Source organism: Paenibacillus tyrphae (genome assembly GCF_000722545.1).
GTDB classification, from domain to species: Bacteria; Bacillota; Bacilli; order Paenibacillales; family NBRC-103111; genus Paenibacillus_G; species Paenibacillus_G tyrfis.
Genome location: NZ_JNVM01000011.1, coordinates 114,682 through 172,352, shown reverse-complemented (window position 1 = coordinate 172,352; position 57,671 = coordinate 114,682). Strand labels below are relative to the sequence as shown.

47 protein-coding genes and 1 pseudogene (2 of these 48 only partly in view) are annotated in these 57,671 nt (G+C 53.8%); 21 read left to right on the top strand and 27 right to left on the bottom strand.

Annotation, left to right across the window (positions count from 1 at the left end):
• A protein-coding gene (locus tag ET33_RS36425) for a hypothetical protein (RefSeq protein ID WP_152570642.1) crosses the window boundary here: on the top strand, positions 1 to 157 show its end. It extends 386 nt beyond the left edge of the window; only the last 157 of its 543 coding nucleotides appear in the window; its start codon lies off the left edge, out of view; it ends in the stop codon at positions 155 to 157.
• A gap of 687 nt (positions 158 to 844) precedes the next feature.
• Here the strand turns inward: ET33_RS36425 and ET33_RS15500 are convergent.
• The gene (locus ET33_RS15500; protein WP_036683073.1) at positions 845 to 3,349 is read right to left on the bottom strand and encodes a U32 family peptidase; all 2,505 of its coding nucleotides are present in this window, start codon (positions 3,347 to 3,349) and stop codon (positions 845 to 847) included.
• A 195-nt stretch (positions 3,350 to 3,544) separates the two neighbouring features.
• On the opposite strand from ET33_RS15500, the gene ET33_RS36420 reads away from it, so the two are divergent.
• Positions 3,545 to 5,032, top strand: a complete 1,488-nt coding sequence (locus tag ET33_RS36420) for a diguanylate cyclase domain-containing protein (RefSeq protein WP_051775358.1) — start codon at positions 3,545 to 3,547, stop codon at positions 5,030 to 5,032.
• Between the two features lie 179 nt (positions 5,033 to 5,211).
• Here ET33_RS36420 and pdxR read toward each other — a convergent pair whose 3' ends face one another.
• Complete coding sequence (pdxR, locus tag ET33_RS15490) at positions 5,212 to 6,648, bottom strand: MocR-like pyridoxine biosynthesis transcription factor PdxR (protein WP_036683069.1); 1,437 nt, start codon at positions 6,646 to 6,648, stop codon at positions 5,212 to 5,214.
• Positions 6,649 to 6,679: 31 nt separating this feature from the next.
• Complete coding sequence (locus ET33_RS15485) at positions 6,680 to 6,892, bottom strand: hypothetical protein (protein WP_025847835.1); 213 nt, start codon at positions 6,890 to 6,892, stop codon at positions 6,680 to 6,682.
• Between the two features lie 266 nt (positions 6,893 to 7,158).
• Here ET33_RS15485 and ET33_RS15480 point away from each other — a divergent pair, with 266 nt between their 5' ends.
• The 5 genes from ET33_RS15480 to ET33_RS15460 all read left to right on the top strand — a co-directional run bounded on the left by ET33_RS15480 (position 7,159) and on the right by ET33_RS15460 (position 14,366).
• A complete protein-coding gene (locus ET33_RS15480; protein WP_036683064.1) occupies positions 7,159 to 10,410 on the top strand; it encodes an FG-GAP repeat domain-containing protein in 3,252 nt (1,083 codons plus the stop codon).
• Positions 10,411 to 10,547: 137 nt separating this feature from the next.
• Entirely contained in the window at positions 10,548 to 10,799 is a 252-nt protein-coding gene (locus ET33_RS15475) for an acyl carrier protein (RefSeq protein ID WP_036683061.1), read from the top strand.
• A gap of 4 nt (positions 10,800 to 10,803) precedes the next feature.
• Positions 10,804 to 12,000, top strand: coding sequence for a class-II aminoacyl-tRNA synthetase family protein (locus tag ET33_RS15470; RefSeq protein WP_036683059.1), 1,197 nt, complete (start codon positions 10,804 to 10,806; stop codon positions 11,998 to 12,000).
• A 70-nt stretch (positions 12,001 to 12,070) separates the two neighbouring features.
• Positions 12,071 to 13,039, top strand: coding sequence for a hypothetical protein (locus ET33_RS15465; RefSeq protein WP_036683057.1), 969 nt, complete (start codon positions 12,071 to 12,073; stop codon positions 13,037 to 13,039).
• 175 nt (positions 13,040 to 13,214) lie between these two features.
• On the top strand, positions 13,215 to 14,366 hold the full coding sequence (locus tag ET33_RS15460; protein ID WP_036683053.1) for an MBOAT family O-acyltransferase: 1,152 nt from the start codon (positions 13,215 to 13,217) through the stop codon (positions 14,364 to 14,366).
• A 63-nt stretch (positions 14,367 to 14,429) separates the two neighbouring features.
• On the opposite strand, the gene ET33_RS15455 is transcribed toward ET33_RS15460, so the two are convergent.
• Positions 14,430 to 14,720, bottom strand: coding sequence for a hypothetical protein (locus tag ET33_RS15455; protein ID WP_036683051.1), 291 nt, complete (start codon positions 14,718 to 14,720; stop codon positions 14,430 to 14,432).
• Between the two features lie 224 nt (positions 14,721 to 14,944).
• Between ET33_RS15455 and ET33_RS15450 the strand changes: the two genes are divergently transcribed.
• The 3 genes from ET33_RS15450 to ET33_RS15440 all read left to right on the top strand — a co-directional run bounded on the left by ET33_RS15450 (position 14,945) and on the right by ET33_RS15440 (position 16,602).
• Positions 14,945 to 15,166: a hypothetical protein gene (locus tag ET33_RS15450; protein ID WP_036683049.1), complete on the top strand. Its 222-nt coding sequence runs from the start codon at positions 14,945 to 14,947 to the stop codon at positions 15,164 to 15,166.
• 16 nt (positions 15,167 to 15,182) lie between these two features.
• Positions 15,183 to 15,491: a hypothetical protein gene (locus ET33_RS15445; protein ID WP_036683044.1), complete on the top strand. Its 309-nt coding sequence runs from the start codon at positions 15,183 to 15,185 to the stop codon at positions 15,489 to 15,491.
• Positions 15,492 to 15,633: 142 nt separating this feature from the next.
• Positions 15,634 to 16,602, top strand: coding sequence for a sugar phosphate isomerase/epimerase family protein (locus tag ET33_RS15440; RefSeq protein WP_036683040.1), 969 nt, complete (start codon positions 15,634 to 15,636; stop codon positions 16,600 to 16,602).
• 174 nt (positions 16,603 to 16,776) lie between these two features.
• Here ET33_RS15440 and ET33_RS15435 read toward each other — a convergent pair whose 3' ends face one another.
• On the bottom strand, positions 16,777 to 16,992 hold the full coding sequence (locus tag ET33_RS15435) for a hypothetical protein (protein ID WP_036683037.1): 216 nt from the start codon (positions 16,990 to 16,992) through the stop codon (positions 16,777 to 16,779).
• Positions 16,993 to 17,164: 172 nt separating this feature from the next.
• Here ET33_RS15435 and ET33_RS39480 point away from each other — a divergent pair.
• Positions 17,165 to 17,538: pseudogene (locus tag ET33_RS39480) on the top strand (nitrite/sulfite reductase); the annotation flags it as partial.
• A gap of 312 nt (positions 17,539 to 17,850) precedes the next feature.
• Here ET33_RS39480 and uvrA read toward each other — a convergent pair.
• The gene (gene uvrA / locus ET33_RS15430) at positions 17,851 to 20,733 is read right to left on the bottom strand and encodes an excinuclease ABC subunit UvrA (RefSeq protein WP_036683034.1); all 2,883 of its coding nucleotides are present in this window, start codon (positions 20,731 to 20,733) and stop codon (positions 17,851 to 17,853) included.
• 20 nt (positions 20,734 to 20,753) lie between these two features.
• Complete coding sequence (gene uvrB / locus ET33_RS15425; protein WP_036683184.1) at positions 20,754 to 22,751, bottom strand: excinuclease ABC subunit UvrB; 1,998 nt, start codon at positions 22,749 to 22,751, stop codon at positions 20,754 to 20,756.
• Positions 22,752 to 23,029: 278 nt separating this feature from the next.
• Between uvrB and ET33_RS15420 the strand changes: the two genes are divergently transcribed.
• Entirely contained in the window at positions 23,030 to 23,827 is a 798-nt protein-coding gene (locus ET33_RS15420) for a flagellar motor protein (RefSeq protein ID WP_036683032.1), read from the top strand.
• Positions 23,811 to 24,605, top strand: a complete 795-nt coding sequence (locus ET33_RS15415; RefSeq protein WP_036683030.1) for a flagellar motor protein MotB — start codon at positions 23,811 to 23,813, stop codon at positions 24,603 to 24,605. Before ET33_RS15420 ends, ET33_RS15415 begins: the two co-directional genes overlap by 17 nt.
• Positions 24,606 to 24,699: 94 nt before the next feature.
• Here ET33_RS15415 and ET33_RS15410 read toward each other — a convergent pair whose 3' ends face one another.
• The 5 genes from ET33_RS15410 to ftsE all read right to left on the bottom strand — a co-directional run bounded on the left by ET33_RS15410 (position 24,700) and on the right by ftsE (position 30,720).
• Positions 24,700 to 25,992 carry a PDZ domain-containing protein gene (locus ET33_RS15410; RefSeq protein ID WP_036683027.1) on the bottom strand — a complete coding sequence of 431 codons (1,293 nt, stop codon included), beginning with the start codon at positions 25,990 to 25,992 and terminating at the stop codon, positions 24,700 to 24,702.
• A gap of 317 nt (positions 25,993 to 26,309) precedes the next feature.
• Positions 26,310 to 27,761, bottom strand: coding sequence for a S41 family peptidase (locus ET33_RS15405; protein WP_036683024.1), 1,452 nt, complete (start codon positions 27,759 to 27,761; stop codon positions 26,310 to 26,312).
• Positions 27,762 to 27,853: 92 nt separating this feature from the next.
• Positions 27,854 to 29,086 carry a murein hydrolase activator EnvC family protein gene (locus ET33_RS15400; RefSeq protein ID WP_036683021.1) on the bottom strand — a complete coding sequence of 411 codons (1,233 nt, stop codon included), beginning with the start codon at positions 29,084 to 29,086 and terminating at the stop codon, positions 27,854 to 27,856.
• Between the two features lie 43 nt (positions 29,087 to 29,129).
• Positions 29,130 to 30,044 carry a permease-like cell division protein FtsX gene (gene ftsX / locus ET33_RS15395; protein ID WP_036683018.1) on the bottom strand — a complete coding sequence of 305 codons (915 nt, stop codon included), beginning with the start codon at positions 30,042 to 30,044 and terminating at the stop codon, positions 29,130 to 29,132.
• Entirely contained in the window at positions 30,034 to 30,720 is a 687-nt protein-coding gene (gene ftsE, locus ET33_RS15390; RefSeq protein ID WP_036683015.1) for a cell division ATP-binding protein FtsE, read from the bottom strand. Before ftsE ends, ftsX begins: the two co-directional genes overlap by 11 nt.
• A 323-nt stretch (positions 30,721 to 31,043) precedes the next feature.
• Here ftsE and ET33_RS15385 point away from each other — a divergent pair, with 323 nt between their 5' ends.
• Complete coding sequence (locus ET33_RS15385) at positions 31,044 to 32,525, top strand: VanW family protein (protein ID WP_051775357.1); 1,482 nt, start codon at positions 31,044 to 31,046, stop codon at positions 32,523 to 32,525.
• Between the two features lie 88 nt (positions 32,526 to 32,613).
• Here ET33_RS15385 and argH read toward each other — a convergent pair whose 3' ends face one another.
• The 7 genes from argH to argC all read right to left on the bottom strand — a co-directional run bounded on the left by argH (position 32,614) and on the right by argC (position 40,865).
• Positions 32,614 to 34,029 (bottom strand): argininosuccinate lyase, encoded by a 1,416-nt coding sequence (argH, locus tag ET33_RS15380; protein ID WP_036683012.1) that lies wholly within the window; start codon positions 34,027 to 34,029, stop codon positions 32,614 to 32,616.
• 142 nt (positions 34,030 to 34,171) lie between these two features.
• Positions 34,172 to 35,410, bottom strand: coding sequence for an argininosuccinate synthase (locus ET33_RS15375; protein WP_036683008.1), 1,239 nt, complete (start codon positions 35,408 to 35,410; stop codon positions 34,172 to 34,174).
• A 39-nt stretch (positions 35,411 to 35,449) separates the two neighbouring features.
• Positions 35,450 to 36,406 (bottom strand): ornithine carbamoyltransferase, encoded by a 957-nt coding sequence (gene argF, locus ET33_RS15370; protein ID WP_036683005.1) that lies wholly within the window; start codon positions 36,404 to 36,406, stop codon positions 35,450 to 35,452.
• Between the two features lie 37 nt (positions 36,407 to 36,443).
• The gene (locus ET33_RS15365) at positions 36,444 to 37,634 is read right to left on the bottom strand and encodes an acetylornithine transaminase (RefSeq protein WP_036683001.1); all 1,191 of its coding nucleotides are present in this window, start codon (positions 37,632 to 37,634) and stop codon (positions 36,444 to 36,446) included.
• A gap of 44 nt (positions 37,635 to 37,678) precedes the next feature.
• Positions 37,679 to 38,470: an acetylglutamate kinase gene (gene argB, locus ET33_RS15360; protein ID WP_036682997.1), complete on the bottom strand. Its 792-nt coding sequence runs from the start codon at positions 38,468 to 38,470 to the stop codon at positions 37,679 to 37,681.
• An 87-nt stretch (positions 38,471 to 38,557) separates the two neighbouring features.
• Positions 38,558 to 39,790, bottom strand: coding sequence for a bifunctional glutamate N-acetyltransferase/amino-acid acetyltransferase ArgJ (argJ, locus tag ET33_RS15355; RefSeq protein ID WP_036682995.1), 1,233 nt, complete (start codon positions 39,788 to 39,790; stop codon positions 38,558 to 38,560).
• A 25-nt stretch (positions 39,791 to 39,815) separates the two neighbouring features.
• The gene (gene argC / locus ET33_RS15350) at positions 39,816 to 40,865 is read right to left on the bottom strand and encodes an N-acetyl-gamma-glutamyl-phosphate reductase (RefSeq protein ID WP_036682992.1); all 1,050 of its coding nucleotides are present in this window, start codon (positions 40,863 to 40,865) and stop codon (positions 39,816 to 39,818) included.
• A 246-nt stretch (positions 40,866 to 41,111) separates the two neighbouring features.
• Here argC and ET33_RS15345 point away from each other — a divergent pair, with 246 nt between their 5' ends.
• From ET33_RS15345 to fdhD, 3 genes are all read left to right on the top strand, one after another.
• Positions 41,112 to 41,471 carry a DUF2294 domain-containing protein gene (locus ET33_RS15345; RefSeq protein WP_036682988.1) on the top strand — a complete coding sequence of 120 codons (360 nt, stop codon included), beginning with the start codon at positions 41,112 to 41,114 and terminating at the stop codon, positions 41,469 to 41,471.
• A 196-nt stretch (positions 41,472 to 41,667) separates the two neighbouring features.
• The gene (locus ET33_RS15340) at positions 41,668 to 44,019 is read left to right on the top strand and encodes an FdhF/YdeP family oxidoreductase (protein WP_036682986.1); all 2,352 of its coding nucleotides are present in this window, start codon (positions 41,668 to 41,670) and stop codon (positions 44,017 to 44,019) included.
• Between the two features lie 5 nt (positions 44,020 to 44,024).
• The gene (gene fdhD / locus ET33_RS15335) at positions 44,025 to 44,828 is read left to right on the top strand and encodes a formate dehydrogenase accessory sulfurtransferase FdhD (protein ID WP_036682981.1); all 804 of its coding nucleotides are present in this window, start codon (positions 44,025 to 44,027) and stop codon (positions 44,826 to 44,828) included.
• Positions 44,829 to 44,904: 76 nt separating this feature from the next.
• On the opposite strand, the gene ET33_RS15330 is transcribed toward fdhD, so the two are convergent.
• The 5 genes from ET33_RS15330 to ET33_RS15310 all read right to left on the bottom strand — a co-directional run bounded on the left by ET33_RS15330 (position 44,905) and on the right by ET33_RS15310 (position 50,921).
• Positions 44,905 to 45,792, bottom strand: coding sequence for a YitT family protein (locus tag ET33_RS15330; protein ID WP_036683177.1), 888 nt, complete (start codon positions 45,790 to 45,792; stop codon positions 44,905 to 44,907).
• A 178-nt stretch (positions 45,793 to 45,970) separates the two neighbouring features.
• A protein-coding gene (gene prfB, locus ET33_RS15325) for a peptide chain release factor 2 (RefSeq protein WP_152570641.1) occupies positions 45,971 to 47,099 on the bottom strand; the annotation gives its coding sequence in 2 pieces (ribosomal slippage) (positions 45,971 to 47,026 and positions 47,028 to 47,099; 1,128 coding nt in all).
• A gap of 120 nt (positions 47,100 to 47,219) precedes the next feature.
• A complete protein-coding gene (gene secA / locus ET33_RS15320; protein ID WP_036682976.1) occupies positions 47,220 to 49,721 on the bottom strand; it encodes a preprotein translocase subunit SecA in 2,502 nt (833 codons plus the stop codon).
• A 193-nt stretch (positions 49,722 to 49,914) separates the two neighbouring features.
• Complete coding sequence (hpf, locus tag ET33_RS15315) at positions 49,915 to 50,466, bottom strand: ribosome hibernation-promoting factor, HPF/YfiA family (RefSeq protein ID WP_036682973.1); 552 nt, start codon at positions 50,464 to 50,466, stop codon at positions 49,915 to 49,917.
• A 257-nt stretch (positions 50,467 to 50,723) separates the two neighbouring features.
• Positions 50,724 to 50,921 (bottom strand): cold shock domain-containing protein, encoded by a 198-nt coding sequence (locus tag ET33_RS15310; RefSeq protein ID WP_036682971.1) that lies wholly within the window; start codon positions 50,919 to 50,921, stop codon positions 50,724 to 50,726.
• A gap of 452 nt (positions 50,922 to 51,373) precedes the next feature.
• On the opposite strand from ET33_RS15310, the gene ET33_RS15305 reads away from it, so the two are divergent.
• From ET33_RS15305 to ET33_RS36415, 4 genes are all read left to right on the top strand, one after another.
• Entirely contained in the window at positions 51,374 to 52,375 is a 1,002-nt protein-coding gene (locus ET33_RS15305) for a ketoacyl-ACP synthase III (RefSeq protein WP_036682969.1), read from the top strand.
• A 36-nt stretch (positions 52,376 to 52,411) separates the two neighbouring features.
• Complete coding sequence (locus ET33_RS15300; RefSeq protein WP_036682966.1) at positions 52,412 to 52,645, top strand: hypothetical protein; 234 nt, start codon at positions 52,412 to 52,414, stop codon at positions 52,643 to 52,645.
• Between the two features lie 194 nt (positions 52,646 to 52,839).
• Positions 52,840 to 53,937, top strand: a complete 1,098-nt coding sequence (locus ET33_RS15295; protein WP_036682964.1) for a DegT/DnrJ/EryC1/StrS family aminotransferase — start codon at positions 52,840 to 52,842, stop codon at positions 53,935 to 53,937.
• An 86-nt stretch (positions 53,938 to 54,023) separates the two neighbouring features.
• Entirely contained in the window at positions 54,024 to 55,016 is a 993-nt protein-coding gene (locus tag ET33_RS36415) for a UDP-3-O-(3-hydroxymyristoyl)glucosamine N-acyltransferase (RefSeq protein ID WP_051775356.1), read from the top strand.
• A 188-nt stretch (positions 55,017 to 55,204) separates the two neighbouring features.
• On the opposite strand, the gene ET33_RS15285 is transcribed toward ET33_RS36415, so the two are convergent.
• The 3 genes in view from ET33_RS15285 to ET33_RS15275 are tightly spaced (at most 16 nt apart) and all read right to left on the bottom strand, a layout consistent with a single transcriptional unit that may run on beyond the window.
• Complete coding sequence (locus ET33_RS15285) at positions 55,205 to 56,263, bottom strand: hypothetical protein (RefSeq protein ID WP_036682959.1); 1,059 nt, start codon at positions 56,261 to 56,263, stop codon at positions 55,205 to 55,207.
• 1 nt (position 56,264) lies between these two features.
• Positions 56,265 to 57,359 carry a DegT/DnrJ/EryC1/StrS family aminotransferase gene (locus tag ET33_RS15280; protein ID WP_036682957.1) on the bottom strand — a complete coding sequence of 365 codons (1,095 nt, stop codon included), beginning with the start codon at positions 57,357 to 57,359 and terminating at the stop codon, positions 56,265 to 56,267.
• Positions 57,360 to 57,375: 16 nt separating this feature from the next.
• On the bottom strand, positions 57,376 to 57,671 hold the 3' portion of the coding sequence (locus tag ET33_RS15275) for a dTDP-glucose 4,6-dehydratase (RefSeq protein WP_036682953.1). 673 nt of this gene lie beyond the right edge of the window; 296 of the gene's 969 nt are visible here — the last part of the coding sequence; its start codon lies off the right edge, out of view; it ends in the stop codon at positions 57,376 to 57,378.

Below are 57,671 nucleotides of genomic sequence, written 5' to 3'. Positions count from 1 at the left end.
AGGATATGTGCTGAGAAAAGACATTGACGGTGAACAACCAAAATCACCCGCGGAAGCCATTTCACTACAGAACAGTAGATCACCAAGTGGTCGTGATATCCCGCTGTATGACGTTGATGGTGAAACCGTAATTGGTGTATTTCATGTCGGAGGATAATAATGTTATGACTTCTAAGAGGGACTTTCTTTCAACGTCCAAATAAAAAGTAACGTGTTTCGCGTCATGGTATTAGCAGTATGGGGTGTATAGGAACAAAGTAAAACTTGCCAGCTATCTTCATGCTAGGTTTGCGAGCGAGAGGTCATGGATGTTTATTTGGGAAAAGCGAGGGATGCACTGAATGCATATAAGAGAAAAATGTTCTGCAAGAGAATCTACTGCTCCACATTTCTCCTCTCAGATGGGAGCATGTCAATTTTGTTGATGAATATACCTTCCAAACTAGAAAGCCGGTAATTCCTAAGCGTAGGAAAAACCGGCTTTTTTCGCTTACAAAATCTCTTAGCGTGGGTTTTATGTCATTTGGTTGGCGGTACCCCAAGAATACAAAGTAGCGTTGAACGGCTTTCGTAACGACGGAATCCCTTAGTTTCCTTGATTTTAATATCATGTGTGCTGACTTGATTCCACGATAGCTTCTTCCTTGCTAGAAAAGGCGTTCTAGCGCGATCATTCAAGTAATTGTCGTACAACAATCTTCCTTTTCCTCAACACGTCGACACCTAGATATAACAGTCGCGGACAAGCCTTTCGCTACTTAGTGCTTTACCTAGATAACTCCTAATACGTCCTCATTAACCATTTGCTTTCTCACACCTTTGTGTTGCTTTGTAGATCAAAAGCTTACTTCACGAGCTGACCGCGGGTCACGCCAAGCTGATTGGTCGCTTTCAGCGTCTTCCATACCTGCGTACCGCCAATCTCCCCGCGCAAAGCGCGGTCATAGAGGCCAAGCACTTCGCGCACCTTCTCCGCCGTCTCTTCCAGAAACTCGACGCGGTACGAAGTTACGCCAAGCTCCATAAAGTTGGCGAGATACTCCGCGCCCGATTGATCGATGGCGTTGTATACCGTGTTACGGCAGCCTTCGTCGACCCGCACCGGATGCGAGAAGCCGACGCGGTCGCGCAGCGATGCCCGCTGCTCCTCGCACGGGCGGCCGCAGTTCGTGTAGTTCGTACCCGGACTCATGAACGTGCAGTAGACACAGTGCTCGGTGTGGAACATCGGCAAATGCTGGTGGATAACGATCTCCAGCTTCGACGTATCGGTCCGGCGCAGCAGATCGATCATCTGCTGAATGTTCAGGTCGTAGGACGGCGTCACGCGCTGAAGTCCCGCTTCCACGAACAAAGCCGCCGCCTTGTGGTTGGCGATATTCAGCGAGAAATCGCCGATTAGCTCGGGGCGCGCTTCTGCCGGATGCTCCGCGAAGTACCGCATGAACCAATAAACGGCACCCGTATTGCGGACAAGCACAGCATCGGGACCGAGGTTCAAAATGTTTTTGAAATAACCCGTTTCGCCAGGCATGTGAATGCGCGGTGTCGCCAGCGCGATGCGTTTGCCTGCGGCACGGGCGGCTTCCACGGCGGCCGGAAACTGCTTGATGAACTCGAAATCGGCATAGACGAGATCAACGTTCAGCTTACAGGCCTCCTGCACCTGCTCGAGGCTCCGGCACAGCGCGGTCAGCGACGGCCGTGCGTTCGAAGCGGCCACGGGGGCCGCAGGCGCGTCGCCGTAGACGTCTGCACGCCGCTTGATATAAGCGCGCGGGCGCTCCCGCTCCGCAAGCAGCAGCTCCGCCGCCTGACGGCGCATCTGATTCAGCTCGCGCATCGGCACGATCAAGTCGCCACTCAAATGCACGTCGACGGCCTCCAGCGCAAAAATTGTCCCGCCAAGCCGCCCGAACTGCTCCTCAAACAGCGCCGCATCCATCGGCCGCTTCTCCGCGGGCACCAGCGGCAGCTCCGATTCGACCGTTACGGTATGCCCGGCCGTCGCGTCGGTCCAGACGCTCTTCAGCGGTTGATCGGCCGCTCCCGTCACCTTAACCTTTACCGGAAAGACGCGGTACGGCTTGTCCGTCTCGAACGTCTGGCGCAGCCGCTTGTCCAGATGCGGATCGTTCGTCTTCCAGATCCGGTCGCCGACATGCACCCGGCTCAGATCGACGTCGCTGCGCCCGGGCACGATCTCGATCAGCCCGCCTGGCGCTTCGCCTTCCAGCTTCACGCCTTTGCGGCGCAGATCGTAGACGCGGCCCCCTTCTTCCTTCTTCGTCGGGTCGCCCGCGTCGAAGCAAATCCCGTCGCCGCGCTTCAGCGGCGCCTCAAGCTCGCACACCACGCCGTCGCGCAGCACTTGCTTCACACGCCCCACATACACGCCGCGGCTTTTGGGGTACGTGCCTTCCACAAGCTGCTTGTTGTTCGTACCCTTCAAGAATCCGTGCGTAAACCCGCGCGAGAAGCTTTGCTCCAGCTCCCGCAGCTCTTCCTTCGTCGGCTTCGGATTGTCGCCGTCAAAATAACGGTCGATCGCGCGCCGGTACTTCGCCACGACGTTCGCCACGTACTCCGGGCTCTTCAGCCGGCCTTCGATCTTGAAGGAGGTGACGCCCGCTTCGATCAGCTCCGGGACAAGCTCCAGCGCCGCCAAATCTTTGGGCGACAGCAGGTAGGCTACATCGCCCATCGGCTTCTGCTCCCCGTCGACCATCAGATCGTACGGCAGCCGGCACGCCTGCGCGCACTCGCCGCGGTTCGCTGAACGGCCGCCCCACATCTCCGAGGTCAGACATTGCCCGGAATACGAAACGCACAGCGCCCCGTGCACGAACACCTCCATCGGCAGCTTCGCCTGATCGCCAATCTGTTTGATTTGCTTCAGATTGTTCTCCCGCCCAAGCACAACCCGCTCCATATCGAACGGCTTCGTGAACTCGACGGCTTCGGGCGACGTAATCGTCATCTGTGTCGAACCGTGGATCGGGAAATCCGGCGAAAGCTCGCGGATCATTTTCACCAGACCCAGGTCCTGCACGATCACCGCATCGACGCCGGCATCGATACAGGCCTCGATCAAGGATTTCGCATCCTCCAGCTCTTCTTCAAACACCAAAATATTAAACGTCAAAAAGCCCTTCACCCCATAGCGGTGCAGGAACGACATAATATCCGGCAGCTCGTCCGTATGAAAATTGTTGGCCCGGGCCCGCGCATTGAATTTTTCGACCCCGAAAAAGACCGCGTCCGCCCCGTTCGCTACGGCTGCCCGCAAGCAATCCCAATCTCCCGCAGGCGCCAGCAGCTCGATATCTGATTTGCGAAGTTCGCGCATGTTGAATTCATTCCTCCGAAAAAAACGCTTTTCCTCCTAGTGTACCAGAAACGGGGGCGACAAACCATGGCAAGCCCTTGCCAACGCGCACTTAACATCAAAAACTGGTAATGACGAATAAAGAGGAAATTTGTCAGATTATGACGAATATTGAAGGTACTTTACTTCTCGAAACGATCCGATTCGGAGGACTCGATGTTCAAAGATTTCATAACGAATGCGGCGCTGCTGGTAGCCTCGTTTTTTATCATCGGCCAACTGTTCAAAGACTATCGGCTCGGACCTGCTTCTTCATGGAAAATGAAGGCAGCAGCCGGGATTTGCTTCGGCTTGCAGGGGATCATGCTCATGACTTACAGCGTACGCTTAAACGAGTCCGTCATCGTCGATCTGCGCCATATCCCGGTCGTCGTCGCCGCGATGCAGGGCGGGCCGGTATCCGCCGTCTTCAGCGCCGCAGTCATCATGTCCGGACGAATCGGCTTGTTCGGTCCTTCCTACACTTCCGTCATCCCCTCAATCCCCATTATGCTGATCGGCATCACCTGCGGAGCATTGGCAGGGAATAAGGGCATATCCATGCGGCGGTTTTTGCTGCTGAATACCGTCGCGATGATTTATGTGTCCGTTGCCGTAGCTATGCATTTCGGCCTGAACGGTCTGCAGAACCAAGTCGCAAGCGTTCTCGCTTATCATTGGGTCATATCCACCACCGTCGGGCTGCTGTCCGTCTATACCTTCCGCTATATCGTCCGGGCCCATGAATCGACCAAGAAATTGCAGCAAAGCGAAGCGCGCTACAAGCGGCTCATTACAGCTTCGCCGGACGCCACCCTTGTGCTGAGCCAGGATCTGATTGTCTTTATCAACGAAAAAGGGGTCCGGCTGCTGCGGGCGGCCGCAAGAAAAGAACTGCTCGGCCGGTCGATCTACGACTTTTTTCATCCGGACAACCACAATACGTCTTGGACGCACTGTCAGGACATCCGTTCCGGCAAAGCGCAGCCCGAACTGATCGAGCAAAAGCTCGTATGCCTTGACGACACCGAAATCATCGTGGAGCTGTCCGTGTCGCCTACGGTATATAAAGGTAACGCCGCCCTGCTCGTCACGCTAAGAGACATTACGGGCCGCAAAACGACCGAGCGCCAGCTGCAGGAAGCGCTGAGCCTTCTGCAAAAGCTGTCGGACCTCGACGGTCTGACGGGCATCGCCAACCGCCGAAAGCTGGACGAGCATTTGGCCAAAGCCTGGTCGGACTGCGCGGCGAACCGATCTCCGTTATCCGTCATTATGTTCGACGTGGATCATTTTAAGGCCTATAACGATTCGCACGGGCATTTGGGCGGGGATGAGGTGCTGCGCACGATTGCCTTGACGGCTAACGCCGTGCTGCTGCAAAAATCTCATTTCATCGCGAGGTACGGGGGCGAGGAATTTGCCTGTGTTCTAACGGAGGTCGGGGCGGAGGAAGCTTACGAATGGGCGGAGGCGATCCGGATGGCCGTAGAACGGCTCGCTTTGCCGTTCAAAGCGTCGGACGTAAACGAATATGTTACAGTCAGCCTAGGGCTTGCTTCTCTCGTGCCCGACGCATCCGCTCCCCCCGAGCAATTGATCGATCTGGCGGATAAGGCGTTGTATCAAGCCAAAGCCGAAGGCCGCAACCGGACGGTATGCTAGAGCAGCACCGACGAGGCGGCCGATAAATAAGAAAGGCTTCTTATCGAAGCCTTTTCGAGGAAGATACATTCGTGTCTTAGAGGATGCTTTTCTTGAAATGATAGAATGGTTCAGCTCCGCTGAAAATTTATACATTCTATCATTATAAAAAAACAGGGCGTTTGTGCCCTGTAAGCGCGTCACCGCCTGGAAGCCGCCCGGAACGCCTCGGCAAATCGTGCCGCTCCGACAGCGATATCCTTCTTGGAAGGACGTGCGAACGTTAACCGTACATGGCTGCTGCCCGGCCCGAATACGCTTCCCGGCACGAACAGCACGCCGCGTTTGATTCCCTCGTCCAGCAGCCTTGCCGCGGAAATTCCCCCTGCCAGCTTTCCCCACAAGTAAAGTCCGCCGTCCGGCCGCTCAAACGTCATGTCCCCTTTTAAATGCTCGTTCAGTTCCTTCATCAGCAGCTCGCTCTTCAGCCTCAACGCGCGCCGGACCCGAAGCAGATGCCTGTGAAAAAAGTCGGAAGCCAAAAACCGCGCGGACAGCCATTCCGGCAGAACGCTCGGTCCCATATCCATCTGCTGTCTGGCTGCCGTCAGCTGACGAATGACGGCGTCGGGGCCGACCAGCCACCCGGTTCTTAGTCCGGGCGCCGCAATTTTGGACAGGGAGCCGACATACAGCACGACGCCTCTCGTATCCATCGCTTTCAGCGGCACCGGGGGCTCGTCCCGAAACGCGGCTAAGCCGTACGGGTCGTCTTCGACAATCGGGACACCCAGCTCCGCTGCGACTTCAAGCAGCCGTTTTCGGCGATCCGGACGAAGGGTACGGCCCGTCGGATTTTGAAACGCGGGATTCAAGATGAGCATGCGCAGCTTGTCCTTGCGGATGCGTGCAGCCAGTTCGTCGGGCCGTATTCCCGCCTCATCCACCGGCAGCGCTACCGGACGCAGTCCGGCGCTGGGCAAGACATGGGACGAGTAATGATACGACGGAACCTCGATGCCCACCGCATCCCCCGGGCGCAGCAGACAGCGCGCGATCAGATACAGCGCCTGCTGAATGCCCGACGTGACGAAGATGGACGAAGCGGTCGCATCCACCTGGCGGTAGGCGCGCAAGTAGACGGCAAGCGCTTCCCGAAGCGGGTACAACCCTTGCGGGTCCGTATACCCCAGCGGCTCCGTGAGCGGCTGCTCCCGCATCAGCTGCCGGAACGCCTCCATCGGGATCAGGTCCTCCGACAGCTCGCTGCCGGCCATATCGACGATCTCTGCGCCTTTCCGGGCTTCCTCCCGGACTTTACGAAGCAGGGGAGAGCCCGGCGGGGAGCTTTGCTCGGTGTAAGGCAGCCAATCGACGGCCGGTTTGGGCGACTCCTCCCACTTTCGCAGGCTGACCCGGGTCCCGCTCCCTTTCCTGCGGTCGATCAGCCCCCGGGAACGCAGCTCCTCGTAGGCTTGGATAATCGTGCTGCGGTTGAGCTGCCATTGCCCGGCCAGCTTGCGCTCCGGCGGCAGGATCGAGCCCGGCGGCAGCTCCCCAAGAATGATGCGCCGTTCGAAATAATCGGCGATTTGTCGATACATGGGCACGGGGCCCAAGCGGTCCGGTTTCCACATGGTCGGTCCCTTTCTTCTGCCGCAGTCTGGATTACATATAGTACATGTATAATGCGAAGACGAGATAACCGCCGAATAGAACGACGGCATAAATCCATGTCAGCCGCAGCAAATTTTTTCCCGTTCTCTGGTCGTAAGTGGGGTTGCCTTCTTTATTTTTGGCCGATACGCCCACCACAATGGTAGCGATCAGCGCAAACAGGACGATAACGAAAATAAGCAGATACAGCATCCATTCGTTCATAGGAGCTTCCGTCCTTTCTTCTATAATAAAGGATAATCTTCTCGAAAAATACGCGTCCTACCCTTACTTTACAGGAGAACGAATGCGGCGTAACCCCCCAATCGGCCGCTTTTCGACCCATCCAATTTGTCATTCTCCAGGCTATTGGATGGGTCGATTTACGGGGGCGTGCCGGTCCCCGCCGGACCGCGCAAAAGTTAACAAAGCCCGCCATCCATGCTATAATGGCAAGGTAATCTAGCCTAACGAGCAATGAGGAGATTTTTTTGATTCGATTACGACCTTATCGCAAGGCGGCGGCGATTGCGATTGTTGCAATTGCAGCCGTCGTTCTCGTCTACCTGCTGACAGCGAACAAAGAGCTGAAGGTGCGCCTGCTGTACGCCACCGCAAGCGGCGCTTCCGATCCGACCGCCTACGCGCAGCTGCGGCAATCGCCGGTTGTCGGTCTGGAGTTGGAGCGGCAGGAGCTGAGCCGTCTGAGCGCGCGCGAGCTCCGGTCTTACGATTCGATTTATTTGGACCCGTCGCTGCACGGGAGCATGACAGACTCCGAGCGGGAGCTGCTTCAAGCTTACGTCCGGAAAGGCGGGCATTTATTTCTTGAGAACCCGTTTGCGGACGATTTTGACCCCGGCTTTCTCGGAGCGGGACAAGTCGTCGACGTTCCTGCGCCGGCTCGCAGCGTGCTCGGAGCCGGAGGCGGAAGTCCGTCCCTCTGGTCTTACCCGGATGTCGATGCCAACCTGCAGAGCGTCCAACAGCTGCTTCGGTCGTTCGCAGACAGCTTCTTCCGGCACGACACCGAAGGAAGCTTGAGCCGGTTTTCCTGGGGAAAAGGGCTCGTCCCTTCCACAGCACAGACGCTCGCTTCCATGAACGGCATCTCGCTTTATACGTTGAACCGGTATGGGGAAGGCACGGTGTTTTTTAGCGGCACGCTGCTGCCGAACCGGTATTTTGTGACGGGCTACGATCTAAACAGCGGCATGGACCCGAAGCTCGGCTTCGAGAAGCTGGCGGCAGACACGAACGCGGCCAAGAAGCCGACTCCGGACGCGCTGTATTTCGACCGCAGCCAGCTGCCGCTGGCGCCGTACTTCCATTTTACGTTCGCAGCCGGGAACGCCCTGCTGCGCAGCGAATACGCCGCGTTCGTCTCCAAGACGAAGCTCGGCTACAGCGTCAAAAAGTCGTACGGGCCTTACGGCCGTCCGGCGATGGCGTACCAGAACCATTTCGAAGCGCTGGAAGCGATCCGCGACGGCGAAGGCATCCAGTGGGCGGAACTGCTCAAAAAGTACAAGCAGATCCCGTCGTTCTCGCTGGTCCGCTCGTCATTTACGTGGGGGCGTTGGCAGGAATCGGTCGTCGTCCATTTGAACACCGGAACGAACGACAAGCCCGCCTTCGCCGGCGAGACGCCGAATTCGTTCTATTCGAGCGGCACGCGGCTGTCCGCCGACGGAGAGGCGATCCGGCTGGCCAATTATCCGGATTACCGCTCGCTCGGCGATTCGATCACGCTGCCTTACCGCGCGTACCCCGCGCTGGCCGACCTTACCGGCGACGGCCGGCCCGACCTGATCGTCGGGTCGGCCGACGGCGGATTGTACGTTTACCGGAACGCCGGTGAAACGGAAGGAGCCTACGCCGGGCAGCAGCTCCCGGCGGGACTGAAAGCGCCGGCGGCGTTCGCGCGGCGCGAGCCCTTGCGGCTCCCAAGCGGGGAGCCGCTGAAGGTCGGATCGTACGCCAGCGTGGCGGCGTATGATCTGAACGGCGACGGCCGGCCGGATCTGCTGATCGGCCAGCCGGACGGCACGCTCGCGGTCGCCTATGGCGAAGCCGGCGGCGCGTTCAAGGCGCCCGTCCCGCTGCTGGCGGACGGGAAGCCGATCCGCGGCGCGGCGCCGATCGCGCCGGCCGTGGGCGCCGTCACCGGAGACGGCGTCCCCGATCTCGTGATCGGGGATGCCGATGGGCAGGTGACGCTGTACCGCGGCACGCGCGGGGCAAACGGCGCGGTCGCCTGGCACGCGGGCGAAGCGCTGTTCAAGCTGTCCGCGCGGTTTGCGGCGCCGTCCGTCCGCGACATGAACGGGGACGGCAAAGCTGACCTCGTCGTCGGCACCGGAGAAGGCGACCTGCGCGTTTTCATTCAGGAGGACTCGGGTACCGGGCGTACCGCTTGGGTGGACAAAGGCGTCATCGAAGCGGCGACCGTCAACCAGCTCGGCAACCATGCGCTCGTCGGCGGGCACAACGCCGTCCCGCTCTGGTACGACCTGAACGGAGACGGCAAGGACGATCTGATCGTCGGGCAGCTCGAATTCGGCATCCCATCGACCGTCGACGATCCGAAATTTCCGTATGCGGACCAACTAAACGAATTTATCCGGTATACGAAAGACAACCGTCTGGAGCTGTATCCGCATATTTTTGTCCATAACTTTACGAGTGACGCGCAAGAGAAGCAGGAAATCGCGCTGCATCAGAAAGCGTTCGAGAAGCTCGGCATTCCGTGGAATATGCCCGGCACGAACCAGCATACGTGGCGGATCAACAATCCCGACCGCAGCCAGACGCTGCGCAACGAGCGGGAGTCCGGCATCTGGTTCAACTTCGGCTTCAAGCCGTCGAATATCAAGGCCGATCCGCGTCTCGGGGTCGAGTATAACTGGGGCCTACCGTTTCTTATGACCGATGCGTCGGGCGAGCCCGACTTGACCAAACCGATGATGCTGAATACCCCGGCGCCGGTGCTGCGCACGGACCCGCATTATTCGACCAAAGATATTTTCGAAGCGTACGCGGCGCTCGACCTGCCGATCGATTATTTCGAGCATATCGAGTATCACTTTCCGACCCGCGTGCCGGAGCTGCTGGAATTTGTCCGGTATTTGGACAAGCTCCGGGACGATTACAGCTATAACTTCATGACCGAGCCCCAAATGGCGCGCTCATTCCTGAATGCAATGACGACCCGCGTCGAACTGTACCGGCCGTGGCGCGAGGTCATCGCGGACCGCATCAAGAAAATGCTCGGCATGACCGTCGAGCCCGGCTTCCGCGTCAAGGCGATCACCGATGGTGTTCCTGCGCAGGCCGCCGAATACCGCGGCACGCTCGGCCTCGTCGTCGACCGCGGGCAGCCTTACGCGGCCAAGCAGGCCGTCACCGATGCCGAGGTGCGCGATACGCGCGGCGGCAAGCTGTACCTTGGCGTCCCGCAGACGGCCGCCATCCGGTTCGCCGAGCCCGAACGGGCGACGGCATTAGGCAGCGAGCCGCATCTGATGCGCTCGAACGTGCCTTACGAGCTGCAAAAATCGTCGGACCGCTGGACGCTGAAGCTGAACGCGCCCGGCATGCAGCAGGTGCAGATTTACAGCGCCGAGCCGCTGACCATCGAAGGAGCGGGGCTAACCGTCGACCGGGACGAAGCGAAAGCGACCTATACGGTCACGCATTACGGAGATCCGGTGACGCTAACCGTCGCCAAAGCGGCACGTTAGCTTACATTCACTCTTCAGGCGGACGGTTGTTGCAGCGGGGCCCCTTGGTCCCGCAATCGCCGTCCCGCTTTTATGCCGGCACTCGCTACGAGCCCGGCGATATCGCTTGATTTTACTTTATCCGAGGAGGCTTCCCCATGCAGGAATTGCTGGAACAGCTTGAGGTGCACATCAAGAGCCGTTACGAAATCGAAGACGATGACGACGATTTTTCTGTAGACGTACACTTGTTCGATTATGGATATATTGATTCGATCGGAGCGACGGCGCTGATCGCGCATATCGAGAAGACGTACGGCATCCAAGTGACGAATCAAGATTTAATGCTGTACCCGCTCAACACCGTCCGCGAAATCGCGACGTTCATCCACAACAAGAAAGAGAGGTAAGCTCATGGAATGCGTCGTATCTTTGGAGGGGCTCGCCTCCAGCCAGCACGGACAGCTCAAATACGCCGCGGCGTTTATTGACGAGACGATCCGCGACATCCGGCTTGAATCCGGGCACATTCATATTGTTCACGACTCACCAAAAGGCAACGCCGCCATCGAAGAGCAGGTACGCAAGCTGATCGACCGCTTCTCGCAAGGGGATTTCGGCTTCAAGGAAAATATCCTGTTCGAGCATAAGGTCAATACCCCCTACGAAGGCGATATCATCGCCGAGCTCGTCGAGCGCAAAATCATCAAAGTGCTGGAGCCGGGCCTCTTTATTTTCCGCGAGCCGTTCTCCAGTCTGATGCGTTTTCTCGACTACAGCTTCGTCACGAAAATAGCGAACCGTTTTTCAGGAATTACGGAGGAACAATACCCGGCCGTCATTCATTGCGACACGCTGAACAAGACGAATCATTTTACCTCGTTTCCGGAGCACATTCACTTCCTGTCGCACTTGCGCGAGGATCTCGACATCATCGAATCGTTCTCCCAATCGATCCGCGACGCCGGTGGCTGGAAGCAGGAGCAGCCGCTCGATCTGAACGCCAACCTGGCGAAGCCGAAATTCACGATGAACCCTTCGACCTGCTACCACTGCTACGAAGGGCTGCAGAATGAGACGCTTGAAGGCGACGGTGTGACCGTGACGGCCATCTCCAAGTGTCACCGCTTCGAATCGCGCAATCATACGGACTTCGGACGCCTGCTCGATTTCAGCATGCGGGAGATCATCTTCGTCGGCAAGCCGGATTACGTGAAGGAGAACCGGCTGCAGGCCATCGAATATTTGAAGGAACTAGCCGTTGAATGGAACGTGGACAGTGTGCTGGAAATCGCGAACGATCCGTTTTTCACGAACGACTTCCAAGTCAAAGCGTCCTTCCAGCGGAACCAAGAAATGAAGTACGAGCTCCGGCTGACGATTCCGAATATCAACAAGTCGATCGCCTGCAGCTCCATCAATTTCCACAGCAACACGTTCGGCAATGCGTTTAATATTAAAATGGGCAAGCGCAACGCGGTTACCGGCTGCGTCGGGTTCGGCATCGAGCGCTGGGCTTTCGCTTTCCTCGCGCAATTCGGCTTGGACGAAGCGAACTGGCCTGCAGCGTTCCGCGAGCAGTACCACGCTTGGCAGCAAAAATCGCTCTAGCACCGTAACCCGTGTTTCTGTGATTGATAACTAATGATCGCCTTCATTGGAAAGTGTGGGTTTTCCCGTTATGATCGCTTTTCTTCGCAAAAACAGCTTCGTGCTGCTGCTGTTGGCCGCTTTCGTGCTGTCGGACGTCCTCATCTCCTGGTGGGACCCGATGGTAACGTCGCGGCGTTTTTATAAGAACGATTTTACGAAGACGCTCTTCCATCACGATTGGCAAAATCGGGGACCGGCCTTCTACGGCAACTCCGCGGTGACGGGGGCGTATATCGAGTCGGATTCGACTGCCAAGCTGGTGGAGCTCGGGCTTTCCTATGGGAAGCTGACCGATCTGAAAGCGATTTTGGAGCAGCAGCGGTTCCATGTGGAGAGACAACTTGTCGTCGGCATCGACGTGCATACGATGATCGACAGTCTGGACACGGACCCGACCTACCAATGGTTCAAGCCTTGGTACCAGCCTTACGTCTACGCGTACCGCGACTATTTCCGAGATACCGGGACGGAGCTTGCCTGCGGCTTATATCAAGGGCTTCTGAAGCAGGATGCCGCCCGGTTCGAAGCATGCGCCCGCTTCCCGGAGACGCTGAAGCTGAGCGCATCCGATCCGCTGGCTTACCAGCCGCGCTGGATCGACAAGGAGCTCTACTTCGGCCGAAAATCCGATGAGGATCTCCGCAAAAAGTGGGACGAGTACGAGCAGCGCTTCGGCTGGATGACCAACCGGGATTTCAAGAACAATCTGGACGCGCTGGACTTCATCATCGCTTACAGCAAGCAGCAGGGCTTGCCGCTGCGCGTCGTCTGGATGCCTTGGAACCGCGGCTACAAGCTGCCGGGCTACATGCCCGCTTTGCAGGAAGAAGTCAACCGGCGCCTGCAGGCGGCCGGGGTTCCGACGCTGGATCTGCTGACGGCCTACGATCCTAAATATTTTCACGATCTCGTTCATCTGAGCCGTCAGGAAGGCGCTCCGGTGTTTACGAAGGAGGTGGACGCATGGCTCGCTTCGCTCGCAAAATCGTCGAAGTGATCGTTTATCTCGCCATGCTCATCATGGTACTGATCTACTTTACCGGCAAAGGATTGTTCATCTACGAAGGGTTCTGATCTTGTCTTGATCGGCGCGGGCCCCGATCGGTCCTTCCGTCCCGCTCCGGGCCGGTTTCCGACCCGCACGGCGGATGCATATGTTGGAGGAATCTTCGATGTGGTATTTAAATATGAACGCGGTTATGGCCATGACCGGCATGGTGCTCGTGCTTGCCCTAACCCGGCGGTGGGCGGATAACAAGCGGCTGCTGCTGCTCGCGTTCAACTTATGCTTTTTGCTGCTGTTCAGTAAAAAGCTGCTCGCCTTTTACTTGGCCTACACGGCGCTGAACTATTTGGCCTTTCTATTTCTGAGCCACACGTCGCGCTTTCGCAAGGGCTGGTTCATTCTGCTGATCGCCGCCAATGTGGCCGCTGTCTGCTCGCTGCGGCTGTTCGGCATGGAAGTATTCACTCACCCGCTGTTCGACGTTGTCATTGTACTCGGCTTGATTTACAACGTACTCAAGGTGATCGATGCCTTGTATTTCGCTTACTTCTTCGGCAAAGACGCCCGCGCGAAGGTCGTCGATTACTTTAACTATATTTTGTTCATCCCGACGTTCACGTCCGGCCCGATTCTCAAATTCCGCGATTTCATGGCGGATACGAAGCAGCCGTATCGGGTGGATGCCGCACAGACGGAGAGCAGCATCAAACGCATCATTCTCGGTATGTTCAAGAAGATCGTGCTCGTCACCTGGATGACCGACATATTCAATACCATGTCCGGGCAAGAGCTTTATACGCATCAATCGCTATTTTTGATGGTCTGGTTTTATGCCCTGATCTACTTCGATTTCTCCGGCTACTCCGATATTGCGATCGGCTTCGGACGGCTGATGGGCTACAACATTCCGGAAAACTTCAAGAAACCGTTCCAATCTCCGACGCTGACGCAGTACTGGCGCAATTGGCACGCTACGCTCGGTGACTGGTTCCGCGATCATATCTTTATATTTTTCTCGCGCCAAACGCCGACCAAATGGACCGCTGCGGGCCTGTCCATCCTCATCATGGTGCTGATCGGACTGTGGCACGGCTTTAGCTGGCTCTATCTGCTGTGGGGCGTTTACCACGGTGTAGTGATCGCGCTGGAGAACCTGCTCGGGAAAACGACGGTCAACAAGAAAAAAGTATCCCGGACGTACTTCTACGCCCGCTGCGCGTTAACCCAGCTGATCGTTACCGCGGCCGTTATCGTCTACAGCGGCAAAAGCGAAACGGTACTCCACATTTACCGCGGTCTCTTGAACTGGCCGTTCTAAATATGATAAAAGCAGCGTCCCTCTGCGGGCGCTGCTTTTTTTACGCGAACTCGCGAAAATACCTCAACTGGCATCGGATTGCTTCCCAGGCGTTTCTATATCTTCTTCTTTGGCCGGGGCAGCTTGAACGGTGCATTGCAGTTGGCTGCCGTTTGCCATTATATGCAATTCCCCCACATATTGAAACACATCGTCACTGTCCTTCTTATGTACATGTACGCAGCCCGATTTCGTATTAATGTTGAGCGAGAGCTGATCGGGCAGCTCCACCAAGCAATGAAACTTTTTAAAGCCGTTTGGGAAACGCAGCCAGGTGCCTGATACCGTTTCAACAATTTGCGTATCTTTGCTCATCTTACGATCCGCCCTTTCTGTAAAAAATTTCCCATTCCCTCTCCCAGTCCGAAGAGAATTATTTCCATTGTAGACTAATCAAAAGGAAAAGAATCGGGAACGTTGTCGGACGCTTTTGTCGAAAACTAAACTTTGCCTAGTGAACAAGCATTCGCTGAGCCGTATATTTTAAGAAAATTGCCAGAAAATAAGGGTAACCCCTTGGAAGGAGAACGTGATTCCGAATGCTGACCACTCTTATCGCACTTGCGGCCGTCGTATGCGTGATCTCTGCCGCTGCGTCATTTATACTGGCCCGAAGACAGCAAAATAAGGAATTTGACAAAAACACAGACCCGAACACAGTCAAACATCCCGTCATGGCAAATCCGATGCTTATCGTTTATGTGCTTTTTCCGATCGTTCTGGTTGCCGGTGCAGTTATCTGGTCTTACTATTTTAAATAAGTCGGAGGTTACTTCCATGGATAAAAGAAACTACTATGTTTCCGTACAGTCAAAGACGATCATGCAGGACCAAGGCGATGCGGCTTACGAGTTGGAGATCGAAGCCACGCCGGAGGAAATCATAAAGCTTAAGGAATTATTTGAAGATGTGGAATACGCAGAAGAACTTACCTTCTCCAGGGCCCATTTTCCGGGTATTCCTTATCATCATGACAAGGAAAACGATGCCTACGACATCTATTTGAAAAACGTCTATCAAACGCTGTACAGTCTGGGTACCGATGAAACAAAAAAACATATTCAAACGATGAACGTTTTAGACTGAGTCGTGAACTTTTTACGAAAAAGCGACACCCCGATGCGTTATGTCCGAAACTCCTACTTTGAGCCGTACGCAATTAGTGATATAATTTGGATGAGCGTTCTATTGTACGCGCGTTCATTTTGATTATTTTCGGAGGTGTCCCATGAAATTAGGCGTTTTCACGGTATTATTCCAGCAGAAGCCTTTCGAAGAAGCGCTTGACTACATTGCATCCAAAGGACTCGACGCTGTTGAAATCGGCACCGGCGGCTACCCCGGCAAAGCGCACTGCGACCCGGACGTGCTGCTTAGCGATAACGGTAAGCTGAAAGCATTCAAGCAAGCGATCGAATCCCGCGGACTGACGATCAGCGCACTCAGCTGTCATGGCAACCCGCTTCATCCGCAAAAAGCGCTCGCCCAAGCCGATCATGAAGCGCTGCTTAAAACAGTCGACCTTGCCCAGAAGCTCGAGGTGCCTGTCGTCAATGCGTTCTCCGGCTGCCCGGGAGACTCCGATAACGCGAAATATCCGAACTGGCCGGTGGCTCCTTGGCCGCCCGATTTCCAAGAGATTCTCGATTGGCAGTGGGCCAACAAAGTAATTCCGTACTGGACGGAAACCGGTAAATACGCTTCCGAGCGCGGCGTGAAATTCGGTCTTGAGCTGCACGGCGGCTTCTCTGTCCATACTCCGGCTACGCTGCTGCGTCTGCGCGAAGCAGCCGGCGACGCCATCGGCGCGAACCTGGACCCGAGCCATATGTGGTGGCAAGGCATCGATCCGGTGCAGGCGGTGAATATTCTTGGCCGCGCAGGCGCCATACACCACTTCCATGCCAAAGATACGTCGATCGATCCGATCAACGTCAACCGTTACGGCGTCACGGATATGCAGTCCTACGCGAACATGCTGGACCGCGCTTGGCAATTCCGTACCGTCGGCTATGGGCACGATCTCAAGACGTGGGCGGACATCATCAGCGCGCTTCGCTTGGTCGGCTACGACTACGTCGTCAGCATCGAGCATGAAGACGGCTTGATGTCGGTGGACGAAGGCTTTACGAAAGCGGTGCAAAACCTGCAGCAAATCCTCATCAAAGAGCCGCTTGGCGAAATGTGGTGGGTGTAAAGCCTTTCAAAGTTATGAAAATCGATGGAGCGCTCCCTCTGTTCTAAGGAGGCGCTCCTTTTTATATGTTTAGGCGGAATAGTCCTATTAAAACGCCAAAAGGACAGTGTCCCGGGAGACCTGTCCTTGTCCGTGCATCATGTATAATCTTATTCGCGTCTCTGCAGCAGCAGCTTACAGTTTGCCCATCCAGCCCATAACCATAACTGCGCTCAAGGTTACGAATACGGCTAAGCTGACTAGACCAAAGCCAATGGCGAACGGATTTTTCTTTTTAGCGCCGAGCAACCGGATCAGGCCGATGGCAATAACTACCGTGAACAAGACCACGAAGATATCGAAACCGGAAAAGGTGCTCGTGCTTTTTGCCGCTTCTTCAGCCAAAAACATGGAGGGACCTCCTTCAATATGCGAAAATACTTAATTTCTATCTTATCTTGACTAGCATGGAAGTGCAAGCGATTTATCTAGATGTAACAAGTTTGTCAACATTTTCGCCGGGAAGCGGCAGGGCTCTAAAATGGAACTCGTCAAGCACGAAAAAGACGGTCTCAACGTTTACGACTGCCCGCGTACGGTAGTCGGCAATCCGCTCGCCGGCATCAACCCTGACGAGAGCTGATGGATACGACCGCGCGCAAGTCAATCAGGCGAACGATTTCTTCCTGATGAGCCGCGATTCCTCGAATCTTCCGTGCAAATATAAAATGTCCATTTCATCTAATATTTATAACTCCGGCCATGCAGAAAATCAGTACCTGGCCTTCACGCCCGCGGCGAACACGATTCGAGGGAGAGGAAGTACTCGGCTTCCACGTATGGGTCGGCGGCTTGTCGGCGAAACCGCACCTCGCAAAGCAGCTTGATCTGTTCGTCTGCCCGGAGGAAGTGCTGAAAGTTGCAATTGGCGTAACAACCATCTATCGCGAAAACGGCTTGCAAGGCGCACTCGTGAAGACGCCGGATGAGAGGCCGACGCCTTCGATATCGCTGTAGGCGGCATACTTAGGCTGGGGGCTCGATTCAACCAAGCACTGGAAGGCCGGATAAAGGATGATCAGGTCGGTCCAGTGCTTAGGCAGCTGATCCGTACTCCAAGAATAAGCGCGGACCGGAGGAATCGTTTCATCAATTCATGGGCCGTGTCGGCAGCTCTACTTTATATATCGCAACCCGCAAAAAACGCTGCTCTCAAACCAGTTTCCCGGCTTGAAGCAGCGTTTTTTCTATCCCTATAGGTTATCGACATTAAACAGCCGCATCTTCCATTTCTTTCAGCCGCTTATTGTAATCTTCGGAGCGTACTTTGTCGCGTTCCAGGATCGGATTCAGGTATTTGCCTGTGTACGAGCCGCTTACCTTCACGACTTCCTCCGGCGTTCCGGAAGCGACGATCGTACCGCCCCGGCTGCCGCCTTCCGGTCCGAGATCGATGATATAATCGGCCGTCTTGATCACATCGAGGTTGTGCTCGATGACAAGAACGGAATCGCCGTTCTCGACCAAGCGGTGCAACACCTTAAGCAGCCGGTCGATATCATGGATATGCAATCCGGTCGTCGGCTCGTCCAGAATGTAGATCGTCTTGCCCGTGCTACGGCGATAGAGCTCGGCCGCAAGCTTCACGCGCTGCGCCTCTCCCCCGGAGAGCGTCGTCGCCGGCTGACCCAAATTCATGTACCCGAGCCCGACGTCCATCAAAGTCTGCATTTTCCGGTGAATACGCGGAATGTTTTTGAAAAACTCGCACGCATCCTCGATCGTCATTTCCAATACGTCGGAAATGTTCTTGCCCTTATATTTCACTTCCAACGTTTCGCGGTTATACCGTTTGCCTTTGCATACCTCGCACGGCACGTAAACGTCCGGCAGGAAGTGCATCTCGATCTTAATGATGCCGTCGCCCTTACACGCCTCGCAGCGTCCGCCCTTCACGTTAAAGCTGAACCGGCCTTTCTTGTAGCCGCGCACCTTCGCTTCATTGGTCGCCGAGAAGACGTCGCGGATATCGTCAAATACGCCGGTGTACGTAGCCGGGTTCGAACGAGGCGTCCGCCCGATCGGCGATTGATCGATGTCGATCACCTTGTCGACATGCTCCAGTCCTTTGAACTCCTTGTACTCGCCTGGGCGAACCTTGGCACCGTTCAACTCTTTCGCCAACGTTTTATATAAAATTTCATTAATCAGCGTACTCTTGCCGGAGCCGGAAACTCCGGTCACACAGCCGAATACACCGAGCGGAAACTTCACATTGACGCCGCGCAGGTTGTTTTCTTTGGCCCCGCGGATTTCCAGCCATTTGCCGTTCGGCTTCCGCCGCTCGGCAGGGACAGGAATAAACTTGCGGCCGCTGAGATATTGCCCGGTCAACGATTGCTCGTCCTGCATAATCTCCTCGGGCGTGCCTTGGGCAATCACCTGGCCGCCGTGAATGCCTGCGCCCGGTCCGATATCGATGATGTAGTCGGCAGCCAGCATCGTATCTTCGTCGTGCTCGACCACAATCAGCGTATTGCCCAGATTCCGCATATGCTCCAGCGTCTGGATCAGCCGGTCGTTATCCCGCTGGTGCAGGCCGATGCTCGGCTCGTCCAGAATGTACAGAACGCCCATCAGGCTCGACCCGATTTGCGTCGCCAGACGAATCCGCTGCGCCTCGCCGCCGGAGAGCGTGCCCGCCGCGCGGTGCATCGTCAAATAGTCGAGTCCGACATTGACGAGGAAGCCAAGACGCTCTTTGATCTCCTTCAGGATCAGGTGCGCAATCTGCGTCTCGCGGTCGGTCAGCTTCACCGAGTCGAACCATTGCTGCGCCTCCCCGATGGACAGCGAGGTGACATGCGCGATATTTTTCTCCGCTACGGTTACCGCCAGCGTTTCCGGCTTCAGGCGAGCGCCCTTGCACTTGCCGCAAGGCTTGGCGCTCATGTACGTCTCGATATGCTCACGGATGCCGTCGGAGAACGTCTCCCGGTAACGGCGCTCGAGATTGTTCACGATGCCTTCGAAAGGAACCATCGCTTCCTTCTTATGTCCGAAGTCGTTCTCGTAGCGGAAGCGCACCTTCTCCCCGCCGGTACCGTTCAACAGCTTTTGCATTTGCTCTTTCGTCAGCTCGCCAACAGGCACATTTTTCGGGATACCGTAGTGCTCGCACACCGCCGCAAGGAACTGCGGGTAGTAGTTCGACGTGCTGCCGGCCCATGCCTCGAACGCTCCCTCTTCGATGGAAAGCTTCGGATTCGGAACGAGAAGGTCCGGGTCGACGATCATCTTTTGCCCTAAGCCGTCGCAGTCTGGACATGCGCCGAACGGGCTGTTGAACGAGAACATCCGCGGCGCCAGCTCTTCGATACTAAAGCCGCACTCAGGGCAGGCCAGATTTTGGCTGAACAGCAGCTCTTCCTGATCGATCACGTCCACGATGACGCGCCCCTCCGCCAGCTTCAAAGCCGTCTCCAGCGAGTCAGCCAGACGCGTTTGGACATCGTCCTTCACGACGATCCGGTCCACGACCACTTCGATCGTATGCTTTTTGTTTTTCTCCAGCTCAATCGTTTCCGACAGCTCGCGAAGCTCGCCGTTGACGCGCACGCGGACGAAGCCTTGCTTCTGGATATCCGCCAGCAACTTCGAATGCTCGCCCTTGCGTCCCGAGACGATCGGCGCCAAAATTTGCAGCTTGGTGCGCTCCGGATACTCCATGATCCGGTCGACCATCTGTTCGACGGTTTGCGAGGTAATCTCGATTTTATGCTCCGGACAGTGCGGACGACCGATCCGGGCGAACAGCAGACGCAGATAGTCGTAAATTTCCGTCACCGTACCTACAGTGGAACGCGGGTTGCGGCTCGTCGTCTTCTGGTCGATGGAGATGGCCGGAGACAATCCGTCGATCGAGTCGACGTCCGGTTTGTCCATCTGCCCGAGAAACTGCCGCGCGTAGGCGGACAGCGACTCGACATATCTTCTTTGCCCTTCGGCATAGATGGTATCGAACGCCAAGGACGACTTACCGGAGCCGCTCAGGCCGGTCAGGACAACAAATTTATCCCGCGGAATGACGACGTCAATATTTTTCAGGTTGTGCGCCCTGGCGCCTTTAATTACAATGTTGTCTCTGGCCACGTTTCGAAAGCCTCCCTTGACTACAGCTCGGCCTTCAATTCAAGCACGGCATCGCGGAGCTCCGCGGCACGCTCAAACTGCAGGTTTTTGGCTGCTTCCTTCATTTCCTGCTCCAACCGTTCGATCAGCGAGATGCGGTCTTTCTTGGACATCTTCGCCTGCTTCACTTCCGACAAGTAGTCGGCCTTCTGCTCGGCCACCTTGGTGGCTTCAATCACATCGCGCACTTTCTTCTGTATCGTTTGCGGCGTAATGCCGTGTTTCTCATTATAAGCGAGCTGAATCGTCCGGCGGCGGCTTGTTTCCTGAATCGCCTTGTCCATCGAATCGGTCACTTTGTCCCCATACATGATAACATGCCCGTTCGCATTGCGCGCCGCCCGCCCGATCGTCTGGATCAAGGAGCGCTCCGCACGCAGGAAGCCTTCCTTGTCGGCGTCGAGAATCGCCACAAGCGACACCTCGGGCAAGTCCAGCCCTTCCCGCAACAGGTTGATGCCGACGAGCACGTGGAATGTGCCAAGCCGCAATTCACGCAAAATCTGCATCCGCTCGAGCGTCTTGATGTCCGAATGCAAATACCGGACCTTAATGCCGATTTCCTTGAAGTAATCGGTCAAATCCTCGGCCATCTTCTTCGTTAGCGTCGTAACGAGTACCCGTTCGTCTTTCTTAATCCGGTCTTGAATTTCTTCCAGCAGATCGTCGATCTGACCTTTAGTCGGTCGAACCTCGATCACCGGATCCACGAGCCCGGTCGGACGAATGATCTGCTGCACCATCTCCGGACAATGCTCCAGCTCATATGGTCCCGGCGTCGCCGAGACATAAATGATCTGGTTCACTTTCTCTTCGAACTCTTCGAAACGGAGCGGCCGGTTATCCAGCGCCGAAGGCAGCCGGAAGCCGTGATCGACGAGCACTTCCTTGCGCGCCCGGTCGCCGTTGTACATCGCGCGAACCTGCGGCAGCGACACGTGCGATTCGTCCACGATCACGAGCATGTCGTCCGGAAAATAATCGAACAGCGTGTACGGAGTCGCTCCGCGCTCGCGGAACGTCAACGGTCCCGAATAGTTCTCGATCCCGGAGCAGAAGCCCATCTCCTGCATCATCTCGATGTCGTAGCGCGTCCGCTGCTCCAACCGCTGCGCTTCCAGCAGCTTGCCCTCTCCGCGCAGTTGCTCGAGCCGTTCCTCCAGCTCCCGCTCGATGTCCACGAGCGCCCGCTTCATCGTTTCCTCGTGCGTCACGAAGTGGGACGCCGGGAAGATGGCGATATGATCGCGTTCGCCGATAATCTCGCCGGTGAGCACGTTAATCTCCGTGATCCGCTCGATTTCATCGCCAAACAGCTCCACACGGATCGCTTGCTCGCCGCGTGAAGCCGGAAAAATCTCGATAACGTCGCCGCGCACGCGGAACGTGCCCCGTACGAAGTTCATATCGTTACGCTGGTACTGAATGTCGATGAGCCGATGCAAAATGTCGTTGCGAGAACGCTCCATACCGACCCGCAGCGACAGCACGAGATCCCGGTACTCCATCGGAGAACCGAGGCCGTAGATGCACGATACGCTCGCCACGATAATGACGTCACGGCGCTCGAAGAGCGAGCTGGTCGCCGAGTGCCGGAGCTTGTCGATTTCTTCGTTAATGCTGGAATCCTTCTCAATATACGTATCCGACGACGGAATATACGCCTCCGGCTGATAGTAATCGTAATAGCTGACGAAATAGGAAACGGCGTTGTTCGGGAAAAACTCCTGCAGCTCGCTGCACAGCTGCGCGGCTAGCGTCTTGTTATGCGCAATCAGTAGCGTCGGCCGGTTCAACTGGGCGATCACATGGGCCGCCGTAAACGTCTTCCCCGTTCCCGTTGCGCCAAGCAGCGTCTGATGTCTTTTCCCTTCCCGTACGCCGTTCACCAGCTGCTTAATTGCGGCCGGCTGATCCCCTTGCGGCTGAAACTCCGCTTCGAGCTGGAACTTCTTGTCGCTGAAGACGACTTCATTCATTTTGCTCATCTGATCACCCGTTCATTAAAAAGACTTTGTTTTCCTTCTAAACTTTTATCTGCCATATTCCGATAAATAACTAAGCATCGGTTGACGCGCGTTCGACTCCGTTCGACGATTTCCTTTGATAGGAATATTTGTTCCCATATATTATACCCTTTTTCTCTTTCTGTTGCAAACGAATCCCATTTCCTGTTTTTCCAAGGATCCGCTTACGCAGAAAAAAGAAAATGGATGCAGCACAACTTTAATTTTAGAAATCTAGGGGTGGAACGACAGTGGACTTGACTACATTAATAGGTATTATCGTAGGCCTTGGCGGTCTGATCGGCGGCTATATGATGGACGGCGGTCACCTTTCTGCGCTGGTGGTTCCCAGTGCCATGCTCATTATTTTCGGCGGAACGTTCGGAGCGGTCATGATCAGCTTCCCGATGTCCCAGCTTAAGCAAATCGGCAAAGCTTTGGGAATGGCGTTCAAAGAGCCGAAGCGCGACCACGCCGCGATCATCGACGAGCTGGTCGAGATGGCCACGATCGCCAGACGCGAGGGCGTACTTGCCTTGGAGCAGCGCGCGCAAGAGCACGGCAACCCGTTCCTGCGGGACGGCCTCATGATGGTCGTCGACGGCACCGATCCGGAGCTGACCCGGCAAATTCTCGAACTCGAGATGGACGCCATTGAGCACCATCACGAAGGCTACGCCAAAATGTTCGAATCGGCCGGCGCCTATGCTCCGACGATGGGGATCATCGGTACCGTTATGGGCTTGATCCACGTACTCGGCAACTTGTCCGATCCGGGAAGTCTGGGGCCAGCCATTGCCGTTGCGTTTACTGCAACGCTGTACGGCGTATCGTCCGCGAACGTTCTTTACCTGCCGATCGCAAGCAAAATCAAAATCCGCAGCAAAGAGCAAATTTCCGAGATGGAATTGATGCTGGAAGGCATCCTCGCGCTTCAAGCCGGGGAAAACCCGCAGCTTATTAAAAAGAAACTGAACTCGTTCCTCCATCAGGAACATAAAAATAAAAAAGTCGAAGGCGCAGGTGAGGCTGGTGGCGAGGAAGAATAAAAAGCAGGAAGCCCCCGAAAACCACGAGCGATGGATGGTTACCTATGCGGACCTGATTACGCTGCTGCTCATCTTTTTTGTCATCATGTATGCGATGAGCAAGGTGGACGTGCAAAAATATGAGGTACTGTCTCAAGCGCTGAAGTTCGAATTCATGAAGGCCGATACCATTATGCCGAAGGGCATGGGCATCTCCGGTTCCGCCAACCCGGCGAAGGGCGGAGACGACAGCACGAAAACCGAGCAGCAGCTCAGGGAGATGAAAGAAAGGGAAGAGCAGGAGAAAAAGGAACGCCAACTCGAAGACCTGCTCAAAAAAGTACAGGCCTATATCGATGAAAACAACTTGCAAACCCAAGTGTCTGCAGCCAATACGCCGCGAGGGGTAGCCGTCACGCTGAACGATCTGTTCCTGTTCGATCTCGGCAAAGCGGACTTGAAGCCGCCCGCGATTCCGGTCTTAACCAAGCTGGCGAGCTTGTTCCCGACGCTCGACGCGACGGTCAGCATCGAAGGGCATACGGACGACCTGCCGCTGGTGACAGGCTCTTTCTACAAAGACAACTGGGGGTTGTCGCAGGCTCGTTCGCTTTCGGTACTGCGGTATTTCCTCTATGAAACACAGCTCGATCCGAAAAAGCTCGTCTCGACGGCCTACGCGGATACGAGGCCTGTAGCGGAAAACAACAGCGCAGAGAACCGCGCCAAAAACCGCCGGGTCGAAATTGTCGTACTGCGGGAGAAGCCCGCGTCCGCTCTTCCACCATCCGGCAATTAAAACCGTTCTATTGCTTATTACCGCATTTTACGCTGATTTGAAACAAGCCGCTTGGCGTGATCATGTCTCTCACGCCAGCGGCTTGTTTTTATGCTTATACCGATTTGGAACCCGAACGATTGCTGAGCAGTCCGACCGGCTTGCGGCTGAAGTACGCCCAGATCGGCCGCTGCCTTACCTCTGCATAATGGAGCGCCTCTTGATCTGGCGCCAGCACGATGCCAAGCTGATAGTGTTCTCCCGAAAAAATCGCGCGCTTCAAAAACTTGCTTTCGCCCGCCAAATTCAAAATTTCCAGCTTGCAAAACGCCGAGTTCTGCTGCATCGCCTGATGCAACTCCTGCTTCGTACGGACCGGAATCCCGTTGACTTTGTGAACGATCTCGCCGACGGCAAGGCCAAGCTCGTCCGCCGGACTGCCCGGCAGAACGCCCAATATTTTCAACCCGCGACTCCCGTGTACATACAATGGACTGCGTCTCGCTTCATCCCACCGGCTGTAGGCGATCATCGCTTCGTGCATCAGGATACACAGCACGGATGCCACGGCCATAAACGGCGGCCACCAGGCGGCTAAGGCTGCAAATAGCAGCAGAGCAGCGGCATAGAGCAGCAGCAGGTTCGAGCTGAGCTTCACTTTCTCCTGAGGCAGCCGCGACATCGTCATCTCGGTAAAACCGATCATCACGGGAAAGCCGACGATCGTCCAGCCGTGCTGCCACAAATCGCCGCCAAGCAGCGGCGTCCAAGGCAGTGCCGTCCCCCCGGCCATCGGCACCAGAAGAAACAGCGTCATCGGCCAGTAGCCTTGCAGCTGATATCCGCCGACAATTTTGCCCCGCTTGCTCTCGTAAAACATTGGCGTGCCAAGCCGCGTGCCTTGGAAGCGTACGAACAGCGCTTCCACCAGATGCAAAACCGCCACAAGCGCCAGCATGGACGGCATATTCAACGACAGCAGCGGTCCCGTCACCCAGGTCCAGGAAGCCGCAGCCTCTCCGTTGTATAATGCGGGAAATGCCCTTACAACCGCCTGCGCCACACCGATGACACCTACGGCATAAGCCCAGCACAAAAAGCGCAGCCGCGCGAAAATGAGCAGCAGGGAAACAAGCCACAGCAGAACGACCGCCTCCGGCTGAACGGACGCCCCGATTCCCGCCATCAGGACGGAAGCGGCAAGACCGCCTACCCAGCCCCATAGCACGGTTCGCCACGTTTCCGACAGCAGCGAATGCAGCTTGGTCGCGAACAACTTCCGTTCGAACGCAATCTGCCGGCGGTACTGCAGCACGATGAGTAAAATGCCTACATAGTAGAAAGGATGCGTCAACAGCTGCAACAGCGCCCGGAGTCCCCGGAGCGCCAGTTCCAAACCAAAGTCCATGGCCGACTCCTTTTTGAAGCCCGGTGAATAACAAACCGCTGCGCCGCCAAAGCGCTCTTCGGATCGCTGTTGTTCCCGGACTTCTAGATTATCTATACCTTCTATAGGTTGAAGTCCGGAAACAAAGGCGAACACTTCGTTTCTACAGAACGCTTTCGGCTGCTCCGCTCGTCATTCACCAGACTTCAATGTTTATAAGTTAAAAAGAAAACCTCTAGCGAGGCCGTTAAGTCGGGCGCCCCGATAGAGGTTGTTATTTCGACGCGGATGCTTCGTTTTCCTGCCGTCGGCTGAATTTCCCTAAATCCCGGAAGCCGCTACTTCTTAACGGCACCTTGCATGTACTCGACAGCTGCCTTAAGCTGCGAGTCGTTCTTCGGTTCGCGGATCTCGGTCAGAATCGCCTTCTCCAGCTTGTTCGCCGTCTCGGTATCCACCTCGCCGGTGATCGGCAAACCGTTCAGACGCTGGAACGCTTTGACGGCCAGCGCTGTTTTTTCACTGAAGTAGCCGTCCTGCCGATCCGGACCGAGGCCGAGGCCCTGCAGCATGATCTGCAGATTTTTGACGTCCTCGTTGTTCGTATCCGGCTTAAGCGTCGCTTTTTTGCTCAGAGGCGCCACTTTGAAGTAAACCGGTTGTTCGACGGGCATTGTCGGCTCGATGCCTTTTTTATGAATCCATGTGCCGTTTGGAGTGAGCCACTTGTAAACGGTCATCTTAATGTTGCTGCCGTCGCCCATCTCTTTCTCGAACGTGACCTGAACCGTGCCTTTGCCGAACGTCTTCTCCCCGATCAGTTGGCTGCCTGCGGAGTCGTGCAGCGCCCCGGCCAGTATCTCCGATGCGCTCGCGCTGCCCTTGTTGATGAGCACCGACACCGGGTACGGCTTGCCGGTTCCCTGCGATGCCGTCTCCTCCCGCTTGCCTTTGCGGTCCTCGATCTGAACGATTCCCTTGCCTTTCGGTATGAACGGCTCGACAATTTCCACGACCGCGGAAAGCAGACCGCCCGGATCGTTGCGCACGTCGATAATGAGTCCCTTCATCCCTTTGTCCTCCAACGCTTTCAGCTCTTCCTTGAACCGTTTGGAGGTGTTGCTGGCGAACTGCCGGATTTCGATTTTGCCGATCTGTCCGGGCAGCATCTCGCCGTATACGGTCTCGACATCGATGTCATCGCGGACGACGATCATCTGGATCGGCTCCGGTGCCCCGGACCGCAGCACTTCGATCTTAGCCTGCGTGCCCTTGGGGCCGCGGATCTTCATAATCGCCTGGTTGAGCGACAGCCCTTCCAGCTTCTCTCCGTTGATCGAGACGATGATGTCGTGCGCGTGAAGTCCGGCCTTCTCTGCCGGCGACCCTTTGATCGGAGAGACGATGGTCACTTTGCCGTCTTCGGAGGTAACCTCCGCGCCGATGCCTTGGAACGACGAGGAAATGTTCTCGTCGAACTGCTGCGCCTCCTTCTGATCCATATACACCGTAAACGGATCGTCGAGCGTGGACAGCATCCCGTTGACTGCGCCGTTCACGATTTTGTCATGATCGACCTCGTTCAAAAACTTGCCTTCGATCAATTGGTACGTCGTTGCCAATTTTTTGTAGTCCTTGCTGGTCAGCCCCGATTTCACGTCGGCGGATGCCGAGTTCTCCAAGCCCACGGCGGCGAAAATCGACGGATGTACGATCGTCAGCGTCATAATGCTGCTTGCAAACATGGACAACAGGACAAACGCCAATACGGTACGTCCTTTAAATGTCATTTCTGGTCCCACACCGCCTTTGCTGTTCCCGCTACTTGACTAACTTGTCTTTCTAGTTTATGACAAGCCAAGAAAAAATATGAACAGCGGCATTATCTCAAATACGGCTTCGGATCAACCGGATCTCCGTCGATGCGGACTTCAAAATGCAGATGGTTTCCGGTCGAACGGCCGGTGGAACCGACTTCTGCAATCTTTTGACCGCGCTTGACGGTATCCCCCTTCTCTACAACGATGCCGTCGTTGCGAATATGCCCGTACAGCGTCCATACGCCTTTGCCGTGATCGATGACCACGCAGTTGCCGTATCCGCTCCACCAGGAAGCGACGATAACGACGCCGTCCTCCGCCGCAAAAATGTCCGTTCCGTTCGGGGAAGGCAGATCGAGTCCGGTGTGCGTTGCTTTCCGCCCGGTAATCGGGTCGGTCCGGGTGCCGAAGTCCGAAGACATCTGCACGACACGCGGAAGCGGATAGCCAAACTTACCGCCGCCATAAGTATATGCAGGTGCAGAGGGAGCAGCCGCGGCCTTGCTCTTCTTGGCGTTCTCCGCCGCTTTGGCCTGCTGAAACGCGCGCTGTTTATCCGCTTCCTGCTTCGCCACTTGAACGAGCTGCTGCTGCACTTCTTCGCTGATATCTTCCAATTCCTTTTCCTTTTGGGAAAGGCTTGCGATTTTGACTTCCTTTTCTTTTTCCTTCACAACAAGATCGGCTTTGATGGTCGCCGCTTGGGCGTATAAAGTTTTTACCTCCGCCAGCTGCTTTTCAATCACCACGCGCTTGTCGGCGATCACGGCCTTATCCCGCTTGTTCGCTTCCAAAATTTCTTTGTCCTGCCCGACAATCGATTTAAGCGCCTGCAGCCGGTCTAAGAAATCGCTGAAGCTGGTGGAGCTAAGCAGCACGTCGGCGTAGGAAACGACGCCGTTCATATACATCAGACGCAGCCTGGATCTAAGCATCTGGTCGCGGGAGACGATTCTTGCTTCCGCTTCCTCCAGCTGCTGAGCGTTCTCCTTCAAAGAGGTCGTGACGCTTGATACTTGGTCGTTCAGCACGTTGAGCTTCTTGTTCGTCGCGTCGATTTGGCCGAGGATGGCGGTAATATCGTTCGACGTCTGCTGCTTTTCCTGCTGCACCTGATTGATTTGCTTTTCCGTCTCGTTCGCTTTTTGCTGCGTTGCGGATTTCGTTTTTTTGATCTGATCGATTTCCTGCTGAATCCGCTGCGACTCCGACAGCGCAAAGCCGTATTGCGGAGCGATAAGCGTTCCCACCAAACCGGCCGTGACAACAAGAGGCACCCAAGACTTCTTCAACATCCGTTCCTCCTCCGACTATTCATCCGAGATTGATCGTTGGTTATTACACTTTCAGAAACTTGCGGACCGACAGCGTGCTTCCCCAAATGCCGATCATAATGCCGATGCCCAGCAGAAGCCCTGCCGTCTTAAGGCTGATCGCTTCAAAGGGCAGCAATTGAACGAGCAGCAGGTTCAGGTCAAGCTGGATCGCCCGCATCATTTCCCAATACCCGTACAGCAGCAGGCCGACGGGAATTGCCGAACCGATAATGCCGAGTAGCGCCCCTTCGATAAAGAACGGCCAGCGGATAAACGAGTTGGTCGCCCCGACGAGCTTCATGATGGAAATCTCGCGGCGGCGCGCCACGATCGTAATTTTAATCGTATTGGAAATCAGGAACATCGCGGTCAGCGCCAATCCGGCCACAATGACCAGCCCGACGTTGCGGACGATCGACGTCACTTTGAACATCGTCTCTACTGTCCCTTGCCCGTAGCTGACCCGGTAAATCGGCTTCGTCGGCTTATCGTTGTTCAAGCCCTCGATCTGCTTCGCCACCGCTGCGACCTCATGAGGATCGGTCACTTCGACGGTGAAGGAATCGTTCAGCGGATTGTTCTCGCCCTCGAACCCTTCGAGCAGCTGCTTCCCGTCTCCCAGCTTTCCGCGCAAGTATTCAAGCCCTTCCTCTTTGGAAACAAACTTGACCTTCGAAACGTTAGAGATGGCCGAAATTTCGTTTTGCAATGAAGTTACCTGTTCCTGCGGCGTTTTTACCTCAAGATACACGCGAATCTCGACCTGCTGTTCGATCTGCTGGGTCAAGTAATTGACATTCAGCGTCAGAAGCAAAAAGACACCCAAAATAAACAAAGAAATCGCAATCGCACTAATGGAGGCAAAGGACATCCAGCCGTTTCGAACGACGTTTTTACCGCCTTCGCGAAGATGCCGCACGGCCGTGTTAATCCTCATAGCCGTAGTCACCCCTTACCTCATCCCGGACAAGCCTGCCCGATTCGATGGCCAGTACCCGCTTGCGCATCGTGTTGACGATTTCTTTATTGTGCGTTGCCATAATGATGGTCGTGCCGCGGAAGTTAATTTCTTCCATCAGCTTCATAATGCCCCACGACGTGTCGGGATCAAGGTTCCCCGTCGGCTCGTCCGCCACGATGACGGAAGGGCTGTTCACGATCGCCCGGGCAATAGCGACCCGCTGCTGCTCGCCCCCGGAAAGCTGGGTCGGCAGAGAATTGATTTTGTCCTTGAGCCGCACGAGCTCCAGCACTTCGAGCGTGCGCTTCTTGATGAGCTTCTTCGGCGCCTCGATCACTTCCATGGCGAAGGCGACGTTCTCATATACGGTAAGCTTCGGGAGCAACCGGAAGTCTTGGAAAATGACCCCGATATTGCGCCGGACAAACGGGATTTTGCGCTGTTTGAGCTTCTCCAGATTGAAGCCGTTGACGAATATCGTGCCTTTGGTCGGTCGCTCTTCTCTGTAAATCATTTTCATAAAGGTCGATTTGCCGGCGCCGGAAGGGCCAACGACATAAAGGAAATCGCTTTGGTCGACCTTGACGCTGATGCCTTTCAAGGCATGGCTGCCGTCAGGATACGTTTTCCAAACGTCCTGCATTTCGATCACGATATCACATCCTGAAAAATTTGCGAGTCTGTAGACCGCCTCGAGAAGCGGACTTGATGCCAGCCTTTACAAGTTCGACATAAAAGCGCAAAATCCTTTATCCGACAATGAATTTCTACAGTTTCTTCACATTTCGGAACACCGGTTCGGGTCGGAGTATAGGACCGTACGGTTCGCCGCTTCGCTCTTCTTCGACCGGATCGTACAGCCCGCGCGGCCTTACACGGAAGATTGGCGAACGACGGCGACTGGAAAGTTTAGGGGCTTGGCCGCATATAGATGAAGAGGTAGAAGTGTATCGAGGGACAAAAGGAGAGCCCGTCATGCCACGATGGAATCTGCGTTTTCACTGGATCTGGATCGGCACGCTGACGCTGATGCTGATCATTTTCCTGTCGGTTACCGCCTACGGGTCGCTCGCCCGGGTTCCTGCAGGCGCGCGTGTTGCAGGCTGGCCGATCGGGGGCCTGTCCTGGCCGGAGCTCGAGCGTCAGCTTGCTTCGAAAACGTCGGCGCTGCTGGAGCAAAAGGTTCGGCTGACCGTGCCGGGAGGCGGCAGCGCCGAGCGGACGCTCCGGCAGCTTGGGCTTGAAATCGACGGCCAGGAGCTGCTGGCGCAGCTTCGGCCCGTTCGGGAAGGGCCGCCGTACCGGCGGGCAGCGGCCCGCTGGCGGCTGCGGGGAGCCTCGCTTGCGCTGACGCCCGTGCTATCCGCAGACAAGCTGCAGGCCGCGCTGAGCGAGGCGTTCCCGCAGGTTTATGCCCGTAAGCCTACCGATGCGAAGCGGCTGATCGACGCGAACGACGCCATCAGCTACGTGCCCGAGGCCCGTGTCGAACGGGTCGATGAAGGGCAGTTGTTAAGCCGGCTCCAAGCGGCGCTGCCGGACTGGGGAGCCGTTGCCGCAGCACCCGAATCCGTCCGGCAGGCGCCTGCCGCCATCTTGCTGGACGTTCCAATGCGAACGCAGGAGCCGGCCATTACGGAGCAAGCGCTGCGCGCGCAGGGAATTATACACAAAGTCGGCGAGTTCACGACTGTATCCCCACCGGCCCCAGCCGCCATCAGCATCGAAGGACGGGTGCACAACGTCCGTTCGACGGCCGCTTCCCTGCAGGATGTGCTGCTGAAGCCGAGCGAGGTATTCGACTATGCTCCGTTCATCGAACGGACGGAGAAGCGTTTCGGCTTCAAAGAAGCGCCTGTCATCGTGAACGGCAAGCTCGTTCCCGGCATCGGCGGCGGCATCTGCCAGGTGTCGTCGACGCTGTACAACGCCGTCCTGCGGGCGGGTCTGGCCGTCGTAGAGCGGCGGAATCATTCGCTCCCCGTGAGCTATGTCGCGCTGGGGCAGGACGCCACGTTCGCCACCGGCCACATCAATTTCAAATTCCGCAACTCGACGGACCATTATTTGCTGATTCGTACCTCCTCGGACGAGCGCAGCGTCACCGTGAAGCTGTTCGGCCAGACGCCTCCGGACATCACCTACGAAATCGAGTCGAAGACGCTCGAAACGTTGGCGCCGCCGGTCAAGTACGTGCTGAATCCGACGCTGCCGAGCGGCAAACAGGAAATCGTCATGCAAGGAAAGCCCGGGTATGTCGTCGAAACGTTCCGAAATAAAAAACAAAACGGCGTCGTTATTTCGCAGGAAAAGGTTTCACGCGATACCTACCACGCCCAGCCGACCGTGATCGCTTCCGGCGGCGGCTCGGGAACCCTTGACCGTACGTCGCCTCCGCCAGGAGAGTCGCCTGCGCCGCTTATCGAGGACGGCGTCCGCGGACCGACTTTCCGGTGACCGTGTGTAGACACGAAAAACCCCCAGCCCGTCTGAAGGCATTCGGCTGATATAGCCGCCCTTCTGCGGATGGGGGTTTTGAACTTATTTACCTGCTTTTCGCGAAATATTCCTCGAACCAAGCCGACGAGCCAGCCAGAACGGCTTCCGCCCGTTCGATCGCTTGACTCACCTGCGCCGCGGCGGTACCGCCGTAGACGTTGCGGGCGTTTACGACACTTTCCGGCTGCAGCACGTCGTAAATGTCCTGATCGAATTGCTTGGAAAATTGATGGAACTCTTCCAGCTTAAGGTCGAGCAAATACTTTTGATTTTGGATACAGTAAAGCACCGTTTTGCCGATGACTTCATGCGCTTGACGGAACGGCATTCCTTTGTTCACCAAGTAGTCCGCGATATCCGTCGCATTGGAGAAGTCCTGGTTGACGGCTTGGCGCATCCGGTCCTTGTTCACCTTCATCGTGCTGATCATCGGCGCGAACAATTGCAGCGCACCCTGCAGCGTGCGAACCGTATCGAACATGCCTTCTTTGTCTTCCTGCATATCCTTGTTGTAAGCGAGCGGCAGCGACTTCAGCACGGTCAGGAGGCCGAACAGATTGCCGTAGACACGGCCCGTTTTGCCGCGCACAAGCTCGGCGACATCGGGATTTTTCTTCTGCGGCATAATGCTGCTGCCGGTACAGAAAGCGTCATCCAGCTCGATGAACCGGAACTCCGTGCTGGACCACAGCACGAACTCCTCGCTGAGGCGCGACAGGTGCATCATAATCGTCGCCGCGTTCGACAGGAACTCCAGAATAAAATCGCGATCGCTTACCGCGTCCAGCGAATTCTCGTACACGCCGTCGAAGCCGAGCTGCTCTGCCACGAAGTGACGGTCGATCGGGAACGTCGTTCCGGCCAGCGCCCCGGCGCCCAGCGGCAGCACGTTCACGCGCTTGTAGCTGTCCTGCAGACGCTCGATGTCGCGCTGGAACATCGATACGTACGCCATCAAATGATGAGCGAACAAAATCGGCTGCGCCCGCTGCAAATGTGTGTAGCCCGGCACGATCGTATCGAGGTTCGCTTTCGCTTGTCCGATCAGCGCTTCCTGCACCTTGTTCAGCAGACCGACAAACTCTACGACCCGTTTGCGAAGCCATAAGTGCATATCCGTGGCTACCTGATCGTTGCGGCTGCGGCCGGTGTGCAGCTTGCCTCCGACCGGGCCCACCTCGTCGATCAGCGACTTCTCGATGTTCATATGAATGTCTTCGTCGCTAATAGAAAATTCCATTTCGCCACGACGAATGACGCTCTGCACCTTAAGCAAACCGTCCTTGATTTTCTCCACGTCGTCTGCCGGAAGAATGCCGCATTTGCCCAGCATGGTCACATGCGCCAGACTGCCTTGGATATCCTCCTCGGCCAGCTCCTTGTCGAACAGGATCGACGCCGTATATTCTTCGACCAGTTGGTCCGTCTTTTTCGTAAACCGTCCGCCCCACAGCTTGGACATATCAGCGTCCCCCTTTTTCGATATCGTATGCACCGAATGAGTGCTGCCCGGTATACACAACCTTAGGGCTTCCCGCTGACGGAAAACCCTAAGGCTCGAAGTGTTACAGGCTGATGATGGCCGGCTTCTCGCCTGCCGCGATTTATTTCGCCGCGTTCTGCTCGACGCCGGAAGCGACGCGCAAACGCAGCGCGTTCAAACGGATGAAGCCTGTCGCATCGCCTTGGTTGTACGCTTGCGTCGGGTCGGCTTCCATCGTCGCAATGTGCGGGTTGTACAAGCTGACCGGGCTCTTCACACCGGCGGCGATCACGTTGCCTTTGTACAGCTTGAGGCGTACCGTGCCGCTCACGTTCTTCTGGCTCTCAGATACGAGCGCCTGCAGCGCAAGCCGCTCCGGAGCGAACCAGAAGCCGTTGTACACAAGCGAGCTGTAACGCGAGATGAGCGAGTCGCGCAGATGCATGACTTCGCGGTCCATCGTGAGCGATTCCATCTTGCGGTGAGCGGAGAACAGAATGGCGCCGCCCGGGGTTTCGTACACGCCGCGGCTCTTCATGCCGACGAAGCGGTTCTCCACCATGTCAACGCGGCCGATCCCGTGCTTGCCGCCCAGTTCGTTCAGCTTCTCCATCACCTGCAGCGGAATCATACGCTCGCCGTTCACGGCCACGCAGTTCCCCTGCTCGAACTCCAGTTCGACATATTCCGCTTGGTCCGGAGCATCCTCCGGGTCCACGCTCAGCAGGTACATGTCTTTGTTCTCCGGTGCGCTCGCGTCGAACCACGGATCTTCGAGCACGCCGCTCTCATAGCTGATGTGCAGCAGATTGCGGTCCATCGAGTACGGCTTGGCCGCCGAAGCGGTGACCGGAATGCCGTGCTTCTCGGCGTAAGCAATCATTTCGGCCCGGCCCGGGAACTGCTCGCGGAACTGCTCCAGACGCCAAGGCGCGATGACCTCGATCTCCGGCGTCAGCGCCGCAGCCGTCAGCTCGAAGCGGATTTGATCGTTGCCCTTGCCCGTAGCGCCGTGCGCAATCGCCGTAGCGCCTTCCGCGCGCGCGATTTCGACCATACGCTTCGCGATCAGCGGCCGCGCGATGCTGGTGCCGAGCAGGTATTGCCCTTCATAGAGCGCGCCTGATTGGAACATCGGATAAATGAAATCGCGGGCGAATTCTTCACGCAGGTCGTCGATGTATACTTTGGAGGCGCCGGTGTTCAGCGCTTTCTCCTCCAAGCCGTCCAGCTCTTCCTTTTGTCCAATATCCGCGGTAAAAGCGATGATTTCGGCATCGTACGTTTCTTTCAGCCATTTCAGAATGATCGACGTATCGAGGCCGCCGGAGTAGGCCAATACGATTTTTTGCTTTGCCATGTGGTTCCCGCTCTCCTTTAATTGTAAGCTTTCCGAATATTACAAGATCGCTGCCATGACTGCCTTTTGCGCATGCAGCCGGTTTTCCGCCTGATCGAAGATGACGGAGTTCGGTCCGTCGATGACCCCTTCGGATACTTCTTCCCCGCGGTGCGCCGGCAAGCAGTGCATGAACAAGAAATCTTTTTTTGCATATTTTACGAGCTCGTCGTTGACCTGATAGTTTTTGAACGCGATCTCCCGTTCCTTCTGCTCCGCCTCGAAGCCCATGCTGGCCCACACGTCCGTATAAATGACGTCCGCATCCGCCACCGCTTCTTTCGGGTCGGCTCCCACGTGAATGGTCGCTCCCATTTTGGCAGCACTTTCCTTACATTGACGCAGCACTTCGCTGTCCGGCTCGTAGCCTTCCGGTGTCGCTACGGCGAAATTGACGCCAAGCTTGGCCGCGCCCATCAATAAGGAGTGTACCATATTATTCCCGTCGCCGATATAGGCCACTTTGAGGCCTTGCAGACGGCCTTTTTTCTCATAAATCGTCTGGTAATCCGCCAGCGCCTGGCACGGATGGGACAAATCCGTCAATCCGTTGATTACCGGCACCGTTGCGGCCCGCGCCAGTTCGATGACCGTGCGGTGCGCGAAGGTGCGGATCATGATGCCGTCCAAATAACGCGACAGCGTCTGCGCCGTATCGTGAATCGATTCGCCGCGGCCGATTTGCAGATCGTTCTTGCTGAGGAACAGCGCATGCCCCCCAAGCTGATACATCCCTACCTCAAAAGATACCCGCGTCCGCGTGGACGATTTTTCGAAAATCATGCCAAGCGTTTTGCCTTTGAGCGGCTGATACGCTTCCCCTGCTTTATGCTTTCTTTTGAGCTCGACTGCGAGCTCGATCAAATATTGAATCTCTTCCGGCGCGTAGTCAACCAAGCCGATAAAATCGCGCCCTCTGAGCTGAACCGCCAAATCTTGTTGTGCCGTTCCCGCCATGGATGTCTCTCCTTTCGGTATGCGTTTCTTTGTCAGCCTATACAGCGGCTGCGGCTTTCTTCGCCAATACGCTGCAAATCGTCTCCAGCCCGCGATCCAAATCTTCCTTCGAGATCAACAAGCTCGGCGCCAAACGGATCACGTTCGGTCCCGCGGATACGACGAGCACGCCCTGCCCGTGAATTTCCGAGATCAGCTCCGCCGCCGGCACGGTCAAACCGATGCCGATCAGCAGCCCAAGCCCGCGGATCTGACCTACCAGCGGATTGTCCGCCAGCTTCGTTTGCAGCTCGCTCATAATATAACTTCCCAGCTCCGCCGCCCGCTCCGGCAGCTTCTCCGCCAGCATCGTCTCAACGGTCGCAATACCCGCCGCGGTGGACAAGTAGTTCCCGCCGAAGGTGGAGCCGTGGCTACCGGCCGTGAACGCTTCGCGCAGCTTCGCTTTGCCGAGCAGCGCGCCGATCGGCATGCCGCTGCCCAGCCCTTTGGCCAGCGTAAACAAATCCGGCTCGATGCCGTAATGCTCATAGGCAAACAGCTTGCCCGTCCGTCCCATACCGGTCTGAATCTCGTCCAGAATGAGCAGCAGCCCGTGCTGCTTGCACAGCTCCGCCACCCGCTTCACGAACGCAGTATCCGCCGGATTGACGCCGCCTTCACCCTGCACCAGCTCAAGCATGATCGCGCACGTCCGGTCGCCGATCAGCCTCTCCAAAGCGTCCGCGTCGTTGTACGGCGCGTAGACGAAGCCTTCCGGCAGAGGCGCGAAGCCCTCTTTCACTTTATCCTGTCCCGTTGCCGTCAGCGTAGCCAGCGTCCGGCCGTGGAACGACATGTCGAAGGTAATGATCTCGTAGCGCTGCGGCTGGCCGAGCACCTTGTTGAAATAACGCCGCGCCAGCTTGATCGCTGCTTCGTTCGCCTCTGCTCCGCTGTTGCAGAAAAACACCGCATCGGCACAGCTGTTGTCCACGAGAAGCTGAGCCAGCTTCTCCTGGTTCGGAATGTAGAACAGGTTGCTCGTATGCCAGAGCGTATCAACCTGCTCCTTCAGCCGTTCGGTCACCTGCTTCGGCGCATGCCCGAGGTTCGTCACCGCCAGCCCGCACATCAAATCCAGATACTCCTTGCCATGCTCATCCCACAGACGGCTGCCGTCCCCCTTCACAAACGTAAAAGGATACCGTGCGTAGTTCGGAAACAATGCGCTTTGAGCCTCTCCCATGTCGTTCACTCCTTTGTCTCGGATCAATTTAGAATGAATGCAATTTATTCTTTCACAATGCGGGTGCCGATTCCGCCGTCCTTCAGCGCCCGGCTGAGCACTTCCGGCTCTGCGCCATTGACGATGACAACTTCGCGCACCTTGCCTTGAATACACTGTACCGCCGCGCGCACTTTCGGAATCATGCCGCCGTAAATTTCGCCGCTGGGGATCATTTCGTCGATCTCGCGGACGGTGACCGAAGGAAGAACCCGCTTCTCGCCGTCCACCGTCTTCATAATGCCGGGTACGTCCGTCACGACGATCATCCGCTCCACTCCCAAGTGCGAAGCGACCGCGCCTGCCGCCGTATCGGCGTTGATGTTGTAGCGTTGGCCGCCGTCGGCTCCGATGCCGACCGGCGCGATGACGGGAATGTAGCCCATCGCCACGATACCCTGCACGAGCTCCGCGTTCACCTGCGTCACGTCGCCGACGAGCCCGATCTCGTGCGCGTTCGCCACCGGCGCCGCCTCGATCAGATGTCCGTCGACACCGGACAAGCCGAGCGCTTTCGCCCCGGAAAGCTGGATTTTGCGGACGATTTCTTTGTTAATTTGTCCTGCCAGCACCATTTCGACCACATCGAGGACGGCTTCGTTCGTTTTGCGAAGGCCGTTCACGAATTCGGACTCAATGCCCAGCTTGCCGAGCGTATCCGAGATCGCCGGACCGCCGCCGTGCACGATGACGGGAACGATGCCTTCCGCCTGCAGCCGCTTCAAATCGTCGAAAAAAAGCTTCGGCAGCGCCGCAAGCGTACTGCCGCCGCATTTCATCACAAAACAATTGCTCATCCGAACCGTTCCCCTTTATCGTTTCACCGGTTTGCAACACTGGGGTTGCGGGTGGTTTGTTTTCGCCCATTATCGCCGAGCTTCAGGTTAAGTCCGGTACGCCGCGTTGATTCGCACGTAGTCATAGGTCAAATCGCAGCCCCACGCCGTCGCCGACGCTTCGCCCATATGCAGGTCGACATGGATGAGCACGAGATCGCCCTTCAAGTATTCCGCAGCCCGCTCCTCGTCGAACTTCACCGGACGCGATTGCTCCAGCACGACAATATCGCCGAGGCGGATGTCGACGGTTTCCGTCTTCACCGGGTACCCGGCGCGGCCGACCGCCGCAATGATGCGTCCCCAGTTGGCATCGGCACCGAAGCAAGCGGATTTCACCAAGCTCGAGCCGATGACCGTCTTCGCAATCGCCCGTGCCGCTTCACGCGAATCCGCGTTCGCCACCGTGACCTCGATCAGCTTCGTCGCGCCTTCGCCGTCCCGCGCAATCGCCTTGGCCAAGTACTCGCCGACATGGTTGAATGCGGCCTTGAACGCCGCCCAATCCGCATGCTCCGGCGTCAAGCGCTCGTTCTCTGCCAGTCCGCTTGCCATGACAACAACCATATCGTTCGTGCTCGTGTCGCCGTCCACAGTAATCATGTTGAACGTTGAATCGGTGACGTCGTTCAGCAGCTTTTGCAGCTCGGCGCTTTCGATATTCGCGTCGGTCGTCATAAACCCGAGCATCGTCGCCATGTTCGGATGGATCATGCCCGATCCCTTCGCCGCCCCGGCAATATGCACGGTACGTCCACCGACCGTCACGCGAACGCAAATTTCTTTTTTGACCAGATCGGTCGTTAAAATCGCCTGGCAGAAGTCGTCCCCGCCGTCCGCGCTTACAGCCGCCGGAAGCTTCTCGATGCCTCCGAGCACCTTCGGCATCGGCAGCAGCTCGCCGATCACGCCCGTGGACGTGACGCCGACCAGATGCTCGGCTACGCCGAACGCTTTGGCTCCCGCCGCACGCATCGCGCGCGCATCGTCTTCACCCTGTTGGCCCGTGCAGGCATTGGCGTTGCCGCTGTTCACCAGCATCGCCTGCAGCTTGCCACCCTGCGCAATGCTCTCTTGCGTCACCTTCAGGGGAGCCGCTTGAAACTGATTCAGCGTATAAACGCCTGCCGCTTCTGCGGGCACCTCGCACACAATCACGCCGAGATCGTGGCGCTCCGTTTTTTTCAATCCGCAGTGCAGCCCACCCGCACGAAACCCTTTGGGCGTCGTCACGGAGCCGTCCGGCACTATCGTAAACGTATCGTTAACTTTTGTCGCCATCGCTTTCTTCACCTGTTCCCTTACGTTATGGATATACCGGAGTGAAAGCGAGACCCGTCGCTTCATCCCAGCCCATCATCAAATTCAAGTTTTGAACGGCTTGCCCGGCCGCCCCTTTGACTACATTATCGATAACCGACACGATCGTCAGGCGCCCCGTGCGCGAATCGAGCGACAGCCCGATATCGCAATAGTTCGAGCCCCAGACTTCCTTCGTCGCCGGGTATTTCCCCTTGTCCCGGATGCGCACGAACTTACGTCCCTCATAATATTGACGGTACAGCTCGCGAATGTCGTCCTCGCTCTGCGGGCTTTTGAGATTCACATAAATCGTAGATAAAATACCGCGCGTCATCGGCACCAAATGCGTCGTGAACGTCATCACGACTTCTTCCCCTGCAAGCCGGCTCAGCGCCTGCTCAATCTCCGGTGTATGCTGGTGCTTGTTCACTTTATACGCCAGGAAGTTTTCGTTGATTTCCGAATAATGCACGAGCAGGCTGAGACCGCGTCCCGCGCCCGATACACCCGACTTCGCGTCTGCGATGATCGATTTCGTATCGATCCAGCCGCTTGCCGCAAGCGGCGCCAGACCAAGCAGCGTGGCCGTCGGATAGCAGCCCGGATTGGAAATGAAGTCCTTCCCTCGCACTTCTTCTCCGAACACCTCGCACAGCCCGTAAACGGCTTTCTTCAAATATTCCGGATCGGCCGGCTTATGCTTATACCACGTCTCGTATACGTCGCCCGATTGCAGGCGGAAATCCCCGGAAATATCGATGACCTTCAGTCCGGCATCCAGCAGCTTCGGCGACAGCTCGGTGCTGACCCCATGTGGCGTTGCCAAGAAGACGACGTCCGCTTTGCTTCGGATCAGCTCGACATCGACCGCATCCAGCCGGTCCGTCAAAATTTGATTCAAATGCGGATAGCCGTCCGCAATCGGCGCTCCGGCGCTCGAGGAGGAAATTACCGAGGTAATCTCCACATTCGGATGCGCCAGCAAAAGCCGGATGAGCTCCACACCGCCATAACCGGTTGACCCAACGATCGCCGCTCTTAATTTCGTAGTCATGTTCCGTCCCTCCACTTGCAAACTATGTATTATTATACATTCTGAAGCATAATAATTCAACGAGATTTTTGCCCTATCCGTCGCCCGGTCCCGCTGTCCCACCCGGGTGAAAAAGCTCACTGCTGCCAAACGTTTTACATTGTACCGGAGGCAAGCGTATGTCCTATCCCAGACCATCTTGAACTGAAGCTTCCCCCATGATAAAATTTATGAAGCAAAACGTCGCCGTAAACGGAGTTGTTCCGCATGAACAAGGTAGAGGCCGAATTCGGCAATTTGGTGAAAGCGTTTCGAAAACGCCATATGGGCAAAGGCCCGCGGGAGATTCGCACGACGTTCTGCAAGCATTGGGCCATCTGCGAGATGGAGGGCAACCTGTCCCCCGTCGAAAAATTCATCGCTTCCGCCGCTGACGGCAAGCAGGCGCTGCGTTCAGCACGCACCGAAATGGTCAAGGAAATGTATCGCTTGCACCGGCCGGTAGAAATGGAAAAGCTGCTCGGCGCAAACTTCGTCGATCTGTTCGTAGATATCGACCTCGACAAAGATATCGGCATGAGCATTTTCGTATTTGACGAAGATATTGAGAAAAAATTCAGCGTGTAGCAAATTTGTGCATCAAGTGGACGGATCTCCTCCGCCCTTATAATTGCATATGTGCCGTTGGCACTTGGCAGCGAACCTGCTCAAGACTAACCGCCGCAACAGATCCGCTCTCGCCTTCCGCAACCGTTCGGAAATGGGGAGCTGCATCTTTGCGGCTTTTTTTATCCCATTTTCACGAAAAGGTGGTCTTCTTTCTATGGGTTCTACAAAGCATACCGGGCGCATCTCGCTCCCTTCCCGCCCTGATCCGTCGCTGTGGGTCAGCAAGGTGCCGTTCGGCCTGAACCGGATCAAGCCGCGGCATATCCGCGATACGTTCAAAGCATTCTGGGACAACCGCGATCAGCTCCCCTATGCCGCCCGCATCTTGACTCAGGGCGTCTGCGACGGCTGCGCGCTCGGCGTCTCCGGACTGTACGATCAGACGCTGAACGGCCCGCACCTGTGTACCACTCGACTCAACGTACTGCGGCTGAACACGATGCCGGCGATCCGGGAAGAAGTGCTGCATGCGGATATCGACGAGCTGCGGCGGCTAGACAGCACCGCGCTGCGCAAGCTCGGACGGCTGCCGTATCCGCTTATCCGCCGCAAAGGCGAACGCCGGTTCAGCCGGATTACGTGGGATGAAGCTCTTAACGAGATTGCCGCCAAAATCCGCAGCATTGATCCCAAGCAGCTCGCTTTCTATTTGACGGCGCGCGGCATCACGAACGAATCGTATTACACGGCGGCCAAGATAGCGCGGTTTCTAGGGACGAATCATATCGACAACGCATCGCGCATCTGCCATTCTCCGTCCAAAACGGCGTTGAAACGGTCCGTCGGTATCGGAGCTTCGAGCTGCAGCTACAAAGACTGGATCGGCACGGACGTGCTCGTCTTCTGGGGCAGTGTGGCGGCGAACAACCAGCCGGTGTCGACGAAGTACATGTATGCGGCCAAGCGGAAAGGGACGAAGATCGTCGTCATCAACCCGTACTATGAGCCGTCCATGGACCAATACTGGATTCCGTCGATTGCGGAATCGGCTTTGTTCGGCACCAAGCTGACCGACGACTTCTACCAAGTTCATATCGGCGGGGATATCGCTTTTATGAACGGCGTCATGAAGCATTGGTTCGAGATGGAGGATGCCGATCCGGGCTCGGCCGTCGATCACGATTTCGTCCGGGCGCATACGAACGGGTATGAAGAGCTGCGGGCCCACGTGATGCGCCAGGACTGGACGCTGCTCGAATCGTCATCAGGCTTAACCCGCGAGCGCATGGGAGAATTCGCCCGAATGCTCGCTGCCGCGAAGTCGGCCGTATTCGTGTGGAGCATGGGGCTGACGCAGCACCGCTTCGGCACGGACAATATTTCGCAGGTGGCCAATCTGGCCTTGCTGCGCGGGTTTCTGGGCCGCGAGCATTGCGGCCTAATGCCGATCCGCGGCCACAGCGGCGTGCAGGGCTCGGGCGAGATGGGCGCCGACCCGTTCAGCCTGCCGGGCGGCGAGTTCAAAGGCGGCGACATCGAGCGGATCGAGCGGCTGTGGAACTTCCCGCTGCCGAAATGGCAGGGGGACATCGTCGGCGTATCGCTGGAAAATGCGCTGCTGCCGGAAGATCATGAGCGGAAGCTGAAGGTATTCTATACGTCCGGCGGCAACTTTCTGGAAACGATGCCGGACCCGGAATTTGTGGAGCGCTGCCTCGCCAATGTCGAGCTCCGCGTACATCAGGATATTATTCTAAACACGTCGACTCTGGTCGATGCGAAAGAAACGGTTATCGTCCTTCCCGCCAAGACCCGCTACGAGCAGCCTGGCGGAGGGACATCCACTTCAACGGAGCGAATGGTGTATTTCTCGCCGGAAATCGAAGGGCCCCGGATGCCGGAGGCTAGGGCGGAATGGGCCATCTACGTCGATCTCGCCGCCCGCGTCAAACCGGGTGCGAAGCACTTAATCGGCTGCGAAGACGCCTTCGCGATCCGCGAGGAAATCGCTCTGGCCGCGCCCAATTACGACGGCATTCAGCACTTGCGCCATCGCGGCGACGTGTTTCAGTGGGGCGGCGCCTGGCTCTGCGAGGGCGGCATTTGCCCGACGCCGGATGGCCGGGGAACGCTGCTGCCGATTGAGCTGCCTGAGCTGCGCAAGCCGGAGGGGCATTTTTACGTGACGACCCGCCGGGGCAAGCAGTTCAATTCGATGGTCTACAGCGAGACCGATCCGTTCAACGGCGCAGACCGGTACGACGTGCTGATGAACGAGCTGGACGGGCGGATGCTTCAGCTTCGGGAAGGCGACGCCATTGTCGTCTACAACCGGTACGGATCGTTTCACGGCCGGGTAAAATGGGAACGTATCAAGGAAGGCAACATCGAAGTCCATTGGCCGGAAGGGAATGTGCTGATCCCGAAAGGGGTATATGAGCCGTTCGCTGGCATTCCGGAATACAATACGACGGTCATCGTGGAAAAAGCGGAGACCTACCACGCCTTCAAGGATACGAAGTACGTGGAACGGCGCATTGAAGAGCTGGAAACGGAAAGCGGGTGAGGTCTATGGATAAGGAGCATTCGGCGGCGGGCCGGACCGTCTGGCATTATGACGGAGAAAAGCTTCAAGCACAGACTGATCGGATCGCTGCGGAGCGGCCTTTTACTTTGGAGCTCGACGGAGAGGAGTTTGCGACCATCGTCTGCACGCCGACCGATCTGGAAGATTTGGCGTTCGGTTTTCTCGCCTCCGAAGGCGTCATCCGAACGGCGGACGAGGTAATCGGGCTTGCCGTCGATCCTCGCCGGGGCTTGGCCCGAGTCCGCCTGCTCCACCCGGAGCGAGGCCGCAGCCCGGATCATTCCAAGCGGTTCATCGGCTCGTGCTGCGGCAAAGGCCGCCAGTTTTATTTTCGCAGCGATGTCCGCACGGCCAAGACCATTATGTCGCGGCAGACGATTACTCCGGCTCAATGTATCGGCTTGATCCGGCAGCTGCAGGACGGCTCGGACCTGTTTCGCGAAACGGGCGGGGTGCATAACGCCGCTCTCTGCTCCCCGGATCGCCTGCTCGTCTGCCGCACGGATATCGGCCGCCACAACGCGCTCGACAAAGTGTTCGGTCACTGCTTGCGGGAGCGTTTATCGATGAAGGACAAAGTCGTCGCCTTCAGCGGGCGCGTCAGCTCGGAGGTGCTGCTCAAGACGTCCAAAATGGGCGTCGGCACGCTGCTTTCCAAGTCTGCGCCGACTGACCTCGCACTAGAGCTTGCCGATGAGCTGGGCATTACCGTTATCGGCTTTATTCGCGGCAGTTCGTTCAATGTGTATTCGCATCCGGAGAGAATAACGAGGCCATCCGGCGACTAGCCGGTCAAACGGTTTTCACCCCAACCTTATGGAGCGGCTTCGTGCGGTTAACCCGCCCGCGGCCGCCTTAATCTTCCTAAGGCCCCGCTCCAGAGCCCATCAGCTTGAACCCCTCCCCCAGCACTTCGTTCGTATCGCTTAGAATGACAAAAGCCTCCGGATCCAGCTTCCGGACCAACGTTTTCAACCGGATCACTTCCGTTTGCCCGACCACAACCATCAACACCGCACGGCTTTGGCCGGTATACCCGCCTTTGGCTTCCAGCTCCGTCAGCCCCCGATCCAGCTCATGCAAAATCGCTTCCCGAATCTTGTCCGAAGCCGACGAGACGATAAAAGCTACTTTGGAGTAATTCAACCCGATCTGCACGACACTGATCGTTTTGCTTGTCACAAACAACCCGATGAGTGCATACATTGCTTTTTCCGGGGACAGCACGATACCCGCCGATAAAATGACCAGCCCGTCAAGCATCGCAACGCATAGTCCGAGGCTGAGGCCGGTGTATCGGTGGATCAGCTGCGCGGCCAAATCCAAGCCCCCTGTCGATCCCCGGCCCCGAAACACAAGCCCCAGTCCCATCCCGATGAGAATGCCGCCGTAAATGCTGGCAAGCAATAAATTGTTCGTCAAGGCAGGAAACCCGCGCGTCAGCAGAACCATAAGGGGGAGCACTACCGACCCGACCGCCGTCTTGGCGCCGAACTGCCTTCCCAGCAGCAAAGTACCGGCAAGAAACAGCGGGATGTTCAGAGTCCATTGAGTATAGGCCGGTTCAAAGCCGAACAGCGTCTGAACGATGATACTGATGCCCGTCACCCCGCCCGATGCCACCCGGTTCGGGCTCAAGAATGCGTTAAAGCTGACCGCAATTAGGAGCGAACCGATGAGCAGGAGGCCGTATTCCTTAAGCAAGCCCTGCCAGCGGGGCAGAGCAGCAGCTTCCCGCCCCTTCCATCCCATCCGTCTGCCCGATCTTCCGGTGCCTTCGATTACCGACATCCGCTCTCCCCCTGCATAAAAAAACTACACGCCAGTTTCGGCTTCTTCCCTGGCCGAGCCGAAACTCCCTTGGGAGTTGGCAAAGCCAGCGGAATATGAAGCCGTTACTAACGTGTAGGATGAGCTTACCTGTTTCATTTTATGATGCGCCGTTTTCTTTATCCGGTTTATTGATTTGCTGGCGCAAATAGGCGTCGATAAATGCGTCCAAATCGCCGTCCATTACCGCGCCGACATTACCGGTTTCCTCTTGGGTCCGGTGATCCTTGACCATACTGTACGGATGAAATACGTACGAGCGGATCTGGCTACCCCATGCGATGTCGGATACTTCGCCGCGGATTTCCGCGAGATGCTTTTGCTGCTCCTCGATTTTTTTCTCGTACAACTTGGACCGGAGCATTTTCATCGCGCGCTCGCGGTTCTTAATCTGCGAACGCTCCGTCTGGCAGCTGACAACGACGCCCGTCGGAATGTGGGTAATCCGTACCGCCGAGTCCGTCGTATTGATATGCTGCCCGCCCGCTCCGCTGGAGCGGTACGTATCGACCTTGAGATCCTCCGTACGGATCTCGATTTCCACGTCATCATCAATTTCTGGCATTACGTCGCACGAGACGAACGACGTATGGCGGCGCCCTGAAGCATCGAACGGCGAAATACGCACCAAGCGGTGTACGCCTTTTTCCGCCTTCAAATAACCATAAGCGTTGTACCCTTTAATAAGCAGCGTCACGCTTTTCACACCGGCCTCATCACCCGGCAGATAGTCGAGCACCTCGACTTTGAAGTCACGCTTCTCGGCCCAGCGGCGGTACATGCGCAGCAGCATCTCCGCCCAGTCCTGCGATTCCGTACCGCCCGCCCCTGGATGAAGCTCCAGAATCGCATTCAAACGATCGTACGGCTGGCTGAGCAGCAGCTGCAGCTCGAAGTTCTCCAGTTTCTTAACGAGGGAAGCGATCCCGGCCTCAATTTCGCCCGCCATGCTGTCGTCCTGCTCCTCCTGCATGAGCTGGGCCATGACCTCGAGGTCTTCGTATTCCGAAGCTAACGCCTGGAACTCGTCGACTACGCTTTTGATCCCGTTCGCTTCTCCGATCACCTTCTGCGCCCGCTCGTTGTCGTCCCAAAAATCCGGCGCCGACATCTTCTCTTCATAATCCGCGACCTGATCCAGCTTCAGATCTAAGTCAAAGAGACCCCCTAAGCTCAGCCAATCGCTTGGCCGTTTCTTGCAAATCCCGTTTTACATCCGCTTCTAACATGATTCAGCACCTCTATCCGTTAATTTTGCACCCTGTTACCGAAAAGGGAGACCGGAGCGATGCCCCGACCTCCCGCTTCCTATACATTTACCGCGCCATTGGCTCACCAGACATTTAAAGCTACACGCCGTGGCACTGTTTATACTTCTTCCCGCTGCCGCAAGGACACAGATCGTTGCGTCCGATCCGGTCTTCGCTTACCATAGGCTGCTTCGGCGCCGGTTCGCCGTTCGTGGCCATCTCGTGCTCATCGACCACCGCTTCGCGCACCAGGTTCGTTTCCACATGAGCTTTCATGATGTACGTCGAAACTTCTTCCTGGATGCTTTGAATCATCTCATTGAACATCTCGAAACCTTCGAACTGGTATTCGCGCAGCGGGTCCGTACCGCCGTACGCCCGAAGATGAATCCCTTGACGGAGCTGATCCATCGCATCGATGTGGTCCATCCATTTGCTGTCGACCGCACGGAGCACGACAACCTTTTCGAACTCGCGCATGAACTCCGGTCCGATCTGCTCCTCGCGCTCTTCATAGAGACGTTTCAAGAGATCTTTCATATACTCGATGGTCTCTTCTTTTTCTTTACCCCACAGCTCGTCTTTGGTCAACTGGCCTTCGTGCAGGAACGTGCCGTTCGCGTAGTCGACGATCGCCTGCAAATCCCACTCTTCCGGAACGAGATCTGCCGGACAATGCGCTTCGACGACCCGATCGATCACCGGCATCATCATGCCAAGCACGATGTCGCGAATGTTCTCGGACTCGATCACTTCGCGGCGCTGCTTGTAGATGATTTCCCGCTGCTGGTTCATGACGTCGTCGTATTGGAGGACGACTTTCCGCACGTCGAAGTTGTTGCCTTCGACCCGCTTCTGAGCCGATTCGATCGCTCTGGAGATCAGCTTGCTCTCGATCGGTTGATCTTCCTCGAACCCAAGACGGTCCATCATGCCCATGATGTTCTCCGCTCCGAAACGGCGCATGAGCTCATCTTCCAGCGACAAGTAAAACTGGGACGAACCCGGGTCGCCCTGACGGCCTGCACGGCCGCGGAGCTGGTTGTCGATCCGGCGGCTTTCGTGCCGCTCCGTACCTATAATATGCAGACCTCCGGCTTGTGGTACTCCATCGCCGAGCACAATGTCCGTACCGCGCCCAGCCATGTTGGTTGCGATCGTCACGGAGCCCGGTTGACCCGCGCGTGCGACAATTTCCGCTTCCTCCGCATGATATTTGGCATTCAATACTTTATGCTGAATGCCTTTCTTCTTCAGCATCTCGGACAACCGCTCCGAGTTCTCGATTGATACGGTACCGACGAGCACCGGCTGGTTGTTCTTATGCTTCTCCACGATCTCGCTTACGACCGCACGGAATTTGCTGGCCACCGACTTGTACACGACATCCGGCATGTCTTTCCGGATCATCGGTTTGTTGGTCGGAACGACAATAACGTCCAGGTTATAAATTTTCTTCAATTCTTCTTCTTCCGTCTTCGCCGTACCGGTCATCCCGGACAGCTTGCGGTACATCCGGAAGTAGTTCTGCAGCGTGATCGTCGCGAGCGTCATCGACTCGTTCTGCACCTGCAGCTTCTCCTTGGCTTCAATCGCCTGATGAAGCCCTTCGCTGTAACGGCGGCCTGTCATCAAACGGCCGGTAAATTCGTCTACGATTACGATCTCGCCATCATGTACGACATAGTCGACATCGAGGCGCATGATGATGTGTGCTTTCAAAGCTTGCTGAATATGGTGGTTGATCTGCACGTGGTCGTGATCGAACAAGTTTTCGATACCGAAGGCGCGTTCCACCTTCGCCACTCCCGGTTCGGTCAAAGCAACAGACCGGAGCTTCTCGTCGACCGTAAAGTCTTCCTCTTCCAACCGGCTGACGACCTGATCGGCAATATAATACAGATCCGTCGATTTGGCAGCCTGTCCGGAAATAATCAACGGCGTACGGGCTTCGTCGACCAAGATCGAGTCCACTTCGTCAATCGCCGCATAGTACAACGGACGCTGTACCATTTGTTCTTTGTACACGACCATGTTGTCACGCAAATAGTCGAAACCGAACTCGTTGTTCGTTCCGTAGGTAATGTCGCAAGCATAAGCCTGCTGCTTCGCATCATGCGACAGGTTCGGCAGGTTAACCCCGACGGACATCCCCAAGAATTCATAGATTTGGCCCATCTCGCCGCTATCCCGTTGGGCCAAGTAATCGTTGACCGTAACGACGTGCACGCCCTTGCCGAGGAGCGCATTCAAATACACCGGAAGCGTACCGACCAGCGTCTTACCTTCCCCTGTACGCATCTCCGCGATTTTGCCTTCATGCAGCGTCATACCGCCAATCAACTGCACGTCATAGTGACGCTTGCCCAAAACGCGCTTGGACGCTTCGCGCACAACGGCGAAAGCTTCCGGCAGCAGATCGTCCAGATCTTCGCCTTTTTCCAGACGCTCACGGAATTCAACGGTTTTGCCTCGCAGCTGTTCATCGGAAAGCGGTTCGATCGAAGGTTCGAGAGAATTAATGTATTCCACGGCTTTCCACATGCGCTTCAATTCACGCTCATTCGAATCGCCAAATATTTTTTTAACGAGTCCTAGCATGTTGCTAATCCCCTTCCTTATTAAAAAAAATAACCTATCCTAAATTGTAACAGTTTGCGCCTTTCACCGCAACAAACCTGCCCCGATTTCCCGAATCTACTAAAAAAGAGCCTGCCCGAACGCGCAGGCATCGCTAGATGCACCGCTGAAGCGTTCGAACAAGCTCGGTTCTTTTCTTAAGTAATCGGACGGTTTATCTAGCCGGCTCGATGAGGCCATATTTTCCGTCATTGCGTTTGTAGACCACGTTGACTTGCTCGGTATCGGAATTGGAGAAAACGAAGAAATTATGGCCTACCATGTTCATTTGCAAAATCGCCTCTTCCACATCCATCGGCTTCAGCGTAAAACGCTTCGTCCGCACCAACTCGTAATCATCTTCATCCTCTAGGGAATAGGAAGCGTCGGGCAGTTCCATCCGGAACAGATCTTTAATGCCGCCGTCCAGGCGAATTTTGCGATTGGCTTTTGTTTTGGCCTTGCGAATTTGACGTTCCAACTTGTCCACAACCAGATCGGCGGCTGCGTACATATCGGCGTGCTTCTCCTCCGCCCGCAGCATAAGGCCCGTAAGCGGAATCGTCACCTCAACGGTTTGCATGCCTTTCACAACGCTCAGAGTGACATTGACTTCAGATGTAGGGGGAGCTTCAAAGTAGCGTTCCAGTCTGCCTAATTTTTTCTCGACATGGTCTTTCAACGCTTCTGTTACCTCGATGTTTTCACCGCGAATGTTGAATTTCATGTGCGACTCCTCCTTTCATACTTACATTATACTATATTCACCCCCCGCCTTCAAAAATCCTTCATAAAATTCGAGGAAAATTTACAAAATATTTGGACAATTTATGACAGACGTGTAAACGCTTCCTTATGGCTTTTTCTGATAAGGTCCAGACGCACGAAAAACACCCTTGGATTCCCCAAGGGTGTGATCAAGTTCGCGCTAATTTTCTTCAAACAATAACCATCTATTACGAGCGGCCGAAACCGGCCGGATGATTACAACTTGATGACGTTAGCCGCTTGAGGACCGCGTGCGCCCTCTACGATATCGAACTCAACGGATTGGCCTTCTTCCAGAGTTTTGAAGCCATCGGTTTGGATTGCGGAGAAGTGTACAAATACGTCGCCACCGTCTTCACGCTCGATGAAACCGTAACCTTTTTCTGCGTTAAACCATTTAACTTTACCTTGCATGTAAAACATTCCCTTCATTATCAAATAACTGCAAGCATCGCTCACAATTCGAATATATCATCCCCCGCTCCCCGCTGTCAATCGAACTTGGCCGTGTTGGTGAAATATTTCGAAAATTCGAGTATTAACATGGCGTTAATAAAATACTCACAGTCCAAAAGCCTGTTGTGTCGCGGTTTATCGACATTTTTCGCGAAGTTATCAACAGAGTTATGCACATTGTCCACAGGGGTCTTTGAATAAGTTTATTTCGTTATCCGGAGGACCACTTTGAATATTGGCCGGTTATACAACTATGTTTAAAAGTGATGATTAAAATTTCGAAACTCTTGAAGCCTTGTAACACTATGGCAAAAAAATACACACATCATTTTGCTGTCTTCATCTTTATCTTTAAGTAATCGCTACCGATATATAAGTTAGTGCCGAATTTCAGAACTGAGGTGTTATCATTGGTAAAGGCATATATTAAAGGAATTGAATACTACTGCCCTCAGCAGATCGAATCCAATCCTGCAAACGACAAATTGACCGAAAAAATTGGGATACTAACCAGACACATTGCTAAGGACAATGAACTAGCCTCAGATTTAGCCTATATGGCGGCCGAAAAATTATTTAATTCTAAAATATGCGAAAAAGAAGACATCGATTTCTTACTTTATTGCACACAATCTCCCGATCACTTTCTTCCTACAACTGCATGTTTACTGCAAAGTCGGCTTAGCTTATCTACAACGTGTGGTGCATTCGATTATAATTTAGGATGCTCCGGATATGTCTATGGATTATCAATTGCAAAAGGATTGATCGAATCCGGAGCCGCAAAAAATATTCTCTTAATTACATCTGATACTTACAGTAAGTATATTCATCCTCTTGACCGAAGTGTTAAAGTTCTCTTTGGCGATGCAGCTACCGCAACCCTTGTTTCATCTACTAATTCAGAGGAAGATTTAATCGGCCCTTTCGATTTCGGGACAGACGGTAGAGGTGCCGACAATCTAATCGTTCCAGCCGGTGCCCTTAAAGAGCCTATTTCAAGTGTAAATCTTGAAGAGACTACAGATTCATTCGGCAACGTACGCATGAGAAAAAACTTATACATGAATGGACCCGAAGTATTTAATTTCACATTAAAAGAAGTTCCTCGTTCCATTCAAAATTTACTTGAAAAGTCTAATAAAACAAAAGATGATTACGATCTGTTTATTTTCCATCAAGCTAATAAATATATGTTAGAGCATCTTAGAAGAAAGTTAAGTATCGACGAACAGAAGTTTTCTATTTGTGTTGAGAATTTCGGTAATACCGTTTCATCCACCATTCCTATTGCTCTTAAAAACGAACTACTACAAGGGCGGGTTAAAAATTCTTCTTTATTAATGCTGGTAGGCTTTGGAGTCGGATATTCTTGGGCTTCATGTAATGTTGTTTGGAAATCCAATACTTAAGTCGTTCTGATCACAAATATACGGAGGGGTATGAAGATGACAATAGCTGATTTCACTTCACAGTTTGAGGAACAGATTTTAATGTTGGGTAAAGGACAACTGAACCCTGAGTTTGTTCTTAAAGATTCAAGAAATTGGGATTCCATGGCCATTATTGAGACAATTTCGCTAATCGATGATAACTTAAATACTGAAATTTCCTCAGAGCATTTATTAGGCTGCAAAACATTTGGAGACATTTTGAATTTGCTTGGGGATAAACTGCAGTGATTAATACTGAAAAGAGCGGTATTTAGCCGCTCTTTTCATTTGTAAAAAAATCTTAGATATCTCTCGATAACGAGTGATATATCCACCAACTTCCCATACACATTTTGGGCTATAATTTTATAAAGCCATCCTACCGATATTTTTTATAAAACAAGTTACTATTCCTTTAAAATACACAGAAGGTGGACTATGCCATGATACCTATTGCTAAACCTATGATTGATCAGCGCGAAATTGAAGCTGTGACCGATACAATGGAAAAGGGAAATTTAGCACAGGGTGAACTTGTGTTTGAATTCGAAAAACAATTTGCTCATCATTTTCAATATTCTCACGCTGCTTCCCTTTGTAACGGAACTGTGGCTCTCCATATAGCGTTAAAAGCAGCAGGAGTTCAACCTGGGGATATTGTTCTGACGACCCCGTTTTCTTTTATTGCGACGAGTAATGCAATTTTGTACTGTGATGCTATCCCTTCCTTTGTAGACATTGATGAAGATACCTTTAACATATCTCCTAAACATTTAAAAGAAGCAATCCTAAAAACTCCCAATGCAAAGTATCTTTTACTAGTTCACTTGTATGGGCAACCTTGCCAAATGGATGAAATTATGTCTATCGCTAATGCAAATGGTATTACCGTTATTGAAGATTGCGCCCAAGCCCATGGTGCTAAATACGATATGAAGCCAGTAGGGTCATTTGGAGTATGCGGGACATTTAGTTTCTATCCGACCAAAAATATGACAACAGGCGAAGGCGGGATGATAACTTCTGATAATGAAGAGTTCATACTATTTTGTAAAAAATTAATAAATCATGGTGCAACTCATCGTTATGTTCATGAAGTTACAGGTTTCAATTATCGTTTAACAAACATATCAGCAGCTATCGGACTTGTACAACTACAAAAGATAAACGAAATGAATAATTTGCGGAAACAAAACGCAAACTACTATCTAAAAAGTATTAAAAACCCATTAGTAAAACTACCAAAGACAGATCCACGGGCTGATCATGTATATCACCAATTTACTTTAAAAACCAATTATAGAGACCAGTTTGTCAAATATTTATCGAACAAAAACATTGGTTATGGAATTCACTATCCAATACCAATTCACCAACAGCAAAATATTATAGAGTATTTAAAATTCAAAGGAAAAACTATATTTGTTTATCCTTGTGCAGAAACAGTATCGCAACAAGTAGTATCTATACCAGTTCACCCCGCCCTAACTAAAGAAAATATAGACTATATATGCGACGCTATCAATCAATTTACTCCTTAAAAAAATTTATGAGGTACTGAGTAATTGAATTTTTCATAACGAAAGCTCGTCTAAAGCACTTTTTGTATTTATATAGAGGTGAGTATATGGAATTAGGGATGCAAAATAAAATTCTTTTGTCTGAAATATCTAGTAGATTTAAGGCCCACTTGTTGGGGAAGGATAAATTAATAGGCAAGTTCGGAACTCTTTCATCAATTACTAATGTTCCTGAACTCCAACTGTCCTTTGTTCTTGATAAAAGATATCTCGAAGATTTTAATAAATCTAACATAGGAGCATGTATAGTACATAAATCACTAGAAGAATATTGCATTGAAGATAAGAGCTATGTATTGACTTCTGAAAACCCAGAACATTTGTTTTATACCGTTTTTATGCATTATTACGAAAACGGTAACTTTGAAAACTTAAATTCCAAGCAAGGTTCAAATAATATCATTGCATCATCGGCCATTATTCACGATTCCGTTGTGATTGGGAGCGAATGCAAAATAATGGATAATGTAGTGGTTTTGCCAAACACAATAATTGGCGATAGGGTTACTATAAAACCAAATACAGTTATTGGGGGGGATGGTTTTCAAGTTAAAAATATAAATGGGAGACGAAAAGTGCTTCCACATGTTGGCGGTGTTAGAATTATGGACGATGTTGAAATCGGTTCATCTGTTTGTATAGATAAAGGTCTGTTCGGAGAATTTACAACAATTCATAATGAAACCAAAGTTGATAACCTGGTTCAAATAGCTCATTCAGTCGTAATAGGTAAAGCTTGTACAATTACCGCTGGATCGTCAATAGCTGGAACTATCACAATTGGAAATAATGTATGGGTAGGAGTGAATTGCTCAATAAATCCCCTTCTAAATATAGGCGATTTTAGCTTGATTGGGACTGGTTCAGTTGTTTTAAAATCGGTTTCCCCCCATAAAAAAGTATTTGGTTCGCCGGCTAAAACCATAGGCCTAATATGCAAATGTCGAGGAGATATTGTGCCCAAAGAAAACCAGTTGGTTTGCAGCAAATGTAATACTCATTACTTGTTTATTGAAGATCAAGTAACTGAGGTGAAATAAATAATTTTAATTATACCTATAAACAATAAATAAAATGACTCTTCGCCGCCAAAGGCAAATACACCGACTGATGAATCGACTGTCTAATGTTGAAGAATTGTAGATTGGGATAAGGAATCGAGTTTAAATTAAACAAAAGGGATCTTTCAAGTCATTCAAGTAGATGATATGAAAGATCTTTTTTTCCTTTAAACTATGTATTCTATTAATTGACTTGGAGATTTTCCGAGTACTTCTTGATAGAATTTGCCTCCACTAAGTCCTTTTTGTCTGGCTCTCGCCATTGCTTCCCCTACTTTTAATCCGGCAGCATGTAGTAATATTAATGGCCGTGGCCCCAAATCCGCAAGAGTTCTAGACATTTTATGTGGTACTAATGTTTTTTCAGGATATACTTTACACATTAACTTTTTTATTTTTTCAACTTCATTTACCCCAAGGAGCTGAATGATTGCATAGGTATTTTCTATCAGTTCATTAAACCTTGTACCAGATATAATTCCGTCATTTCCAATAATTACATCACCCCTGCAATATTCCGCAACAATTACTGCATCCCACTTCCCTTTTTCTAATCCTTCATAGTGATTGGTACTTGTAAACAACTTACAATGAGCACCTACATTACTTAGAGTTTTATGTATAACTTTTCCAAAATGATCCGAGCTGAGGATTGCTATCTTATTACCGGCAACTTCAAGTCCGATTTCCAAAGTCATTTTCAAAGCTAACATTCCACATTGAGAAAAAATCATCATTTCAGGCGCATCTTCATTTGTTCCCATCACTGGAATGTCAACCTCTTGGCAAAACGCAAAATCAAGATCACCCGGTCTAATCTCCCAACCTTCACACATATACGGGATTACAACCTGATGGCCGATATGATTCAAAAGACTGCGATCTAGGGGACGCACCATGCCAAGATTGGTAATAACATCAGCGTTTTTTAAAACTGGACTACTTCGATCAGTTATAATGGTTGGATTGCTCAACCCCCAACGATGAGACAACTCCAACAATTCACTTTTGATCTCAGAAACTTGACCGTACACCGTATCTTTGGTTAAACAAACTACTTCTTTGGCCCCAGCCATTAAAGCGATTAAAGGTGTTGTAATAAATAAGCCGCTTGCAGCTTCTGTAACAATAGTTAGACCGCTTAGGTCTAAATTTAAGAGCTCAATACTTTCATTACATATTTTTTTTAAGCGCCGCTCTAAACTCGCATCATTTGAGATCTTCATTTTAACCTCTATAATTTTCGACATATTGTTTTATATTTGTACAAATATAATCTACATCAACATTTTGATAGCACGGTAAGGTAATCGTATTTTTTTCTAAGAAGGATGCATTAATCTGAGCGTCATTATATTTTTTCCTATAATAAGACGTGGAGCTTAAACAATATGTGCCAATTGTTGATTCAATTTCTTTTTCTTTAAGAAAAACAATGAGCTCATCCCGATTCACACCTTCCGGTATAACAAATACCAACGATTGAACGTTATGAGTTGCCTCCGGAGAGATTTTTTGTGATATAAAACCGAGAGGCTCTAACTTTTCACAAAATTCATTTTTAATATGGTTTCTCTCTTTAACAATTGAATCAAGTTTTCGGAGTTGCTTAAGCCCCATTACACATTGCATGTCTGCTAACCGATAGTTATAACCGTAGTCAATAAAATCAAACTTGCCATCCTGTATTTTTGCACCATGATTAAGTTTAATTTTCAATCTTTCAGCATACTTTTCATGATTCGTGGTAATTGCCCCCCCTTCACCAGTTGTTAGTAATTTTCTGGGATGAAAACTAAAACAAGAAAGGTCTGCAAGGCTGCCGGATTTAATGTTTTTCTCACTGCTGCCTATGGCACATGCCGCATCATCAATTAAGGGTATATTATATTTCTCACATATTAATTTGATATTTGTTATACCGCTTGGATTTCCTAAAGCATCTACAAAGATAACAGCTTTCGTTTTATTGCTTATTTTTTTTTCAAGTTGATTCGGGTCCATATTAAAAGTGGTACGACTAACATCTGCAAACACCGGTATAGCTCCTAGATCTTCTACTACATTGACAGTTGCCGGAAAGGAAAAATCGGAAACAATAACCTCGTCTCCTTGCTGGATATCAAGTACTTTTAAACACATCGTTAAAGCAGTTGTTGCGGAAGTCATTAAAAAGGCGTGTTTACTCCCAACATATCTTTTAATTTCGGAAGCGAACTTCTCAACATACTCACCTTTTGTAAATATGCCTGATGCAAATATTTCTTTAAACTCATTTTCAACTTCGTTAAAACTAATATAGGGTTTGATTAATTTTATCATTTTAAGACTCCTTACTTCATTTCTGATTCTTAAATATTCTCTTATACCATTCGATGGTTTCTCTTAATCCTGTGTCAAAATTTGTAAGGTTATACGATATTAAGCTTTTAATTTTCTGATTACTAGCGTTGTGGCACTCAACATCGGCTTTTCTCGCAGTCTTGTATATTATCTCACCACGGTATCCAAGGTAACTGGATATTTTTTCAATTACTTCTTTGATTGAAATTTGGCCGTCGGTTGATATATTGACACTTTCTGCAGGTTTAAGCTTGTTATATACACCGAGAATAGCATCTATAGTGTCTTTCA

Bases quoted from the DNA above. Each gene is read 5' to 3' on its own strand.
- ET33_RS15400 (WP_036683021.1), bottom strand. From the start codon at position 29,086: ATGTTGAAGAAGTCTTGGGTGCCTCTTGTTGTCACGGCCGGTTTGGTG.
- ET33_RS15340 (WP_036682986.1), top strand. From the start codon at position 41,668: ATGGGTTCTACAAAGCATACCGGGCGCATCTCGCTCCCTTCCCGCCCT.
- hpf (WP_036682973.1), bottom strand. From the start codon at position 50,466: ATGAAATTCAACATTCGCGGTGAAAACATCGAGGTAACAGAAGCGTTG.
- uvrB (WP_036683184.1), bottom strand. From the start codon at position 22,751: ATGAATGAAGTCGTCTTCAGCGACAAGAAGTTCCAGCTCGAAGCGGAG.
- ET33_RS15345 (WP_036682988.1), top strand. From the start codon at position 41,112: ATGAACAAGGTAGAGGCCGAATTCGGCAATTTGGTGAAAGCGTTTCGA.
- ET33_RS15385 (WP_051775357.1), top strand. From the start codon at position 31,044: ATGCCACGATGGAATCTGCGTTTTCACTGGATCTGGATCGGCACGCTG.
- pdxR (WP_036683069.1), bottom strand. From the start codon at position 6,648: ATGTGGAAACCGGACCGCTTGGGCCCCGTGCCCATGTATCGACAAATC.
- ET33_RS15500 (WP_036683073.1), bottom strand. From the start codon at position 3,349: ATGCGCGAACTTCGCAAATCAGATATCGAGCTGCTGGCGCCTGCGGGA.
- ET33_RS15405 (WP_036683024.1), bottom strand. From the start codon at position 27,761: ATGACATTTAAAGGACGTACCGTATTGGCGTTTGTCCTGTTGTCCATG.
- ET33_RS15435 (WP_036683037.1), bottom strand. From the start codon at position 16,992: ATGTTTTTGGCTGAAGAAGCGGCAAAAAGCACGAGCACCTTTTCCGGT.
- ET33_RS15375 (WP_036683008.1), bottom strand. From the start codon at position 35,410: ATGGCAAAGCAAAAAATCGTATTGGCCTACTCCGGCGGCCTCGATACG.
- argH (WP_036683012.1), bottom strand. From the start codon at position 34,029: ATGTCCAAGCTGTGGGGCGGACGGTTTACGAAAAAGACGGACCAACTG.
- argF (WP_036683005.1), bottom strand. From the start codon at position 36,406: ATGGCGGGAACGGCACAACAAGATTTGGCGGTTCAGCTCAGAGGGCGC.
- ET33_RS15410 (WP_036683027.1), bottom strand. From the start codon at position 25,992: ATGGACTTTGGTTTGGAACTGGCGCTCCGGGGACTCCGGGCGCTGTTG.
- ET33_RS15455 (WP_036683051.1), bottom strand. From the start codon at position 14,720: ATGAGCAAAGATACGCAAATTGTTGAAACGGTATCAGGCACCTGGCTG.
- fdhD (WP_036682981.1), top strand. From the start codon at position 44,025: ATGGATAAGGAGCATTCGGCGGCGGGCCGGACCGTCTGGCATTATGAC.
- argC (WP_036682992.1), bottom strand. From the start codon at position 40,865: ATGACTACGAAATTAAGAGCGGCGATCGTTGGGTCAACCGGTTATGGC.
- ET33_RS15460 (WP_036683053.1), top strand. From the start codon at position 13,215: ATGTGGTATTTAAATATGAACGCGGTTATGGCCATGACCGGCATGGTG.
- ET33_RS36420 (WP_051775358.1), top strand. From the start codon at position 3,545: ATGTTCAAAGATTTCATAACGAATGCGGCGCTGCTGGTAGCCTCGTTT.
- ET33_RS15310 (WP_036682971.1), bottom strand. From the start codon at position 50,921: ATGCAAGGTAAAGTTAAATGGTTTAACGCAGAAAAAGGTTACGGTTTC.
- secA (WP_036682976.1), bottom strand. From the start codon at position 49,721: ATGCTAGGACTCGTTAAAAAAATATTTGGCGATTCGAATGAGCGTGAA.
- ET33_RS15330 (WP_036683177.1), bottom strand. From the start codon at position 45,792: ATGGGATGGAAGGGGCGGGAAGCTGCTGCTCTGCCCCGCTGGCAGGGC.
- ET33_RS15365 (WP_036683001.1), bottom strand. From the start codon at position 37,634: ATGGGAGAGGCTCAAAGCGCATTGTTTCCGAACTACGCACGGTATCCT.
- ET33_RS15445 (WP_036683044.1), top strand. From the start codon at position 15,183: ATGGATAAAAGAAACTACTATGTTTCCGTACAGTCAAAGACGATCATG.
- ET33_RS15470 (WP_036683059.1), top strand. From the start codon at position 10,804: ATGGAATGCGTCGTATCTTTGGAGGGGCTCGCCTCCAGCCAGCACGGA.
- ET33_RS15280 (WP_036682957.1), bottom strand. From the start codon at position 57,359: ATGATAAAATTAATCAAACCCTATATTAGTTTTAACGAAGTTGAAAAT.
- ET33_RS15465 (WP_036683057.1), top strand. From the start codon at position 12,071: ATGATCGCTTTTCTTCGCAAAAACAGCTTCGTGCTGCTGCTGTTGGCC.
- ET33_RS15285 (WP_036682959.1), bottom strand. From the start codon at position 56,263: ATGAAGATCTCAAATGATGCGAGTTTAGAGCGGCGCTTAAAAAAAATA.
- ftsX (WP_036683018.1), bottom strand. From the start codon at position 30,044: ATGAGGATTAACACGGCCGTGCGGCATCTTCGCGAAGGCGGTAAAAAC.
- ET33_RS15475 (WP_036683061.1), top strand. From the start codon at position 10,548: ATGCAGGAATTGCTGGAACAGCTTGAGGTGCACATCAAGAGCCGTTAC.
- ET33_RS36415 (WP_051775356.1), top strand. From the start codon at position 54,024: ATGGAATTAGGGATGCAAAATAAAATTCTTTTGTCTGAAATATCTAGT.
- ET33_RS15485 (WP_025847835.1), bottom strand. From the start codon at position 6,892: ATGAACGAATGGATGCTGTATCTGCTTATTTTCGTTATCGTCCTGTTT.
- argB (WP_036682997.1), bottom strand. From the start codon at position 38,470: ATGAGCAATTGTTTTGTGATGAAATGCGGCGGCAGTACGCTTGCGGCG.
- argJ (WP_036682995.1), bottom strand. From the start codon at position 39,790: ATGGCGACAAAAGTTAACGATACGTTTACGATAGTGCCGGACGGCTCC.
- ET33_RS15450 (WP_036683049.1), top strand. From the start codon at position 14,945: ATGCTGACCACTCTTATCGCACTTGCGGCCGTCGTATGCGTGATCTCT.
- ET33_RS15440 (WP_036683040.1), top strand. From the start codon at position 15,634: ATGAAATTAGGCGTTTTCACGGTATTATTCCAGCAGAAGCCTTTCGAA.
- ET33_RS15300 (WP_036682966.1), top strand. From the start codon at position 52,412: ATGACAATAGCTGATTTCACTTCACAGTTTGAGGAACAGATTTTAATG.
- ET33_RS15295 (WP_036682964.1), top strand. From the start codon at position 52,840: ATGATACCTATTGCTAAACCTATGATTGATCAGCGCGAAATTGAAGCT.